Origin of the sequence: Roseomonas acroporae (assembly GCF_023223525.1) — a bacterium.
Lineage (GTDB): Bacteria > Pseudomonadota > Alphaproteobacteria > Acetobacterales > Acetobacteraceae > Roseomonas_E > Roseomonas_E acroporae.
In genome coordinates this window covers 1-55,903 of sequence record NZ_JALPRX010000015.1, presented here as the reverse complement: position 1 = coordinate 55,903, position 55,903 = coordinate 1, and the positions used below count along the sequence as shown (strand labels likewise).

The 55,903-nt window shown below is 73.2% G+C and carries 51 protein-coding genes and 1 pseudogene; 34 read left to right on the top strand and 18 right to left on the bottom strand.

Features of this window, described 5'->3' with window-relative positions; genetic code table 11:
- Positions 1-69: 69 nt before the first annotated feature.
- Entirely contained in the window at positions 70-765 is a 696-nt protein-coding gene (gene queC, locus M0638_RS04555; protein WP_248665777.1) for a 7-cyano-7-deazaguanine synthase QueC, read from the bottom strand.
- Between the two features lie 204 nt (positions 766-969).
- Between queC and M0638_RS04550 the strand changes: the two genes are divergently transcribed.
- Complete coding sequence (locus M0638_RS04550) at positions 970-1,932, top strand: Bug family tripartite tricarboxylate transporter substrate binding protein (protein WP_248665776.1); 963 nt, start codon at positions 970-972, stop codon at positions 1,930-1,932.
- 58 nt (positions 1,933-1,990) lie between these two features.
- Here M0638_RS04550 and M0638_RS04545 read toward each other — a convergent pair whose 3' ends face one another.
- Positions 1,991-2,758, bottom strand: a complete 768-nt coding sequence (locus M0638_RS04545; RefSeq protein WP_248665775.1) for a DUF1194 domain-containing protein — start codon at positions 2,756-2,758, stop codon at positions 1,991-1,993.
- Between the two features lie 119 nt (positions 2,759-2,877).
- On the opposite strand from M0638_RS04545, the gene M0638_RS04540 reads away from it, so the two are divergent.
- The 7 genes from M0638_RS04540 (at position 2,878) to phoB (ending at position 9,527) form a co-directional block, all read left to right on the top strand.
- Entirely contained in the window at positions 2,878-3,681 is an 804-nt protein-coding gene (locus tag M0638_RS04540) for an enoyl-CoA hydratase-related protein (RefSeq protein WP_248665774.1), read from the top strand.
- Positions 3,682-4,059: 378 nt separating this feature from the next.
- Positions 4,060-5,121, top strand: coding sequence for a phosphate ABC transporter substrate-binding protein PstS (gene pstS, locus M0638_RS04535; RefSeq protein WP_345892988.1), 1,062 nt, complete (start codon positions 4,060-4,062; stop codon positions 5,119-5,121).
- Between the two features lie 82 nt (positions 5,122-5,203).
- Positions 5,204-6,205 carry a phosphate ABC transporter permease subunit PstC gene (gene pstC, locus M0638_RS04530; protein WP_248665773.1) on the top strand — a complete coding sequence of 334 codons (1,002 nt, stop codon included), beginning with the start codon at positions 5,204-5,206 and terminating at the stop codon, positions 6,203-6,205.
- Positions 6,202-7,098: a phosphate ABC transporter permease PstA gene (gene pstA, locus M0638_RS04525; protein WP_248665772.1), complete on the top strand. Its 897-nt coding sequence runs from the start codon at positions 6,202-6,204 to the stop codon at positions 7,096-7,098. Before pstC ends, pstA begins: the two co-directional genes overlap by 4 nt.
- A gap of 20 nt (positions 7,099-7,118) precedes the next feature.
- Complete coding sequence (pstB, locus tag M0638_RS04520) at positions 7,119-7,991, top strand: phosphate ABC transporter ATP-binding protein PstB (RefSeq protein WP_248665771.1); 873 nt, start codon at positions 7,119-7,121, stop codon at positions 7,989-7,991.
- 16 nt (positions 7,992-8,007) lie between these two features.
- A complete protein-coding gene (gene phoU / locus M0638_RS04515) occupies positions 8,008-8,733 on the top strand; it encodes a phosphate signaling complex protein PhoU (RefSeq protein WP_248665770.1) in 726 nt (241 codons plus the stop codon).
- An 86-nt stretch (positions 8,734-8,819) separates the two neighbouring features.
- Positions 8,820-9,527 carry a phosphate regulon transcriptional regulator PhoB gene (phoB, locus tag M0638_RS04510; RefSeq protein ID WP_248665769.1) on the top strand — a complete coding sequence of 236 codons (708 nt, stop codon included), beginning with the start codon at positions 8,820-8,822 and terminating at the stop codon, positions 9,525-9,527.
- Here the strand turns inward: phoB and M0638_RS04505 are convergent.
- Entirely contained in the window at positions 9,500-10,096 is a 597-nt protein-coding gene (locus M0638_RS04505) for a nucleoside 2-deoxyribosyltransferase (RefSeq protein ID WP_248665768.1), read from the bottom strand. The two genes, phoB and M0638_RS04505, sit on opposite strands and share 28 nt — an antisense overlap.
- Before the next feature lie 487 nt (positions 10,097-10,583).
- Here M0638_RS04505 and M0638_RS04500 point away from each other — a divergent pair, with 487 nt between their 5' ends.
- The 8 genes and pseudogenes from M0638_RS04500 (at position 10,584) to M0638_RS04470 (ending at position 16,278) form a co-directional block, all read left to right on the top strand.
- Positions 10,584-11,732 carry an ABC transporter substrate-binding protein gene (locus M0638_RS04500; protein WP_248665767.1) on the top strand — a complete coding sequence of 383 codons (1,149 nt, stop codon included), beginning with the start codon at positions 10,584-10,586 and terminating at the stop codon, positions 11,730-11,732.
- A gap of 10 nt (positions 11,733-11,742) precedes the next feature.
- A complete protein-coding gene (locus M0638_RS04495; RefSeq protein ID WP_248665766.1) occupies positions 11,743-12,666 on the top strand; it encodes a branched-chain amino acid ABC transporter permease in 924 nt (307 codons plus the stop codon).
- The gene (locus M0638_RS04490; RefSeq protein WP_248665765.1) at positions 12,663-13,703 is read left to right on the top strand and encodes a branched-chain amino acid ABC transporter permease; all 1,041 of its coding nucleotides are present in this window, start codon (positions 12,663-12,665) and stop codon (positions 13,701-13,703) included. The genes M0638_RS04495 and M0638_RS04490 overlap by 4 nt, the downstream gene beginning before the upstream one ends.
- A gap of 41 nt (positions 13,704-13,744) precedes the next feature.
- Positions 13,745-14,218: pseudogene (locus M0638_RS29210) on the top strand (ATP-binding cassette domain-containing protein); the annotation flags it as partial.
- A 99-nt stretch (positions 14,219-14,317) separates the two neighbouring features.
- Positions 14,318-14,455 carry an ABC transporter ATP-binding protein C-terminal domain-containing protein gene (locus M0638_RS29205; protein ID WP_408902938.1) on the top strand — a complete coding sequence of 46 codons (138 nt, stop codon included), beginning with the start codon at positions 14,318-14,320 and terminating at the stop codon, positions 14,453-14,455.
- A complete protein-coding gene (locus tag M0638_RS04480) occupies positions 14,455-15,168 on the top strand; it encodes an ABC transporter ATP-binding protein (protein WP_248665763.1) in 714 nt (237 codons plus the stop codon). Before M0638_RS29205 ends, M0638_RS04480 begins: the two co-directional genes overlap by 1 nt.
- A gap of 82 nt (positions 15,169-15,250) precedes the next feature.
- Positions 15,251-15,775: a hypothetical protein gene (locus M0638_RS04475; RefSeq protein WP_248665762.1), complete on the top strand. Its 525-nt coding sequence runs from the start codon at positions 15,251-15,253 to the stop codon at positions 15,773-15,775.
- A 53-nt stretch (positions 15,776-15,828) separates the two neighbouring features.
- Positions 15,829-16,278, top strand: a complete 450-nt coding sequence (locus tag M0638_RS04470; protein WP_248665761.1) for a cupin domain-containing protein — start codon at positions 15,829-15,831, stop codon at positions 16,276-16,278.
- 67 nt (positions 16,279-16,345) lie between these two features.
- On the opposite strand, the gene M0638_RS04465 is transcribed toward M0638_RS04470, so the two are convergent.
- The 3 genes from M0638_RS04465 to M0638_RS04455 form a co-directional block, all read right to left on the bottom strand.
- Complete coding sequence (locus M0638_RS04465) at positions 16,346-17,119, bottom strand: enoyl-CoA hydratase (protein ID WP_248665760.1); 774 nt, start codon at positions 17,117-17,119, stop codon at positions 16,346-16,348.
- 28 nt (positions 17,120-17,147) lie between these two features.
- Positions 17,148-18,395: a flavin-dependent oxidoreductase gene (locus tag M0638_RS04460; RefSeq protein ID WP_248665759.1), complete on the bottom strand. Its 1,248-nt coding sequence runs from the start codon at positions 18,393-18,395 to the stop codon at positions 17,148-17,150.
- 178 nt (positions 18,396-18,573) lie between these two features.
- Positions 18,574-18,804 carry a hypothetical protein gene (locus tag M0638_RS04455; RefSeq protein ID WP_248665758.1) on the bottom strand — a complete coding sequence of 77 codons (231 nt, stop codon included), beginning with the start codon at positions 18,802-18,804 and terminating at the stop codon, positions 18,574-18,576.
- 475 nt (positions 18,805-19,279) lie between these two features.
- On the opposite strand from M0638_RS04455, the gene M0638_RS04450 reads away from it, so the two are divergent.
- From M0638_RS04450 to M0638_RS04435, 4 genes are all read left to right on the top strand, one after another.
- Positions 19,280-20,491 carry an NADP-dependent isocitrate dehydrogenase gene (locus tag M0638_RS04450; protein ID WP_248665757.1) on the top strand — a complete coding sequence of 404 codons (1,212 nt, stop codon included), beginning with the start codon at positions 19,280-19,282 and terminating at the stop codon, positions 20,489-20,491.
- Between the two features lie 67 nt (positions 20,492-20,558).
- The gene (locus M0638_RS04445) at positions 20,559-21,272 is read left to right on the top strand and encodes a DUF599 domain-containing protein (protein WP_248665756.1); all 714 of its coding nucleotides are present in this window, start codon (positions 20,559-20,561) and stop codon (positions 21,270-21,272) included.
- Between the two features lie 94 nt (positions 21,273-21,366).
- Entirely contained in the window at positions 21,367-21,936 is a 570-nt protein-coding gene (locus M0638_RS04440) for a DUF3060 domain-containing protein (protein WP_248665755.1), read from the top strand.
- A 121-nt stretch (positions 21,937-22,057) separates the two neighbouring features.
- A complete protein-coding gene (locus M0638_RS04435) occupies positions 22,058-23,146 on the top strand; it encodes an alpha/beta hydrolase family protein (RefSeq protein ID WP_248665754.1) in 1,089 nt (362 codons plus the stop codon).
- Positions 23,147-23,282: 136 nt separating this feature from the next.
- Here the strand turns inward: M0638_RS04435 and M0638_RS04430 are convergent, their stop codons facing one another.
- Positions 23,283-24,458, bottom strand: a complete 1,176-nt coding sequence (locus M0638_RS04430; RefSeq protein ID WP_248665753.1) for an iron-containing alcohol dehydrogenase — start codon at positions 24,456-24,458, stop codon at positions 23,283-23,285.
- Positions 24,459-24,793: 335 nt separating this feature from the next.
- On the opposite strand from M0638_RS04430, the gene M0638_RS04425 reads away from it, so the two are divergent.
- Complete coding sequence (locus tag M0638_RS04425; RefSeq protein ID WP_248665752.1) at positions 24,794-25,582, top strand: class II aldolase/adducin family protein; 789 nt, start codon at positions 24,794-24,796, stop codon at positions 25,580-25,582.
- A gap of 157 nt (positions 25,583-25,739) precedes the next feature.
- Here M0638_RS04425 and M0638_RS04420 read toward each other — a convergent pair whose 3' ends face one another.
- Positions 25,740-27,872, bottom strand: a complete 2,133-nt coding sequence (locus M0638_RS04420) for a molybdopterin-containing oxidoreductase family protein (RefSeq protein ID WP_248665751.1) — start codon at positions 27,870-27,872, stop codon at positions 25,740-25,742.
- Between the two features lie 183 nt (positions 27,873-28,055).
- Between M0638_RS04420 and M0638_RS04415 the strand changes: the two genes are divergently transcribed.
- The 7 genes from M0638_RS04415 (at position 28,056) to pheT (ending at position 34,503) form a co-directional block, all read left to right on the top strand.
- Positions 28,056-28,787 (top strand): SDR family oxidoreductase, encoded by a 732-nt coding sequence (locus M0638_RS04415; protein ID WP_248665750.1) that lies wholly within the window; start codon positions 28,056-28,058, stop codon positions 28,785-28,787.
- A 137-nt stretch (positions 28,788-28,924) separates the two neighbouring features.
- Positions 28,925-29,200: a type II toxin-antitoxin system Phd/YefM family antitoxin gene (locus M0638_RS04410; protein WP_248665749.1), complete on the top strand. Its 276-nt coding sequence runs from the start codon at positions 28,925-28,927 to the stop codon at positions 29,198-29,200.
- A complete protein-coding gene (locus M0638_RS04405; protein ID WP_248665748.1) occupies positions 29,197-29,613 on the top strand; it encodes a type II toxin-antitoxin system VapC family toxin in 417 nt (138 codons plus the stop codon). Before M0638_RS04410 ends, M0638_RS04405 begins: the two co-directional genes overlap by 4 nt.
- Before the next feature lie 398 nt (positions 29,614-30,011).
- Positions 30,012-30,218, top strand: a complete 207-nt coding sequence (rpmI, locus tag M0638_RS04400; protein WP_248665747.1) for a 50S ribosomal protein L35 — start codon at positions 30,012-30,014, stop codon at positions 30,216-30,218.
- A 14-nt stretch (positions 30,219-30,232) separates the two neighbouring features.
- Positions 30,233-30,616, top strand: coding sequence for a 50S ribosomal protein L20 (gene rplT, locus M0638_RS04395; RefSeq protein WP_248665746.1), 384 nt, complete (start codon positions 30,233-30,235; stop codon positions 30,614-30,616).
- 278 nt (positions 30,617-30,894) lie between these two features.
- Positions 30,895-31,992 carry a phenylalanine--tRNA ligase subunit alpha gene (gene pheS / locus M0638_RS04390; protein WP_248665745.1) on the top strand — a complete coding sequence of 366 codons (1,098 nt, stop codon included), beginning with the start codon at positions 30,895-30,897 and terminating at the stop codon, positions 31,990-31,992.
- A gap of 3 nt (positions 31,993-31,995) precedes the next feature.
- Positions 31,996-34,503: a phenylalanine--tRNA ligase subunit beta gene (gene pheT / locus M0638_RS04385; RefSeq protein ID WP_248665744.1), complete on the top strand. Its 2,508-nt coding sequence runs from the start codon at positions 31,996-31,998 to the stop codon at positions 34,501-34,503.
- A 145-nt stretch (positions 34,504-34,648) separates the two neighbouring features.
- Here pheT and M0638_RS04380 read toward each other — a convergent pair whose 3' ends face one another.
- Entirely contained in the window at positions 34,649-36,229 is a 1,581-nt protein-coding gene (locus M0638_RS04380; protein WP_248665743.1) for an ABC transporter substrate-binding protein, read from the bottom strand.
- Between the two features lie 83 nt (positions 36,230-36,312).
- The gene (locus M0638_RS04375; protein ID WP_248665742.1) at positions 36,313-37,911 is read right to left on the bottom strand and encodes an ABC transporter substrate-binding protein; all 1,599 of its coding nucleotides are present in this window, start codon (positions 37,909-37,911) and stop codon (positions 36,313-36,315) included.
- A gap of 313 nt (positions 37,912-38,224) precedes the next feature.
- Here M0638_RS04375 and M0638_RS04370 point away from each other — a divergent pair, with 313 nt between their 5' ends.
- Positions 38,225-39,832: an ABC transporter substrate-binding protein gene (locus M0638_RS04370; RefSeq protein ID WP_248665741.1), complete on the top strand. Its 1,608-nt coding sequence runs from the start codon at positions 38,225-38,227 to the stop codon at positions 39,830-39,832.
- 234 nt (positions 39,833-40,066) lie between these two features.
- Here the strand turns inward: M0638_RS04370 and M0638_RS04365 are convergent, their stop codons facing one another.
- Positions 40,067-42,406 carry a xanthine dehydrogenase family protein molybdopterin-binding subunit gene (locus M0638_RS04365; protein ID WP_248665740.1) on the bottom strand — a complete coding sequence of 780 codons (2,340 nt, stop codon included), beginning with the start codon at positions 42,404-42,406 and terminating at the stop codon, positions 40,067-40,069.
- A gap of 56 nt (positions 42,407-42,462) precedes the next feature.
- Positions 42,463-43,440, bottom strand: a complete 978-nt coding sequence (locus M0638_RS04360) for a Bug family tripartite tricarboxylate transporter substrate binding protein (protein ID WP_248665739.1) — start codon at positions 43,438-43,440, stop codon at positions 42,463-42,465.
- 453 nt (positions 43,441-43,893) lie between these two features.
- Here M0638_RS04360 and hemA point away from each other — a divergent pair, with 453 nt between their 5' ends.
- From hemA to M0638_RS04345, 3 genes are all read left to right on the top strand, one after another.
- Positions 43,894-45,114 carry a 5-aminolevulinate synthase gene (gene hemA, locus M0638_RS04355; protein ID WP_248665738.1) on the top strand — a complete coding sequence of 407 codons (1,221 nt, stop codon included), beginning with the start codon at positions 43,894-43,896 and terminating at the stop codon, positions 45,112-45,114.
- Positions 45,115-45,563: 449 nt separating this feature from the next.
- The gene (locus tag M0638_RS04350; protein ID WP_248665737.1) at positions 45,564-45,938 is read left to right on the top strand and encodes a DUF805 domain-containing protein; all 375 of its coding nucleotides are present in this window, start codon (positions 45,564-45,566) and stop codon (positions 45,936-45,938) included.
- Positions 45,939-46,187: 249 nt separating this feature from the next.
- A complete protein-coding gene (locus M0638_RS04345) occupies positions 46,188-47,306 on the top strand; it encodes a baeRF11 domain-containing protein (RefSeq protein ID WP_248665736.1) in 1,119 nt (372 codons plus the stop codon).
- 115 nt (positions 47,307-47,421) lie between these two features.
- Here the strand turns inward: M0638_RS04345 and M0638_RS04340 are convergent, their stop codons facing one another.
- The 5 genes from M0638_RS04340 to M0638_RS04320 form a co-directional block, all read right to left on the bottom strand.
- Positions 47,422-48,582 carry an acyl-CoA dehydrogenase family protein gene (locus M0638_RS04340; protein WP_248665735.1) on the bottom strand — a complete coding sequence of 387 codons (1,161 nt, stop codon included), beginning with the start codon at positions 48,580-48,582 and terminating at the stop codon, positions 47,422-47,424.
- A gap of 4 nt (positions 48,583-48,586) precedes the next feature.
- The gene (locus M0638_RS04335; protein ID WP_248665734.1) at positions 48,587-49,360 is read right to left on the bottom strand and encodes an enoyl-CoA hydratase/isomerase family protein; all 774 of its coding nucleotides are present in this window, start codon (positions 49,358-49,360) and stop codon (positions 48,587-48,589) included.
- A gap of 5 nt (positions 49,361-49,365) precedes the next feature.
- On the bottom strand, positions 49,366-50,457 hold the full coding sequence (locus tag M0638_RS04330; RefSeq protein ID WP_248665733.1) for an acyl-CoA dehydrogenase family protein: 1,092 nt from the start codon (positions 50,455-50,457) through the stop codon (positions 49,366-49,368).
- A gap of 267 nt (positions 50,458-50,724) precedes the next feature.
- A complete protein-coding gene (locus M0638_RS04325; RefSeq protein ID WP_248665732.1) occupies positions 50,725-51,384 on the bottom strand; it encodes a 3-oxoacid CoA-transferase subunit B in 660 nt (219 codons plus the stop codon).
- 28 nt (positions 51,385-51,412) lie between these two features.
- Positions 51,413-52,126 (bottom strand): 3-oxoacid CoA-transferase subunit A, encoded by a 714-nt coding sequence (locus M0638_RS04320; protein WP_248665731.1) that lies wholly within the window; start codon positions 52,124-52,126, stop codon positions 51,413-51,415.
- A gap of 225 nt (positions 52,127-52,351) precedes the next feature.
- Between M0638_RS04320 and M0638_RS04315 the strand changes: the two genes are divergently transcribed.
- Entirely contained in the window at positions 52,352-53,398 is a 1,047-nt protein-coding gene (locus M0638_RS04315) for a zinc-dependent alcohol dehydrogenase family protein (RefSeq protein ID WP_248665730.1), read from the top strand.
- Positions 53,395-54,381, top strand: a complete 987-nt coding sequence (locus tag M0638_RS04310) for an MBL fold metallo-hydrolase (protein WP_248665729.1) — start codon at positions 53,395-53,397, stop codon at positions 54,379-54,381. Before M0638_RS04315 ends, M0638_RS04310 begins: the two co-directional genes overlap by 4 nt.
- Before the next feature lie 150 nt (positions 54,382-54,531).
- On the opposite strand, the gene M0638_RS04305 is transcribed toward M0638_RS04310, so the two are convergent.
- A partial coding sequence (locus M0638_RS04305; RefSeq protein ID WP_248665728.1) for an acetate--CoA ligase family protein occupies positions 54,532-55,903 on the bottom strand: 1,372 nt, incomplete at its 5' end.

The following is a 55,903-nucleotide window of genomic DNA, read 5'->3' as shown; positions in this document are numbered from 1 at the left end:
GCCGGCGCGGCCCCGGGCGCGCCGGCATGGCGACACGGAGGATGTCCGGGGCGGCGCGCCGGCCGGGGATCACGCGGCGACGTAGCGTTCCCAGCCGCAGGCGCGCAGCTCGCAGGCCGGGCAATGGCCGCAGCCGCGCCCCCAGGGATGCGCCTGCGCCCGGTCGCCGAGGTAGCAGCTGTGGGTCCGGTCCCGCACCAGCGCCACCAGCGCCTGCCCGCCCAGCCGTTCCGCGAGTCGCCAGGTCTCCGCCTTGTCGCGCCACATCAGCGGCGTGTGCAGCACGAAGCGGCGCTCCATGCCGAGGTTGAGGGCGACCTGGAGCGCCTTGACCGTGTCGTCGCGGCAGTCCGGATAGCCGGAGTAGTCCGTCTCGCACATCCCGGCCACGATGTGGCGCAGGCCGCGCCGGTAGGCGAGCGCCGCGGCGAAGGTCAGGAAGATCAGGTTGCGGCCGGGGACGAAGGTGTTGGGCAGCCCGTCCGCGCCCATGGCGATCGCGGTGTCGCGGGTCAGCGCGGTCTCGGAGACGGCGCGCAGCGCGTCGAGCGACAGCATGTGGTCCTCGCCGAGCCGCGCCGCCCAGGCGGGAAAGGCGGCTTCCAGCCCGGCGCGGAAGCCGGCGCGGCATTCCAGCTCCACGCGGTGGCGCTGGCCGTAGTCGAAGCCCAGCGTCTCGACCCGCCCGAAGCGCTCCAGCGCCCAGGCGAGGCAGGTGGCGCTGTCCTGCCCGCCGGAAAACAGCACCAGGGCGTCCTCGGTCATGCGGATCTCCGGATCTCAGGGTGGGCCGTGGACGCTGCCACGAATTAGGCGAGCCGCACCGCCGCGCCAAGCCGGCCTCCGCCCGGCGGGGCCGGCGACGCGCCGGCGGCCGCCGGGCCGGGCGGAATTCCCCCCGTCCGGCCGCACTTGGCAGGGGGGCGGCGTTCCGCTACCGCATCGGCAACCGCACCGGAGTGCACGTCCATGCCAACGCTCACCCGCGCCGAGTTCCTGGCGCTGGCGCCGTTCGCGGCCCTCGGCCTCGCCGGCGCCAGCGCCCGTGCCGCCGACTACCCGACGCGGCCGGTCGAGCTGGTGGTGCCGGCCTCGGCCGGCGGCGGCACCGACATCCTGGCCCGTGCCTATGCCGACGCGGCCCGCACCCATTCGCCGCAGCCCTTCGTGGTGCTCAACCGGGGCGGCGCCTCGGGCGCGATCGGCATGCAGGAGGTGCTGAACGCCCGCCCCGACGGCTACAAGGTCAGCGTGGTGATCGCCGAGCTGGCCATCCTGCCGGCGCTGAACCAGATCCGATTCTCGGCCGACGATTTCCGCATGGTGGCGCGGCTCAACGCCGACCCCGCCGCGATCGTGGTCCGCACCGAGGCGCCCTGGAAGACGATCGAGGAATTCCTGGCCGACGCGAAGCGGCGGCCGGGCGAGATCAGCCTCGGCGATTCCGGCGTCGGCTCGATCTGGCACCTCTCCGGCGCGCTGATGGCGGAGAAGACCGGCACGCGCTTCCTGCACGTCCCCTACCCCGGCTCCTCGCCCGGGCTGCTGGCGCTGATCGGCGGGCATGTGGACGCGATGTGCACCAGCCCCGGCGAGGCCGCCGCGCACATCCAGGGCGGCAAGATGCGGCTGCTCGCCTCGATGGCCGAGGCGCGCGGCCCGGGCTACGAGGACGTGCCGACCCTGAAGGAGCGCGGCATCGACGTGGTGATCGGCACCTGGCGCGGCCTCGGCGTGCCGCGCGCCACCCCCTCGGCGGTGGTCGAGACGCTCGGCGCCATCACCCGCCAGGTGGTCGAGGAGCCCGGCTTCCGGGAGGCGCTGAGGCGCAGCAACCTCGGCTTCGCCTACGCCAACGGCGCCGACTTCGATGCCGCCATCACCCGCGACCGGACGCTGTTCCGGGAGCTGATCGGGCGGCTGAACCTCTGATATTGGGGCGCCCGCGAGCGGGCGCGCCGCCGGTGCGATGGCCGCCCGTGCCGGGACCTCACCCCGGCATGGCCGGGCCGCCCGCACCGGCGCCCGGCCGCGCGGCGATCTCGCGCACCAGCTTGGCCCGGATCGCCCGGGCGAAGTCGCGCCGGTCCGCGGCGACGAGCACGAAGGCGCCCGGGCCGCCGATCACCGCCTGCCTGTAGTGCGCGGCCAGGGCCTCGCCGCCGATCGCCAGCGCGTTGACCGTGATCCCCTCGGCCACCGCCGCGTCGCGCGCCTGGGCCGCCGGGCGCAGGCTGCGCAGGTCGGGCCCGTCGCCCGAGATGTCGATGATCCGCGCCGAAGCCGCGAAGGGCGCGGCGCGGATCGACGCCGCCGCGTGGTCGATGGCATCGCCGATGGCGTTGTAGGATTGCGGCGAGCGGGGCGCGGCGAGCAGCGCCGTGGCCAGCGCCCGGGCCTCCGCGGCGTCGCCCACCCGCCTCCAGCCCACCGCCGTGGCCGCGCCGCCGGGCGCGCCCCATTCGACCACCGAGACGGCGATGGCCCCGCTCGGCTCCCCGCCCGGCCGGCCGGCGATCGCGGCCAGCACGGCGGGATCGGTCAACGCCTCGGCGTAGCCCTGGCGCTGCAGGCGGAACTCGGCGTCGTCGATGCTGCCGCTCGCATCCATCGCCAGCACCAGCAGCAGGTCCACCGCGCCGCCCGGGGCGGCAGGACCGGCCAGCGTCCGGCCGGCGGCGAGGAGCGGGGCGCCGGCCACCACGGCGCGCCGCCCGATCCTGCCGCCCCGGGCGGCGCCCTCACGATCCGGCCGCATCGCCCATTCCGGCCATCGAGCCACCCCGCACCCGCCGTTGCCGCCGCCGCGTCGCCCGGAGACACTGCCCGCGCCAGCACGGCACGCGGCAGCACAGCACGAAGCCTGGGAGGCACGCCATGACGGATACCGAACCGCCGGTCCTGGTCGCGGTCGATGCACGCGGCATCGCCACGGTCACGCTGAACCGACCGGCCGTGGGCAACGCCTACAACGAGGAATTGCTGGACGCGCTGTACGAGGGCCTCGGCCGGCTGGAGGCGGAGGCGGCGGTGCGCGCCGTGGTCATCCGCGGCGCCGGGCGGCACTTCCAGGCCGGCGCCGACCTCAACTGGCTGGCGCGCGCCGCCGAATACCCGCCGGAGCGGGCCTACATCGCCTCCGTGGCGACCACCCGCACCATGGCGCGGCTGAACGAGTTCCCGAAACCGACCCTCGCCCTGGTGCACGGCGCCTGCTTCGGCGGCGGCTGCGGCGTGGTCTGCTGCGTGGACGTGGCGCTGGCCACGCCGGACGCGGTGTTCGGCCTGACCGAGGTGCGGGTCGGCGTCGCCCCCACCCCGATCTCCACCCACATGGTCCATGCCATGGGGCTGCGCCACACCCGCCGCTACGCGCTGACCGGCGAGCGCTTCGACGCCGGGGAGGCGCTGCGAATCGGCCTGGTGCACGAGGTGGTGCCGGCCGACCGGGCGGAGGCGCGCATCGCCGCCATCCTGGACGAGACGCTGCGCTCGGCGCCGGGCGCCATCGCCGTCACCAAGCATTCCTTCCTGGCGGCCAACGGCCTGCTCCTTGATGCCCGGCAGATGGCGCTGCTGGCGCACGAGAGCTGGATGCAGCGCGCCACGCCCGAGGGCCGCGAAGGGCTGGCCGCCTTCCGGGAGAAGCGGCCGCCCGGCTGGTACCGGCCGGCCGGGTGACGCCGCCGGCACGTCCCGCCGGCGGTCCGGCCCAGGCGGACGGCCCAGATGGACGGCCCAGACGGACGGCCCTGCGGACGGCCCCGGAGCCAACCCCGGCATCCCGTGGCCGGCGCGACAGCGCGGCGACGGCGCCCCCGCGCTTTCATCCGCGACGGGAAAGAGCGAGATTTTCCAGCCTGTTGGCGCGGTTCGGCAGGGATCCGACCCGGCCCGGCCGGCGCCGGCCGAAAGGGGCGCAGGGCTGCCCCGCGCGGCGCGGGGCCGTCATCGAAGCTTCACGGAACTGCAACACGACGGTCGCGCTGCGCACCTAGCTTCCGCGCCGCACGTCCCGCCGAACCCGGCGCGGGCGCCCGAACAGCTTGGAGAGACGCCGTGAACCGTCGCTCGTTCCTGATGGCCACCGGCCTCGTGACCTCGGGCCTGCTGGCCGCCGGCCGCAGCATCCCCGCCTTCGCCCAGAACGCCGCCGTCACCGGCGCCGGCGCCACCTTCCCGGCCCCGGTCTACGCCAAGTGGGGCGAGGCGGTGCAGCGCGCCATCGGCATCCAGCTCAACTACCAGGCGATCGGCTCCGGCGGCGGGCAGAACCAGATCCGCAACCGCACCGTGGATTTCGGCGCCTCCGACGCCCCGCTCGCGGCCGACAAGCTCGCCGAGGGCAAGCTGCTCCAGTTCCCGACGGTGATGGGCTCGGTCGTGGTGATCGTGAACGTGCCGGGCGTCGAGGACAACAAGCTGCGCCTGACCGGCGAGCTGCTGGCCGAGATCTACCAGGGCAAGATCACCAAGTGGAACGACCCGAAGCTGGTCGAGGCGAATGCCGGCCTCTCCCTGCCCAACATCGCGGTCGCCCCGGTCTACCGCGCCGACGGGTCGGGCACCTCCTTCGTGTTCACTTCCTACCTCTCGGCGGTCTCGCCGGAGTGGAAGGACAAGACCGGCGCCGCCACCTCGGTGCGCTGGCCGACCGGCACGGGCGCGCGCGGCAATGACGGCATCGCCGGCACGGTGCGCAACACGCGCGGCGCCATCGGCTATGTCGAGAACGCCTACGCCACCCAGAACCACCTGATCACCACGCAGCTTCGCAACAAGGCCGGCCGCTTCGTCGCCCCGACCATGGCGAGCTTCGAGGCCGCCGCCGCCAGCGCCGACTGGTCGGCGCCGAACTTCGCGGCCAGCCTGATCGACCTCGGCGGCAACGACACCTGGCCGATCGTCTCGCCGACCTTCATCCTGCTGCCGAAGGACCCGCAGGACGCGACGCGCTCGCTCAACGTGATGAAGCTGTTCGACTGGGCCTACACCCATGGCGGCAAGATCGCGCAGGAGCTGGAGTACATCCCCCTCCCCGCCCAGGTGCAGAACGCCGTCCGCGCCGTCTGGAAGGCCGAGGTGAAGGGCCCGAACGGCCAGCCGGTCTGGACGGCCTGAGCGAACGGCCCGAGCAACAGGATGGGGCGCGGGCAGCCGCGCCCCTCCCTCCCCGACATCCCGCAGCATCGGAACCCCCGACGTGCAGCAGGCTGCTCCAGCCACCATCGCCCCGGCCGCGGCACCGCCGCGCCAGGGAGGCTCCACCGGCGCCGCCGGCGATACCGTCTTCGAGCTGGCGTGCCGGCTCTCCGGCATCCTCGTCCTGATCCTGCTCGGCGCCATCATCGTCGGCCTGTTCATGGGCGGGCTGCCGGCCTTCCGGGCCTTCGGCGCGACCTTCCTCTGGTCCACCGAATGGGACCCGGTGAGCGAGGTGTTCGGCGCCGGCGTCTCGATCTACGGCACGCTGGTGACCTCGGTCCTGGCCCTGCTCATGGCCGTTCCGCTCGCCTTCGGCATCGCCTTCTTCCTGACCGAGCTGGCCCCCGATTGGCTGCGCGGGCCGGTGGGCACGGCGATCGAGCTGCTGGCGGCGGTGCCCTCCATCATCTACGGCATGTGGGGCTTCACGGTGATCGTGCCGCTGATGGCCACCACCATCCAGCCGCCGATCATCGACACGATCGGCGAGTGGCCGCTGATCGGCCCGCTCTTCTCCGGCGCGCCCTTCGGCACCGGCATCCTCACCGCCGCGATCATCCTCGCCATCATGGTGCTGCCCTTCATCGCCGCCACCATGCGCGACGTCTTCTCCACCGTGCCGCCCGTCTACAAGGAGAGCGCCTACGGCCTCGGCTGCACCACCTGGGAGGTGGTGCGCAACGTGGTGGTGCCCTACACGCGGGTCTCGGTGGTCGGCGGCATCATGCTCGGCCTCGGCCGGGCGCTCGGCGAGACCATGGCCGTCACCTTCGTGATCGGCAACGCCAACCGCATCAACACCTCGCTGTTCGGGCCGGGCAACACCATCGCCTCGCTGGTGGCGCTGGAATTCCCCGAGAGCCCGGCGGGCAGCCTCAAGCTCGCCTCGCTGCTGGCGCTGGGCTTCCTGCTCTTCGTCATCTCCTTCATCGTGCTCGCCATCTCCCGGCTGCTGCTGCGGCCGAAGGCGGCCGGCGCGAAGCGCGCGAGGAACGCATGAGCGCCTCCACCCTCCCCGTCCATTCGGGCGGGCGGCCCCTCAAGGACCTGAAGGTCGCGGCCGCTCTCGGCGCCCGGCGCAAGCGGTCCGACGGCATCGTGCGTGCCCTGTGCTTCGCCGCCACCGCGCTGGGCCTGATCTTCCTGGTCTCGATCCTGTTCACCCTGGCCTGGCGCGGCTTCGAGGCGATGAGCCTCTCGGTCTTCACCGAGGTGACCCGCCCGCCGGGCTCCGGCGGCGGCCTGCTCAACGCCATCATCGGCAGCCTGATCCAGACCGCGATCGGCACCGCCATCGGCACGCCGATCGGCATGCTGGTCGGCACCTACCTCGCCGAATACGATCGGGGCTCCGCCCTCGGCGGCGCGGTGCGCTTCGTCTCGGACGTGCTGCTCTCGGCGCCCTCGATCCTGATCGGTCTCTTCGTCTACCAGATCCTGGTGGTGCCCTTCGGCGGCTTCTCGGGCTGGGCGGGCTGCGTGGCGCTCGCGATCATCGTGATCCCGATTGTCGTGCGCACCACCGAGGACATGCTGCGGCTGATCCCGAACACGCTGCGCGAGGCGGTGATCGGCCTCGGCGCGCCAAAGTGGAAGATGATCACGCTGGTCTGCTGGCGGGCGGCCGCCTCCGGCATCCTGACCGGAATCCTGCTGGCGGTGGCGCGCATCGCGGGCGAGACGGCGCCGCTGCTCTTCACCTCGCTCGGCAACCTCAACTGGTCGCTGAGCCTCAACCAGCCCATGTCGAGCCTGCCGGTGACCATCTACAACTACGCGGGCTCGGCCTTCGCCGACTGGATCGCGCTCGCCTGGGCCGGGGCGCTGATCATCACCCTCGGCGTGCTCGGCCTGAACATCGGCGCCCGCAGCCTGCTGCGGTCTGGTAAGTGATCCGCGGGGAAGCAACGGACATGAGCGGCACCATGGCACATGAGCAGGCGGTCGGCCCGGCGGGTGGTATCCCGGGCGGCGTCCCGGGCGGGATTCCGGCCGGGGGCGGGCTCCAGGCCCGCTCCGGGGCCGCGCTGCGCGAGGCGCGCATCTCGGTGCGCAACCTCGACTTCTACTACGGCGACCACAAGGCGCTGAAGAGCATCAACCTCGACCTGCCGGACCGGCAGGTGACGGGGCTGATCGGCCCCTCCGGCTGCGGCAAGTCCACCCTGCTGCGCATCCTGAACCGGATGTACTCCCTCTACCCCGGCCAGCGCGCCGTCGGCGAGGTGATGCTGGAAGGCCGGAACATCCTCGACGACGGCATGGACCTGAACGCGCTGCGCGCCCGGGTCGGGATGGTGTTCCAGAAGCCCACCCCCTTCCCCATGACCATCCACGAGAACATCGCCTTCGGCATCCGGCTGCACGAGAAGCTCTCGCGCACCGACATGGAGCAGCGCATCGAGTGGGCCCTGTCCCGCGCCGCGCTCTGGGGCGAGGTGAAGGACCGGCTGCACACCTCCGCCCTCGGCCTCTCGGGCGGCCAGCAGCAGCGCCTGTGCATCGCCCGCACCATCGCGGTGCGCCCGGAGGTGATCCTGCTCGACGAGCCGACCTCGGCGCTCGACCCGATCAGCACGCTCAAGATCGAGCAGCTCATCGACGAGCTGAAGCAGGACTTCACCCTGGCCATCGTGACGCACAACATGCAGCAGGCGGCACGCTGCGCCGACCAGGTGGCGTTCTTCTACCTCGGCGAGCTGGTCGAGGTGGCGCCGGCCGCGCAGCTCTTCACCAAGCCGCAGAAGAAGCAGACCCAGGAATACATCACCGGCCGCTTCGGCTGAGGCGGGAGGACGTTTCATGCCCAACAGCGACCAGCCCGAGCACATCTCCTCCTCCTACGAGGGCGAGCTGCGCCGCCTGCGCGACATGATCGCCCGCATGGGCGGCCTCGCCGAGCGCCAGGTGGCCGAATCCACCGAGGCGCTGGTGCGCCACGACACCGACCTGGCCGGCGAGGTGATCCAGCGCGACGCCGCGATCGACGCGCTGGAGCGCGAGATCGAGGCCTACTGCATCCGGCTGCTGGCGCTGCGCGCGCCGGTGGCCGGCGACCTGCGCCTGATCGTCGCCGCGATGAAGGTGGCGCACGACCTGGAGCGGATCGGCGACTACGCCCGCAACGCCGCCAAGCGCACCCTGGTGGTGGCGCAGCAGCCGCAGGTGGGCAGCCTGAACGGCTTCCAGCGCATGGCGCGCCTCGTGCTGGAGAACCTCAAGAACGCCATCGACGCGCTGGTGGAGGACGACGCCGAGCGCGCCGAGGAGGTCTGGGGCGCCGACGAGCCGGTGGACGACATCTACAACGGCATCTTCCGCGAGATGCTGACCCACATGATGGAGGACCCGCGCAACATCACCGCGGCGACCCATCTGCTGTTCATCGCCAAGAACCTGGAGCGCATCGGCGACCATGCCACCAACATCGCCGAGACGGTCCATTTCGCGGTGAGCGGCGACACGCTGCCCGAGGACCGGCCGAAGTCCGACACCGCCTCCTACGCGGTGGTGCGGCCGCCGGGATGAGCCTCGGCGGGTGAGCCCGGGCGCGGGGTGCCTTCCGGCACCCCCGCGCCCTCCCGATCCGACCACAGCCCCCGAGGCAGGAAACCATGGCCGAGGCCGAGCGCCCCACCGTGCTGGTGGTGGAGGACGAGGCGCCGCTGCTGACGCTGCTGCGCTACAACCTGGAGAAGCAGGGCTTCCGCGTCGACGAGGCGACGGACGGCCAGGAGGCGCTGCTGCGCGTCGCCGAGGCGCCGCCCGACCTCGTCCTGCTGGACTGGATGCTGCCGGCGCTCTCGGGCATCGAGGTGTGCCGCCAGCTCCGCCGCCGGCGCGAGACGCGCAACCTGCCGATCATCATGGTCACCGCCCGCACCGAGGACGCCGACATGGTCCGCGCCCTCGACACCGGGGCGGACGACCACATCGGCAAGCCCTTCGCCATGGACACGCTGGTGGCCCGGATCCGCGCCCTGCTCCGGCGCAGCGGCGGCGCCACGGCCCCCAAGGGCGTGCTGAACTACGGCGACGTGTCGCTGGACCAGGACGCGCACCGCGTGACGCGCGGCGACCGCCCCGTGCATCTCGGCCCGACCGAGTACCGGCTGCTGGAATTCTTCCTCCAGCACCCGCGCCGCGTCTTCACCCGCGAGCAGGTGCTGGACGGGGTGTGGGGCCGCGACATCCATGTCGAGCCGCGCACCGTGGACGTGCACATCCGCCGGCTGCGCAAGGCGATGAACGCCGAGGGCGAGGCGGACCTGATCCGCACCGTCCGCTCCGCCGGCTACGCGCTGGACGCCGAGGCGAGCTGAGCCCGGCGCGGCGAGCGCGCCGCCGCCTCGACGCAGCGCTCGAAGGCGGCGAGGTCGCGCCACCGCGCCGGCGCCGGCACGGCCTGCAGCACCAGCAGGCCGCCGGAGGCGCGTATGCCGCCCTCCAGCATCAGGTTGTCGAAAAGCTGGAAGTCCTCGATCAGCATGCCCTCGGCGTCCTCGCAGCCGCCGCCGGGGCGCGGGCGCGGCGGCGTGCCGATCGCCTCGAGGGTGCGGTCGCGGAAGCACCGGTCCACGTTGGCGTAGCCGAAGACCGGCCGGCCGAGCCCGCGCATCAGCCCCATCTCGAACACCGTGCCGACATCGGCCGAGGGGCCGCGGAACGGGGTCAGGTTGGCCAGCAGCGCGTCGCAGCCGCGCAGGTGCGCCTCGCAGGCACGGTACAGGCCGAACCACTCGTCGCCGCCCGCCCCGGCGGGCTGGTCCGGCAGCGGATCGGTCGGGAACACGCCGACGCAGCCATGCGCCGCGCAGATGCGCTTCTTCGCCGCGCCGATGCTCTCCGCGTCGGGCAGGAACACCTCGGGGCCGGCCAGGTACAATCGCATGGCGCGATGATCGCCCGCGATCCGCGAGGAGACCACGTCAGGCTGCGCGAAAATCCCCGTCACGGCGTTGGCCACCCGTCTCGCCCGACAACCACGGGCCGTCCATGCCGATGGTGGCGGTTACCTCGGGTTGATTCGCGGCCCGCCCCGCCCAGGGCCGTCGGCGGCGGGCATCGAACGCGGCTCGGCCCGACCGTACCGGACCGCGGGGCGAGGACATCCGGTCCGGGAGTGCTCCAGGCCGCGCAGGCCGTTCCGATCGTCGCCCGCAACGGCGGCCATTGCGGCGGCGGTACCCTTGCACGACCATCCGCCACGCGGCGGCGGGTTATCCTCCCTTGTGGTGAAGGGCACGGGCCTGCCAAAGGGTAGGGCGTGGAACCGGGGATGGGGCGATGACGGGACTGGGGACGGGCCAGGGGGCGGACAAGGGACCGGCCAGCGGACTGGGCTGCGCAGGCGTGGGGTCCTGGGCGCGGGCGTCGGCATGGGCGCCGCCGCGGCGCTGCTGCCGGCGCGGCGCGCGCGGGCGCAGCAGGCGGGCATCAAGGTCGGCCTCGTCGCGATCCAGACCGGGCCGCAGGCGGCGCTCGGCACCCAGCTCCGCGACGGCTTCCTGCTCGGCCTGCGCCACCTCGACGGCAAGCTGGGCGGCCTGCCCGCCGAGACCGTGATGATCGACGACGAGCTGAAGCCCGACGTCGCCGTCACCAAGGTCCGTGCCGCGATCGAGCGCGACAAGGTGGACGTGGTGGCGGGGGTGATCTTCTCCAACATCCTGCAGGCGATCATGCGGCCGGTGACGGAGAGCCAGACCTTCCTGATCTCCACCAATGCCGGCCCCTCCACCTTCGCCGGCCGCGGCTGCAACCCGTTCTTCTTCACCACGAGCTACAACAACGACCAGGTCCATTCCGTGATGGGCCAGGCGGCGCAGGATGCCGGCTATCGCCGCGTCTTCGTCATGGTGCCGAACTACCAGGCCGGCCGCGACGCCGCCGCCGGCTTCCGCAGCCGCTTCAAGGGCGAGGTGGTGGACGAGGTCTACGTCCCCCTCACCCAGCTCGACTTCTCGGCCGAGCTGGCGAAATTCGCGGCGGCGAAGCCGGACGCGCTGTTCACCTTCATGCCGGGCGGGCTGGGCGTGAACCTGGTGCGCCAGTACCGGCAGGCGGGGCTGGCGAACATCCCGTTCCTCTCCACCTTCACGGTGGACGAATCGACCCTGCCGGCCCAGGGCGAGGCGGCGCTCGGCTTCTACACCGCTGCCCCCTGGGCGCCCAACATGGACAACCCGGCCAACACGCGCTTCGTGCGCGACTTCGAGGCGGCGTTCGGCTACGTCCCCGGCAGCTACGCGGCGCAGTCCTACGACGCGGCGATGCTGCTCGATTCGGCGGTGCGGCGGGTGGGCGGGAAGCTCTCCGACAAGGCGGCGCTGCGCGAGGCGCTGCGCAAGGCGGACTTCCACTCGGTGCGCGGCAATTTCCGCTTCGGCGTCAACCACTACCCGGTGCAGGACTTCTGGCTGTGCAAGGTGGCGAAGCGCCCGGACGGCAAATTCCAGACCGAGACGGTGCGCAAGGTGCTGGCGGACGACGTCGACCCCTACGCCGCCGAATGCCGCATGCGCTGAAGCCGCCGCGATGCCGATCGGGCTGCTGCTGGTCCAGGCGCTGAACGGGCTCCAGCTCGGCATCCTGCTGTTCCTGGTGGCGGCGGGGCTGACGCTGGTGTTCGGGGTGATGCACTTCATCAACCTCGCCCATGGCGTGCAGTACATGCTGGGCGCCTATCTCGGCGCCACCCTCGCCGCCTGGACGGGCAGCTTCTGGCTCGGGCTGGTCCTGGCCCTGCCGGCGGCGCTGCTCTGCGGCCTCGTGCTGGAGGTGGCGGTGTTCCGCCATCTCTACGGGCGCGACCATCTCTCGCAGGTGCTGGCGACCTTCGGCGTGATCCTGTTCCTCAACGAGGCGGTGCGCACCCTCTGGGGCAGCGCGCCGCTGCCCATGGCGATGCCGGAATCCCTCTCGGGCGGCATCCCGCTCATGCCCGGCCTGCTCTACCCGACCTACCGCCTCGCCATCATCGCCGCCGGCCTCGCCACGGCGCTGCTGCTCTGGTTCCTGGTGGAGCGCACGCGGCTCGGCATGCTGGTGCGCGCGGGGGCGAGCAACGCGCCGATGGTCTCGGCGCTCGGCGTGGACATCGGCCGCCTGTTCACCGCCGTGTTCGGCTTCGGCGCCATGCTGGCGGGCTTCGCCGGGGTGCTGGCGGGGCCGATCTTCTCGGTGGAGCCGGGGATGGGCGACAACCTGCTGATCCTCGCCTTCGTGGTGATCGTGATCGGCGGCATCGGCTCGATCCGCGGCGCCTTCCTGGCGGCGCTGCTGGTCGGGCTGCTCGACACGCTCGGGCGCTCGCTGCTGCCGGAGCTGATGCGGCTGTTCCTGGCCCCCTCCCCGGCGCGGCAGGCCGGGGCGGCGCTGGCCTCGATGCTGGTCTACGTGGTCATGGCGGCGATCCTGGCGCTGCGCCCGGCCGGGCTGTTCCCGGCACGCGGCGCGTGAGCGGCCCGTCCCTGCGGCAGGCCGCGCCGGCACCCGGGGCGCAGGCGGCGATGGCCGACGGCGCGGCGCCGACAGCGGCCGGCCCCGCCGCCCGCCTGAGCCGCGACGGCCTGCCGCTGCTGCTGTTCGCGCTGCTCGCCGCCGCGCCCTTCGCCGGCTTCGGCGACGGCGCCTCCCTCACCCTGATGGCCCGCGCCATGATCCTGGCCCTGGCCGCGACCGGGCTGTGGCTGCTGGTCGGCGGCGCCGGGCTGATCTCGCTCGGCCACGCGGCGACGCTCGGCTGCGGCGCCTACGCCGTCGCCATCCTGGACGCGCACGGCATCACCGAGGGCGCCATCGTGTTCCCCGTGGCGATCCTCGGCGCCGGGCTGTTCGCCTTCCTCACCGGGGCGGTGTCGCTGCGCACCTCGGGCGTCCACTTCATCATGATCACGCTGGCCTTCGGCCAGATGGCGTTCTTCACCGCCGCCTCCCTCGCCGCCTACGGGGGCGACGACGGCTACACGCTGTACGGCCGCACCGAGTTCCTGGGGGGCCGGCTGCTGGAGAGCCGTCTCGTCTTCCATTTCGTCTGCCTCGGCGCGCTGGCCCTCGTCTGGGCGCTGTGCCGGGCCGTGCTCGCCTCGCGCTTCGGCCGGGTGCTGCGGGCGACGCGCGAGAACCCGCTGCGGGTGCAGGCGGTGGGCTTCTCCCCCTACCCCTACCGGCTGGCCGCCTACACGCTGGCGGGCATGACCGGCGGGCTGGCCGGGGCGCTGCTCGCCAACGCCACGGAATTCGTCTCGCCCGCCATCCTCGCCTGGCAGCGCTCGGGCGACCTGCTCTTCGCGGTGATCCTGGGCGGGCTCGGCCGGCTGCACGGCGCCATGCTCGGCGCCTTCGCCTTCCTGCTGCTGGAGGAGACGCTGTCGCACGTCACCGCGCACTGGCGGCTGCTCTTCGGCCCGCTGCTGGTGCTGGCGGTGATCTTCCTGCCCGGCGGGCTTGTGGGCGGGCTGGTGGGCGGGCGCCGCAAGCCGGGCGGTCCGGCATGAGCGCGCCGCTGCTGGCGCTGCGCGACCTGCGCAAGCATTTCGGCGGCCTCGCCGTGACCGACGGCGTCAGCCTCGAGGTCCGCCCCGGCGAGATCCACGCCGTGATCGGCCCGAACGGCGCCGGCAAGACCACGCTGATCCACCAGATCAGCGGCACGCTGCGGCCGGATTCCGGGCAGGTGCGCTTCCTCGGCGAGGACGTCACCGCCCTGCCCTTCGCCCGCCGCGTGCGGCGCGGCCTCGCCCGCACCTTCCAGATCACCTCGATCCTGCCGGGCTTCTCCGCGCTGGAGAACGCGGCGCTGGCGGTGCAGGCGCGCAGCGGCTCCTCCTTCCGCTTCCTCCGCCCCGCCGCCGCCGAGGCGGGGCTGAACCGCGAGGCGCTGGCGGCGCTGGCGGCGGTCGGCCTCGCCCACCGCGCCGCCGTGCCGGCCGGCACGCTCTCGCATGGCGAGAAGCGGCAGCTGGAGCTTGCCATCGCCATCGCGACGCGGCCACGCCTGCTGCTGCTGGACGAGCCGCTCGCCGGCGCCGGCGCCGAGGAGACGGAGCGCCTGATCGGCATCCTCGGCCGGCTGCGCGCCGAGTACGGCATCCTGCTGGTGGAGCACGACATGCGCGCCGTCTTCGCCCTCGCCGACCGCATCTCCGTCCTCGCCCAGGGCCGGCTCGTCACCACCGGCACCACCGGCGAGATACGCGCCCACCCCGAGGTGCGCGCCGCCTATCTCGGCGAGGACGAGATGGCCTGATGCTGACGGTCGAATCCCTCGCCGCCGGCTATGGCGACAGCCAGGTGCTGTTCGACGTCTCGCTGCGGGTCGGCGCGGGCGAGGTGGTGACGCTGCTCGGCCGCAACGGCATGGGCAAGACCACCACGGTGCGCGCGATCATGGGGCTGCTGCCGGCGCGCGGCGGCGGCATCGCGCTCGACGGCGAGTCCGTCGCCGGCCTGCCGCCGCACCGCATCGCGCAGCGCGGCATCGGGCTGGTGCCGGAGGGGCGGCAGGTCTTCCCGACCCTGACCGTGGAGGAGAATCTGGTCGCGACGGCCGCGAACCGGGGCCCGAGGGACGCGACGGGCGCGCCGCGCTGGACCCTGGCGGCGGTCTGGCGCCTGTTCCCGCGCCTCCTGGAGCGCCGGGGCAATCCCGGCAGCCGCCTCTCCGGCGGCGAGCAGCAGATGCTGGCGATCGGCCGCGCCCTGATGACCAACCCGCGCCTGCTGATCCTCGACGAGGCCACCGAGGGCCTGGCCCCGGTGATCCGCGCCGAGATCTGGGCCGTGCTGGCCGCGCTCAAGGCCGAGGGGCAGGCGATCCTGCTGATCGACAAGAATCTCGGCGCCGTGCTGCGGCTGGGCGACCGGCACGTGGTGATCGAGAAGGGCCGCACGGTCTGGTCGGGCGGCAGCGCGGCGCTGGCGGCGGCGCCGGAAGTGCGCGACACCTATCTCCACGTCTGAAGCGGGCGGGAGGGCTGCCATGCGTCATCCGGCATCGCCGCGGCGCGGCGTGGGATTGGTGCCGCGGCGCGTTGCGGGGTTGATGCCGCGGCGCGGCGCGGGGCTGCTCCCGCGCTTCGGCGCGGCGCTCCTCGCCATGCTCCCGGCGCTGGCCATCGGCACCGCCGAGGCCGGTCAGGCCGGGCCGGGCGCGGGCGCGGGCGCGCCGGAGATCGTGCCCTTCGCCGTCGCGGTCACCCTCTCCCCGCGCGCCGCCGCGCGACTCGCCGCGCTGGGCGAGTCGATCACGGTGGCCGCCTACTATTCCGGCGAGCCGACCCGTGCCGCCCGCCGCCACGCCGACCGGATGGGCCAGATCAACCTCGGCGCCGAGCGCGCCGACCTCCCCGGCGCGGGCGGCACGGCGCGGCTGACCGGACGGAACATCAGGCTCGCCGAGATCGCCTGGGTGGAGAACCGCGCCGTGCAGGTGCTGGTGAACGTCTTCTCGGCCCGACGCCGGAATCCGGACAACCTGCTCGACTGCGGCATCCACGAGGGCGCGCTGGCGGAGGCCGCCGCGCGCTCGCCCATTCCCATCGCCTGCAGGCTCATCGGCGAGCGCTGAATCCCGCATCCCGCATCCCGCATCCCGCATCCCGCATCCCAAGGAGAGCATGCATGAGCATTCCCCCGATGACCGCCGGCGTCACCCCGGCCGGCGAAGGGCTGGAAGGCGTCGCCTGGAACATCCTCGGCCAGACCTACAGGCCGGTGGCGCTGACGGAATCGGCCTTCGCCTTCGACACGCTGTTCCCGCCCGGCACCTTCGTGCCGCCGCACATCCACCCGCTGCAGGACGAGTTCATCCGCGTCCTGGAAGGCAATTTCGAGCTGGTGCTGGACGGGCAGGCCGGCGCCGCCGGACCGGGCGACCTGATCCGGCTGCCGCGCGGCCAGTCGCACGGCATCTTCAACCGCTCGGCGGCGCCGGTGCGGGCGCTGTTCTGGGTGTCGCCCGCGCGCAGCCTGTACGAGCTGTTCGCGCGGCTGCACGACCTGACGGACCCGAACGAGGTGGTGCGGATCGCGGCGGAGCACGAGGTGACCTTCCTGCCGCCGCAGGGGTGAGCGCGCGGGGCCGGTCCGCGGCAGGCGGGGCGCCGCCTTCGCCCGCCGCCCCGGCCCCTCGGCCCGCTCAGCCTTTCTTCCGGGGCCGCTCCACGAAGGCGCGCAGCATGCGGCGCGGCTCGTCCGTGTCCCAGGCGGCGGCGAAGGCATCCACCCCGGCCGCGATCGCCTCGCCCAGCGGCAGGCCCTCCCAGCGGCGGATCAGCGCCTTCTGCCGGCGCACCGCCGCCGGCCCGGCCTCGTCGAGATGGTGCAGCCAGCCCGCCACGGCGCGGTCCAGCGCGGCCGCGCCCGGCACCACCTTCTCCACCAGCCCCCAGGCGAGCGCCTCCATCGCGTCGATCCGCTCGCCGAGCAGCAGCAGGCGGCGCGTGCGGCCCCAGCCGATCAGACCGGGCAGCAGCGCCGCCTCCACCACGGAAGGGATGCCCACCATCACCTCGGGCATGCCGAAGGTGGAGGCCTCGGTCGCCACCCGCACGTCGCAGGCGGCGGCCAGCTCCAGCCCGGCGCCGAAGCAGTAGCCGTCGACGGCCGCGATCACCGGCACCGGCAGCTCGCGCAGCACGGCGCAGCAGCGATGGACGCGGGTGATGAAGGCGCGCGCCGCCGCGCCGTCCGCCAGCGCCGCCATCTCGTTGATGTCGGCGCCGCCGATGAAGGCGCGGTCCCCCTCGCCGGTCACCACCACGGCGCGGAGCGAGTCGTCGGCGCGCAGGGATTCCGCGGCCTCGACGAATTCCGCCATCAGCGCCGCGTTCAGCGTGTTGAGCCTGCGCTCGTTGCGGATGGTGATCCAGGCGGCCGCGCCCTCGCGGCGCAGCCCGATGCTGCCGGTCATGTCGTTCCTCCCCTGCCAGCGCCCGCCGCTACCGCGACGCGACGGCGAATCCCGCGAGCTGCGCGTAGCCGCCGACGATGGCGCGCAGCTCCTCCCGCGTCGCCACCGCGTCGATCGAGGCGAACCCGTCCGGCGCGCGCGCCGCCGCGAAGTCGATCACCCGCTCCGGCCCGCCCGAGCGGTTGGAGCGCACGATCTCCGCCGTGCGCGGCAGCCGCTCCGCCTCGTAGGCCGACAGCGCCTCGGGCACCGGCAGCGCGGCCAGCCGCGCGGCCAGGTCGCGCGCGTCCAGCACCGCCTGCGAGGCGCCGTTGGAGCCGACCGGGTACATCGGGTGCGCCGCGTCGCCCAGCAGCGTCACGCGGCCCCGCGTCCACCAGGGCAGCGGGTCGCGGTCGCACATCGGGTACTCGGCGGGCTCCGGAGTCGCGCGCACCAGCGCCGCGACGTCGAGGAAGGGCAGCCGGAAGCCGTCGGCGAAGGGGAGGAAGTCCTCCGGGCGGCCCGGGCGGGACCAGTCCTCGCGGCGCGGCGGCGGCGCGGTGCCGTCGGCGATGCGGGCATAGATCACCCAGTTCAGCAGCCGGGTGCCCGACCTGCTCCCCGGGGCGATCGGGTAGAGCACCACCTTGGCCGTGCCGTCGCCGGCGATCACCATGGTGTCGCCGCCCTCGAATTCCGGCCAGTCCACGGCGCCGCGCCACATCTGGATGCCGTTCCAGCGTATGCCGCCATCCTCGGGGTGCAGCAGGGCGCGCAGCGTGGAGTGGATGCCGTCCGCCCCGACCAGGGCGGCGCCCCGCGCCTCCACCACGCCGCCGGCGGTGGCGAAGCGGGCGGTGACGCCGGCCGCGTCCTGCGCGAAGCCGGTCAGCCGGTGCGCGGTGCGCAGCGCGTCCCCGCCGAGCCGCTCCCGGACGGCATGCCACAGCACGCCGTGCAGCCGGCCGCGATGGATCGAGAATTGCGGCACCGGATGCCCGGCCCAGGTGCCGCGCGGCTCCGACCAGATGGTCTGGCCGAGATGGTTGGCGTAGCGCAGCGCGCGGGTGCGGATCGCCACCGCGTCCAGCGCCGGCAGCAGGCCGAGCGCCGCCAGCTCGCGGATCGCGTGCGGCAGGGTGTTGATGCCGACGCCGAGCTCGCGCACCTCGGCCGCCGCCTCGAACACCGTGCAGGGAATGCCGCGCTCGTGCAGCGACAGGGCCAGGACGAGGCCGCCGACGCCGCCGCCGGCGATCAGCACCGGCCCGTCCGGCGTCGTCGTCGGCGTCATCGGCGGATCGGTGCGCGCATGAAGGGACCCCCTGGCGGTGCGGCCGCAGGGTAGGTTCCCGCCACGCCGGTCGCAACGCCGGGGGCGACGCCGGCGGTCCGCGCGCCGCCCTTCGGCCTGGGAGAAGCGGCCCCGGCGCGGGCGGGTCGGCTGCCCGGGAAGCGCCGGGCGGCAGCCGCTACATCACCACCCCTTCGGTGCTGCCCGCCGCCGGCGGCGCGGAGGGCGCGTCGGGAGCGTGGTGCCGGTCGCGCCGCCGCAGCGTGCGGCGCAGGACGCAGGCGGCACCCAGCGCCGCCGCGCCACCGCCGGCCAGCGCCAGGCCGGCCGCCGCGCCGGCCATCAGCCCGGCGGCGAACACGCCCGTCGCCACGCCGCTGGCGCAACGCAGGCCGCATCGAAGCATCATGACGAACTCCTCCAGACGGTTGCGCGCGCCGAAGGCGGCACCCACCCGACCGGGGAGCCCTCCCGCGGCGGCGGACCCAGGTCCCGCTCCGCCGGGCAGGAGCATACCAGCGATCCGTCCGACAGGGCGTTCGGCATGGTCGGCTCGCCGCAGTGGCGGCATTCCACCGGGTCGCGCCGCCCCGGACCGTCCGCCTCGGGCGCGGTCCCCCCGGCAGCGCGCACGGGGGTTCCGGCGGCATGTTGGCGGGCAGGGATCATGGCGGAGCCTCCATCCGGCGCTTCCGCTCCTGACGCCCGGGCGGGCCGCCGGTTTCTCGCGCGCCCGACCGCGCCCGACCCCGCCGCCCATCGCCGCCAGCGGCCTTGCCCCACTCCCGACCCGGTGCGATGTTCCGCCCCTGTCCCGGCCGCCCGCCCCGCTGCCCGCGCCGGGCCGCGGGGCGGCCGCTACGCATCGCTGGATGAGGATCCGCATGGCCAAGATCAAGGTGAAGACCCCCGTCGTCGAGCTCGACGGCGACGAGATGACCCGCATCATCTGGGGGTTCATCAAGGACAAGCTGATCCTGCCCTACCTCGACGTGGACCTGAAGTACTACGACCTCGGCATCGAGTACCGCGACCAGACCGACGACCAGGTGACGGTGGACGCGGCCAACGCGATCAAGCAGTACGGCGTCGGCGTGAAGTGCGCCACCATCACCCCGGACGAGGCGCGGGTGAAGGAGTTCGGCCTGAAGAAGATGTGGCGCTCCCCGAACGGGACGATCCGCAACATCCTCGACGGCACCATCTTCCGCGAGCCGATCATCTGCCAGAACGTGCCGCGCCTGGTGCCGCACTGGTCGAAGCCGATCGTGGTCGGCCGCCACGCCTACGGCGACATCTACCGCGCCGTCGAGATGAAGGTGCCGGGGGCGGGCAAGGTCACCATGACCTACACGCCGGAGGGCGGCCAGCTGCAGGAGATCGGGGAGTTCCCGTTCAAGGGTCCGGGCGTCGCGATGATGCAGCACAACCTGTCCGCGTCGATCGAGGGCTTCGCCCGCGCCTCCTTCAATTACGGCCTGACGCGCGGCTACTCCGTGTACTTCAGCCACAAGAACACGATCCTGAAGGCCTATGACGGCACCTTCAAGGACATCTTCCAGAAGGTGTTCGAGGAGGAGTTCGCGGCGAAGTTCAAGGAGAAGGGCATCGTCTACGAGCAGCGCCTGATCGACGACATGGTGGCCTCCGCCCTGAAGTGGGAAGGCGGCTACGTCTGGGCCTGCAAGAACTACGACGGCGACGTGGAGTCCGATATCGTGGCGCAGGGCTTCGGCTCGCTCGGCCTGATGACCTCGGTGCTGCTCTCCCCGGACGGCAACACGGTGGAGTCGGAGGCGGCCCACGGCACCGTCACCCGCCACTACCGCGAGCACCAGAAGGGCCGCGAGACCTCGACCAACCCGATCGCCTCGATCTTCGCCTGGACCCGTGGCCTCGCCTATCGCGGCAAGTTCGACAACACGCCGGACGTCACGGCCTTCGCCGAGACGCTGGAGAAGGTCTGCGTCGAGACCGTCGAGAGCGGCTTCATGACCAAGGACCTCGCCATCCTGATCGGCAAGGACCAGGCCTGGCTCAACACCCAGGACTTCCTGGCCAAGATCGACAGCAACCTGCAGAAGGCGATGGCCTGAGCGGAAAGGCGGCGGGGGAGCCCTCCCCCGCCGCGCCCCGAACCTTCCGGCGGGAACGGGCCTCCGCTTGCTGCACCTGACCCTGCTCGACTGGATCGGCCTCGCGGTGTTCCTGGCCGGCTGGCTCGGCTATCCCACCGTGGTGGACCGGGCGCCGTCCTTCCGCGACCGCAGCGTGATCGCGGCCATGAACCGCCACCGCCGGCGCTGGATGGCCACCTCGCTGACGCGCGACAACCGCATCGTCGACGCCTCGCTGGTCGGCAACCTGATGTCGTCCACGAGCTTCCTCGCCAACACCTCGATCTTCATCCTGGGCGGCCTGCTGGCCATGCTGGGCAGCCCCGATCTCGGCCAGCGCATCCTGGGCAGCATGCCCATCGCCGAGGTGCCGGACGCGACGGCCTGGCAGGTGCGCATCGGCCTGCTGATCCTGATCTTCGTGAACGCCTTCTTCGAGCTGACCTGGGCGATGCGGCAGTTCAACTACGCCTCGATCCTGGTCGGCGCCTTCCCGCACCCGAAGCAGGCCGCCGCCGAGCCGGAACCGGCCCGGGCGCAGGCCGAGATGGCGGCCGCCGTCGCCAACCGCGCCGCGCGGCACTTCAATTCCGGCCTGCGCGCCTACTATTTCGGCCTCGCCGCCCTGCTCTGGATCTTCCACCCGGTGGCGCTGATCCTGGCGACGCTCTGGGTGGTCAACGAGCTGTACCGCCGCGAATTCCGCAGCGTGGTGCGCCAGGCGCTGAACGTGCCGATCGCCGAGGATTCGGAAACCTGAGACGTGGCGCGGCCGTTGCCACGGCGACGGCCGGCCTCCGCCGGCTGCCCCATCGGCCGGACCCGGGCCGAAGATGTCCAGGAGGAAAGCCGGCGTGAGAGGAATTGCCCTGGCGGCGCTGATGGCCGTGTCGCTGCCCATTCCCGCGCTCCACGCGCAGCCGCAGGCGGAGCCGCCGGAGGCGATCCGGATCGTCGGCGCCAATGCGCGCCGCGAGGTGAATTGCGAGGGCCGGGACGTGGACGTCGCCGGCACCAGCCATGTCGTCACGCTGCTCGGGGCGTGCGGCAGGGTCACGGTGCAGGGCAGCCGGCATCAGGTCCGGCTCGGCTCGGCCGCGAGTCTCGACGTGTATGGCGAGGGGCAGCAGGTCCAGGTGCAGGGGCAGTCGGGCAGCCTCGTCGTCGCCGGCGCCAACCACCGCGTCGCCACCGGTGTCGGCCCCGGTACCACCCCCGGCACCAGCTCCGGCAGCCCGGGCGGACCGGCCTCGGTCGAGGTGAGCGGCGCCGGCTCGGTCATCCACCTGCGCCTCTCCGGCCCGACGCGGATCGAGGTCGCGGGCGCCCGGCACCGCGTCTTCTGGACCGCTCCCGCCGGGGTGCCGGAACCCGAGGGCTCCAATTCGGGCATCGACAACACCGTCCGCCGCGGCGACGGGTAGCGCGCCACGGTCGGCCTCCCCGCCGGCCGGCTGCTTGTCCGCCACGGGCGCGCACGGCAGATGGTGCCGGGTCCGGCCGAACGGGCCGGACTCGGAAGCACGAATCCGGGGGAAACAGCCAATGCGCCAATGCCTGCGCGCCGCCCTGCTCGGCGGCGCCCTGCTCCTTGCCGGCCTGCCGGGCGGCACCCATGCCCAGGGCACCCCGTCGCCCGCCGGGCCATCCGCCGGGGCCCCCGCCGAGGCGCCGTTGCAGGTGCGCGAGATCGGCAGCCTGCATGTCGGCGGCCGCGTCGCCGAGCTGTCCGGCCTGCCCTCGCGAGAGATCGTCTACTCGCCCGGCGCGCCGCCCATCCGCCTCGACCCGAACGGCCAGTTCCAGGTCGAGCAGATGTACGCCCAGTACGTCCGCCTGCAGGACCCGCGCGCCCGCTACCCGCTGATCCTGGCGCATGGCGGCGGCCTGACCGGCGTCACCTACGAGACGACGCCGGACGGGCGGCCCGGCTGGCAGATGCTCTTCCTGCGCGCCGGCCACGACGTCTACGTCACCGACGCGGTGGAGCGCGGCCGCGCCGGCTGGGCCCGCTTCCCCGAGATCCTGCCGGGCGAGCCGGTGTTCCGCACCATGGGCGAGGGCTGGGGCCTGTTCCGCGTCGGCCCGGCCGATGGCTGGAACATCGAGCCCTCGCTGCGCCGCGCCTTCCCGGACACGCGCTTCCCGGCCGCCGCCTGGAACCGGTTCATGCGCCAGGGCGTGCCGCGCTGGACCACCACGGACCGCCAGGTGCAGGCCGGCTACGACGCGCTGGTGCAGCAGGTCTGCCCCTGCGTCATCCTGGTGCACAGCCAGGGCGGCAATTTCGGCTTCACGGCGGCGCTGAACGCGCCCGACAAGGTGCGCGCCGTGATCGCGGTGGAGCCCTCCGGCACCCCGCCCGCCGGCGCCGACGCGGCCAGGCTGCGCGGCATCCCGCATCTCGTGGTGTGGGGCGACCACATCGAGGGCAACCCGTTCTGGACCAACATCCGTGCCAACGTGGGCCGCTGGCAGGCCCGCATCCGCGAGGCCGGCGGCACCGCCGACACGCTGGACCTGCCGGCCCAGGGCATCCGCGGCAACAGCCACATGCTGATGATGGACGACAACAACGCCGAGATCGCGGCGCGCATCCAGGACTGGATGGCGCGGCAGGGCCTGATGCGCTGACGCGGCGCCGGCCCGCAGGAGCCCCGACTCCCGCGGGCCGATCCCGGCGGGCCGGCATCACGCGCCGGGCCGGGGCGCCTGCCGGCCGGCACGGGCGGCCTGCGGGGAAGCCGCCCTTCCCGGCGAGGCCGGCGGCTCAGCCCGCGTACACTTCCTCGTAGAGCTTCACGATCTCCGCCGCGTCCGGCACGCGCGGGTTGTTGGCCGGGCTGCCGGAGGCGAGCGCCTGCTCGGCCATGGTCGCCATCAGCCCCTGCCACTGCTGGCTCGGGATGCCGTACTCCTTCGGCGTCGGCACGGCGAGGTCGCGGTTCAGCGCCCGCAATTCACCGAGCAGCCGGTCGCCGGCGGCGCGGTCGGAATCGGCCGTCCCCGCGATGCCCATGGCGCGCGCCGCCTCGGCGTAGCGCGGCAGCGCCGACTCCAGCCCGAAGGCGGTGACGGCGGGCAGCAGCATGGCGTTGGAAAGCCCGTGCGGAACATGGAAATGCGCCCCGATCGGCCGGCTCATGCCGTGCACCAGCGCCACCGAGCTGTTGGAGAAGGCGAGCCCCGCCTGGGTCGCGCCCAGCATCATCGCCTCGCGCGCGGCGGCGTCGCGCGGCCGCGCGTACACGGTGCGCAGGTTGGGGGCGATCAGCGCCATGGCCGAGCGCGCCAGCATGTCGGAATGCGGGTTGGCGCGCTTCGAGACGAAGGCCTCCAGCGCGTGGGTCAGGCTGTCGATGCCGGTATCGGCGGTGGTGCGCGGCGGCACGCTGAAGGTCAGCTCGTAGTCCACCACCGCCGCGAGCGGCAGGGCGGCGAGGCCGGCGATCAGCATCTTCTCGTCGCGCGCCGTGTCGGTGATGACGGTGAAGCGCGTGGCCTCGGAGCCGGTGCCGGCGGTGGTGGGCACGCAGATCACCGGCAGGGCGGCATGGTCGGCGCTGGCCGGCACCTTGTAGCGGCTGATCGGGCCGCCGCCGCTGCCGTCGCGCCCGGCCAGGAGGGCGATGGCCTTGGCCGTGTCCATCGGGCTGCCGCCGCCGAAGCCGACCAGGCAGTCGTAGTCGCCGGCCCGCAGCGCGGCGACGCCGGCCTCGACCACCGTGTCGGTCGGGTCGGGCACCGTCTCGGAGAACACGCCCGGGCGCATCCCGGCCTCGCGCAGCGGGGCGAGGCAGCGCTCCACCGTGCCGGAGGAGACCATCCACGGGTCCGTCACCACCAGCGGCCGGCCCAGCCCGAACTGGCCGAGCAGCCGGCCGAGCTGCCCGAGCGAACCGCCGCCCACCAGCATCGCCCTGTGCGAGACGATCATCGCCACCATCCGCGTTCCCTTCCCCGCTGCGGCGCGCCTCGGCGCCCTTCCCGCCCCGGATTACGCCCCGCCCGCAGGCCCGTCCATCGGCCGTGCCGGCTTGCCGGCAGGCGGGGCTGGAAGCAGGGTGGCGCCGGCAGGCGCGGGCCGCCCGGGCCGATCCGCTCGCCGCGCAATTCGCCCCGCCGCACCGGCACGAACCCCCTGGCGCCACCGGCCCGTCGGCGCGAAGCTGCGGCGACCGAGCCCGTCCGGCATCCCCGGCCCCCGCGCGATGCGCCCGGGGCGACCATGCCGGAGCGAAACGGAACCGGCCGCCTCCCGGGAAAGAAACGGAGACCCCCATGCTCGACGCCGCCCAGCTCAACATCCCCTCGCTGCGCGACAAGGTCAGCCCCGAGGAATGGCAGGCGCGCGTGGACACCGCCGCCTGCTACCGGCTGATCGCGCATTACGGCATGGCCGACCAGGCGGCCAACCACATCTCCATGCGCGTCCCCGGCGAGCCGGACGCCTTCCTGATCAACGCCTACGGCATGTTCTACGAGGAGATCACCGCCTCCTCGCTCATCAAGATCGACCATGACGGCAACATCCTGCTGCGCCCGGAGACCGGCTACGACTACGGCGTGAACCGCGCCGGCTTCGTGATCCACAGCGCGATCCACCGCGCGCGGCCGGACGTGGACTGCATCATCCACACCCACACCTGGGCCGGGATGGCGGTCTCCTGCCTCGAATGCGGCCTGCTGCCGATGACGCAGACCGCGATGCGCTTCGCGAAGATCAGCTACCACGACTACCAGAGCGTCGCGATCGACCTCGCCGAGCAGGAAAGCCTCGTCGCCGATCTCGGCCCGCACAACAACGCCATGATCCTGCGCAACCACGGGCTGCTGACCACCGGCAGCACCATCCCCGAGGCGTTCAACGCGATGCACCGGCTGGAGCTGTCCTGCAAGACGCAGCTCGCCGCCATGGCCTGCAACAGCCCACTGGTGCCGGTCCCGCAGCAGATCATCGACAAGACCTACGACCTCTACCAGCCCGGCGTGCGCCGCCCCTACGGCGTGCTGGAATGGCCGGCGCTGCTGCGCATGCTCGACCGGCGCGACCCCAGCTACCGGGACTGAACGGCCCGATCCGATCGGCCCGATCCGATCGGTCCGAACTGGCCGGTCCGAACTGGCCGATCCGAACCGGGCCACCTGCGTCCGGCCGCGCCCGATGCGGCCGGGCCGCCCTCCGCCGCGCGGCAGCGGCGCGCTCCCGGCGTGACGCCTGCCGCGACTACTCCGCCGCCAGCGCCAGCGCGGCCTCGGCGGCACGCAGCCAGACCGCCGTGTCGTGGAACACGGCGCCGCCGGCCGGCAGGGCCGGGTCGTCGCTGGTCAGCGCGTTGATGCCGATGCCGCCCTCGAAATCCTCGTCCGGCCAGACGCTCTCGACGATCACCACGCCGGGCTGCAACCCGTCGAACAGCTTGGCGTGCACCGTCACCGTGCCGCGCGCATTGCCGAGCACCACCCGCCCGCCCTCGGCGACGCCGAGCCGCGCCGCATCGGCAGGATGCAGCATGGCGGTGGGCCTTCCCTCGCGCTTGCGGGCCGTGGGCGTCTCGGTGAAGCTGGTGTTGAGGAATTGCCGCGCCGGGGCCGTCACCAGCCGGAACGGGTGCGCGGCATCCGAGGAGTCGATGACCGGCATGTGGTCCGGCATGGTGGGCATGGCGGCGCCGTGCGGCCCGAGGGCGCGCCAGTCCGGCGAGAAGCGGAATTTCCCGTCCGGGAAGCCGAAGCCGTCCAGATGGTGGGCCTTGCGGAATTCGGGCTGCACGTCCACCCAGTGGCGTTCCACCACCTCCGCCGCCCCCGGCCAGCCGGAGGCGCGCAGCGTGGCGTCGGCGATCTCCATCGCGGTCATGCCGAAGCCCGGGTGCTCGGCGCCCAGCCGCTGCGCCAGGCCCAGGATGACGTCGTGGTTGGAGCGGCACTCGCCCGGCGGCTCGATCAGCTTCGGGCCGATCTGGATGTGGCTGTGCCCGCCGGCCTGATACAGGTCGTCGTGCTCCAGGAACATGGTGGCGGGCAGCAGGATGTCGGCCTGCCGCGCCGTCGCGGTCATGAACTGCTCGTGGACGCAGACGAACAGGTCCTCGCGCGCGAAGCCGCGCCGCACCTTGTTGGTGTCCGGCGCCACGGTGAGCGGGTTGACGTTCTGGATCAGCAGCGCGTGCACGCCGGGGCCGTCGCCGAGGTCGCGCCGGTCGCCGGTCAGCACGGCGCCGATGCGGCTCATGTCGAGGATGCGGGTGGCGGGGTCCACCACGTCCAGCCCCTCGATCAGCGTCTTGTCCCAGCGGTACATGCCGCGCCCGGACCAGAGCGCGCCGCCGCCCGCGTGCTTCCACGCCCCCGTCACCGCCGGCAGGCAGCTCACCGCGTGCATCGCGGCGGCGCCGTTGCGCATGCGGGTGAAGCCGTAGCCGATCCGCAGGAAGGAGCGCGCCGTGCCGTTGTAGAGCCGCGCGAATTCCTCGATCCGCGCGACGGGCAGGCCGGTGATCGCCGAGGCCCAGTCCGGGCCGCGCGTGGCGAGGTGCGCCTCCAGCCCGGCCGGGTCGTCGGTGTAGCGGGCCAGGTACTCGCGGTCGGCGAGGCCGTCGCGGAAGGCGCAGTGCATCACGGCGCAGGCGAGCGCCGCGTCGGTGCCGGGCAGCACGGGCAGGTGCAGGTCGGCCACGGCCGCGGTGCCGTTGCGGTAGGGATCGACCACCACGAGCTTCGCGCCGCGCTCCTTCCGGGCGCGGCTGATGTGGGTCATCACGTTGACCTGGGTCGCCACCGGGTTGCCGCCCCAGACCACGATCAGGTCGGCCTGCGCCATCTCGCGCGGGTCCGGGCCCAGCAGCACCCCGGCCCCGGCCTTCCAGCCGATCTCCGAGACCGAGGAGCAGATAGTCAGGCTCTGGCGCGAGTAGCGCATTGCATGGCGCAGCCGGTTGATGCCGTCGCGCTGCACGAGGCCCATCGTGCCGGCGAAGTAGTAGGGCCAGACCGCCTCGGTGCCGTGCCGCGCCGCCGCCTCGGTGAAGGCCTCGGCCACGCGGTCCAGCGCCTCGTCCCAGGAGATCGGCGCGAACTGGCCGGAGCCGCGCGGCCCGGTGCGGCGCATCGGCCGGGTCAGCCGGTCCGGGTGATGGACGCGCTCGGCGTAGCGCGAGACCTTCGCGCAGATCACCCCGGCCGTGTAGGTGTTGGCCGCCGCGCCGCGCACCGCGCCGATGCGGGCGCCGTCGATCACCTCCACCTCCAGCGCGCAGGTGGAGGGGCAGTCGTGCGGGCAGGCGGAGTGGCGCGTGGCGCGGTTGCCGGCCTTGGCGCCGGCCTGGGCACCGGCCTTCGCGGAAGCAGTCTGGCTCATCGTCGTGGGCATCCCTGACCGTCCGACGCTAGGGCAGAACGCCTTCCGGCGGAACCCGTTCGGGGCATGCAAGCGGCGTACCCGTCGGAGGGCGGCCCTGGTTCCGGCCCGCGCGCCGATGCGGGGATGCCGGCGCCGCGCCGTTCTGCCAGGATCGCGGCAAGGACAGCGGGGGAACGAGACATGGCCAGGACGATCCTGATCACCGGCGGCAGCCGCGGCATCGGCCGCGCCACCGCGATCCTGGCCGGGCAGCGCGGCTGGTCGGTGGGGGTGAACTATCTCGGCAACCGCGAGGCGGCCGAGAGCACGGTGCGCGCGGTGGAGGCGGCCGGCGGCCAAGCGGTGGCGCTGCCCGGCGACGTAGCCTCGGAGGCCGAGGTGCTGGCGATGTTCGACGGCGCCGAGCGCGCGCTCGGCAAGCTCGACGGCGTGGTGGCGAATGCCGGGGTGGTGGCCCCCGCCTCGACCGTGGCCGACATGACCCTGGAGCGGATGCGCCGGGTGTTCGACATCAACGTGCTCGGCGCCTTCCTGACGGCGCGGGAGGCGGCGCGGCGGCTCGGGCGCGGCGGGTCGCTGGTGCTGGTCTCCTCGATGGCGGCCAAGCTCGGCTCGCCCAACGAGTACGTGGACTACGCGGCCAGCAAGGCGGCGGTGGACACGCTGACCATCGGGCTGTGCAAGGAGCTGGGCCCGGCCGGGGTGCGGGTGAACGCGGTCCGCCCCGGGCTGATCGAGACCGAGATCCATGCGAGCGGCGGCCAGCCGGGACGGGCGGCGCGGCTGGGCGGCGGCGCGCCGCTGGGCCGGGCCGGGGAGGCGTCGGAGGTGGCGGAGGCGATCGTGTGGCTGCTGAGCGATGCGGCGTCCTACACGACGGGGGCGTTGCTGGACGTGTCGGGGGGACGGTAGCGAGACGCTGCATCGGTAACGTCGGCCCACGGCGGCATGCACTGGCGGCGAGGGCTATCCGCGCCCGTGCGCCCTCGGTTGCCTCCGGCAGCGAGTTTGCGTACACATATTGTGTTCACATCGAGCGAGACTGTGCCGTGTCCGAACCGGACCAGCGTGGAAAGGCACCACCGCGCCGGCTCGGCGTGCGCGAATTCCGCGAAAACATGGCCGAATTCCTGCGGCAGGCGCGGCAAGGCAGCTCCTTCCTCATCACCTCGCATGACGAGGTGCTGGCCGAGCTCCACCCGCCCTCGACACCGGTTCGGCCCCGTCGTCGGCCCGGGGCGCTGCGCGGCCGGATCCGCCTGGCGCCCGACTTCGATGCCCTGCCGCCGGACGTGCTCGCGGCGATGGAGGACGAGGCGGGGTGAAGCTCCTCCTCGACACGCATGCCCTGCTGTGGTGGCTGAGCGATGACGGGCGGCTCGGGAGCCGGGCGCGGGAACTGATCGCGGACCCCGGCAATGACGTGCTGGTCAGCGTGGTCTCGCTCTGGGAGATCGTCGTGAAGCACCGCATCGGGAAGCTGGAGGCCGATATCGGCGAGATCGTGACGGCGGTCGGGCGGGAGGGCTTCACCTGGCTGGGCATCGAGGCCGCGCACCTCGCGGCGTTCGCCGGCCTGCCGCTGTATCCGGACCATCGCGATCCGTTCGACCACCTGCTCATCGCGCAGGCCATGATCGAGGGCGCCGGCTTCGTCTCCGAGGACCGCGACGCGCCCCGCTACAAGGTGAAGCTCGTCACCTGTTCGGATGCACCGTCGCGTCCCCCGCCGGGCTGACACCGCCGCCAGGACGTCCGCCTCTCTTTTCAAAAAGGGGTTTCCAAAGGGGCTTCGCCCTTTGGCGGGGATGCAAGGGGCAGAGCCCCTTGCCGGGGTCCGGGGCAGCGCCCCGATGCCCCCGCGCCAGCCGCCCCCGCCCCCCCGGGCCCCCCCCCCCCCCCCCCCCCCCCCCCCCCCCCCCCCCCCCCCCCCCCCCCCCCCCCCCCCCCCCCCCCCCCCCCCCCCCATGCCCCCGCGCCAGCCGCCACCGCCCCCCTTGCCACCCCCCTCCCCCGCCGCTATACCCCCGCCCCTTCCCCGCGCGCCGAGGCTCACTGACGGGCATGCCCGGCCGCGGACTCGCGTCCCCATCGCATGGTGCGGTGGCGGAGCGACCCGACCCACAGGAGGTCCAAATGCCCAAGATGAAGACCAAGTCGAGCGCCAAGAAGCGCTTCAAGATCACCGCCACCGGCAAGGTGATGGCCGGCCCGGGCAAGAAGCGGCACAACCTGTCCGCCCGCCCGCAGAAGGCCAAGCGCCAGAACCGCGGCTCCCAGGTGCTGCGCCACCAGGACGGGCTGACCGTCATGCAGTGGCTGCCCTACGGGCTCGAGCGCTGAAGGAGGCCTGACCCATGGCACACGTCAAGCGCGGCGTCACCAAGCACGCCCGTCACAAGAAGATCCTCAAGCTCGCCAAGGGCTATGTCGGCCGGTCCTCGACCGCCTACCGGCCCGCGCTGGAGCGGGTCGAGAAGGCGTTGCAGTACGCCTACCGCGACCGGCGCAACAAGAAGCGCGAGTTTCGCGGCCTCTGGATCCAGCGCATCAACGCGGCGGTGCGCGAGCACGGGCTGACCTACAGCCAGTTCATGGCCGGCGTGAAGGCGGCGGGCATCGAGCTGGACCGCAAGGTGCTCTCGGCCATCGCCTTCGACGACCCGACCTCCTTCGCCGCGCTGGTGGAGAAGGCGAAGGCGGCGCGCCCCGCCGCTCCCGCCCCCGCGCCGGCGGCCTGAACCTCCTCTCCCCGTCACGGAGAGCCTTGCGAGAGGGCCGCACCCGGCGACGGGGCGGCCCTTTCTGCTTCGGCGGCGGCGTGCTAGCGCGCCCCGCGACGGGCGCGTTCCCGGCGGACGGGCTCCGCCGGCCTCGCGCCGACCCTTTGTTGCCGGCGCGCAGGCGCCGATCTCTTGATGCCGGCGCGCAGGCGCCGACCCTTTGTTGCCGGAGCGACGCCACGCCGCCGGGCCCAGCCGCCCGACCGGCGATCCGCTCCAACGCGGGACGAGCAGTGATGAGCGAAGCGACCGAGGCGGCCGAGCTGGCCGCGCTGCGGCAGGAGACCGAGGCGGCGCTGGCGGCGGCGGCCGATCTGCGCGCCTGGGACGCGGTGCGCGTCGGCACGCTGGGCAAGAGCGGCCGGGTGACGGCGCTGCTCAAGGGCCTGGGCGCCGTGCCGGCCGAGGCGCGCAAGGCGCGCGGCGCCGCGCTGAACCGGCTCAAGACCGAGCTGGAGACCGCCATCGAGGCGCGCCGCGTGGCGCTGGAGTCGGCGGCGCTGGAGGCGCGGCTCGCCGCCGAGCGCCTCGACGTCTCGCTGCCGCCCCGCCCCAACGCCCCCGGCACGGCGGCCGACGGCGCCATCCACCCGATCAGCCGCACCGTCGAGGAGCTGACCGCGATCTTCGGCGCCATGGGCTTCGCCGTGGCCGAGGGGCCGGACATCGAGGGCGACTGGTACAATTTCGGCGCCCTCAACATCCCCGAGCACCACCCGGCCCGCCAGGACCACGACACCTTCTACCTGCCGGCTGGCCCCGACGGGCGCCGCCCCGTGCTGCGCACCCACACCAGCCCGGTGCAGATCCGCACCATGCTGAGCCAGGAGCCGCCGATCCGCGTCATCGTCCCCGGCCGCACCTGGCGCGCCGACCACGACGCGACGCACTCGCCGATGTTCCACCAGGTCGAGGGGCTGGTGATCGACCGCGACATCACGCTCGGCCACCTCAAGGGCTGCCTGATCGACTTCCTGCGCGCCTTCTTCGCCATCGCCGACCTGCCGGTGCGCTTCCGCGCCTCCTACTTCCCCTTCACCGAGCCCTCCATGGAGGTCGATATCGGCTGGGACCGGAAGTCGGGCGAGCTGGGCAAGGGCAGCGACTGGCTGGAGATCCTGGGCAGCGGCATGGTCCACCCGCGCGTGCTGGCCAATTGCGGCATCGACCCGCGCGTCTGGCAGGGCTTCGCCTTCGGCATGGGCATCGAGCGCATCACCATGCTCAAGCACGGCATGGCCGACCTGCGCCCCTTCTACGAAAGCGACGTGCGCTGGCTGCGCCACTACGGCACCGGCCCGCTCGCCCCCGCCTCGCTGGCCGAGGGATTCTGAGCCATGAAGTTCACCCTGAGCTGGCTGCGCGAGCACCTCGACACGGATGCGACGCTGGAGGCCATCACCACGACGCTCTCCGCCATCGGCCTGGAGGTCGAGGGCGTCGAGGATCGCGGCCGGGCGCTCGCCCCGTTCCGAATCGCCGCCGTGGTGGAGGCCGAGCCGCACCCGAACGCGGACCGCCTCCGCGCGCTGAAGGTCGATGCCGGCAACGGCACGCTGCTCTCCGTGGTCTGCGGCGCGCCCAATGCCCGCGCCGGCATGAAGGGCGTGCTGGGCCTGCCCGGCACCTACGTCCCCGGCTCCGACATCACGCTGAAGGTCGGCGAGATACGCGGCGTGAAGAGCGAGGGCATGATGTGCTCCGCGCGCGAGCTGGGGCTCGGCGAGGACCATGCCGGCATCATCGAGCTGCCCGAGGACGCGCCGGTCGGCGCCGGCTACGCCGAATGGGCCGGGCTGGACGACCCGGTGATCGAGATCTCGGTCACGCCCAACCGCGGCGACGCGCTTTCCGTGCGCGGCGTGGCGCGCGACCTCGCGGCGGCCGGGCTCGGCACGCTGCGGCCGGAGGGACGCTACCTGCGCCCCGGCACCGTTCCCGCCGGCGGCCCCTCGGCGCTGCGCTGGGCGATCGACGACCCGCGCGCCTGCGCCTGGGTGCTCGGCCGCACCATCAGCGGCCTGCGCAACGGGCCGAGCCCGCAATGGCTGCGCGACCGGCTCACCGCGATCGGCCTGCGCCCGATCAACGCGCTGGTGGACGTGACCAACTTCTTCACCGTCGATCTCGGCCGGCCGCTGCACGTCTTCGATGCGCGCAAGGTGAAGGGCGGCACCCTCACCATCCGCCTGGGCCGCGAGGGCGAGACGCTGCTGGCGCTCAACGGCAAGGAATACACGGCGAGCCCGGAGGACTCCGTGATCGCGGACGCCTCGGGCGTCGTCTCCTTCTCCGGCATCATGGGCGGCGAGACGACGGGCTGCGACGCGGACACCACCGAGGTGTTCATCGAGTGCGCCCTGTTCGACCCCGTGCGCATCGCCCTTTCCGGCCGCCGCCACCAGCTCTCCTCCGACGCCCGCCAGCGCTTCGAGCGCGGCATCGACCCGGCGCTGCAACCCGCCGCCCTCGAAGCCGCGACGCGCATGGTGCTGGAATTGTGCGGCGGCGAGGCGAGCGAGGTCGTCTCGGCCGGCGCCGAGCCGGCCTGGCAGCGCGAGGCGACGCTGCGCTTCGAGCGCCTCGCCGGCCTCGGCGGCGCCGAGGTGCCGGAATACGAGGCGACCGCCATCCTCGGCAGCCTCGGCTTCACCGAGACGGCGCGCGGCGAGGGCAGCGTCACCTACGCCGTGCCCTCCTGGCGCAACGACATCGCGCAAGGGAACGTGGCGCCCGAGGCGCAGCCGGGCGGCCTTGCCCAGTCGCCCGAGCTGCCGCCCGAGCGCGCCGCCGCCGCCGCCGAGGGCTGCCGCGCCGTCGAGGCGGAGTGCGACCTCGTGGAGGAGGTGCTGCGCATCCGCGGCCTCGACCGCGTGCCGCCGGTGAGCCTGCCCGTGGCCTCGCCCGTGCCGCCCGCCTCGCTCACCGCGAAGCAGGCCCGCGCCGCCCTGGCCCGCCGCGTGCTGACGGCGCGCGGCATGCTGGACTGCGTGAGCTACGGCTTCGTCGAGGCCCGCGTCGCGGCGCTGTTCGGCGACACCCCGCCGGCGCTGCGCGTCGAGAACCCGATCGCCGCCGATCTCGACCAGATGCGCCCGACGCCGCTGGCCAGCCTCGCCCTCGCCGCCGCGCGCAACGCGGCGCGGGGCTTCCCGGACCTCGCCCTGGCCGAGCTCGGCGGCGGCTACCGCGACCCGAGCCCGACCGGTCAGCTCGCCATCGCCGCCGGGCTGCGCACCGGCCACACGCCGCGCCACTGGGCCGAGCCTTCCCGCGCCCTCGACGCGATGGACGCCAAGGGCGACGCGCTGGCGGTGCTCCAGGCGCTGGGCGTGCCGATGGCGGCGCTGACCGTCACCACCGACGCGCCGGGCCACTACCATCCTGGCCGCTCCGGCGTGCTGCGCCAGGGGCCGAAGACCGTGCTGGCCCGCTTCGGCGAGCTGCACCCCTCCGTCCTCGCCGCCCTGGACCTGCCCGGTCCCGCGGTCGGCTTCGAGGTGTTCCTCGATGCCGTGCCGGAGCCGAAGCGGCGCAAGCGCGGCGCCGCCGATCTGCCGGCCTTCCAGCCGGTGCGGCGCGACCTCGCCTTCCTGGTCGATGCCGGCGTGCCGGCCGAGAAGCTGCTGCGCGCGGCCAGCGGCGCCGAGCGCAACCTGCTCGCCGGCGTCTCGCTGTTCGACCGCTACGCGGGCGACAAGCTGCCGGAGGGCAAGGTCTCGCTGGCGCTGGAAATCACCCTGCAGCCGCGCGAGCGCAGCCTGACCGATGCCGAGATCGAGGCGGCCATCGGCAAGGTCGTGGCCGCCGTGACCAAGGCGACCGGCGCCACGCTGCGCGGCTGAATTACCGATCGCTTCGTGCGCTGACGCTGCCGGGGCGCTGCCCCGGACCCCGCGAAGGGGCGAAGCCCCCTTCGAGACCCCCGTTTCATGAGGGGGGCGAGGTGATCCCGCCGCCGGTGCCACCGGCGGCGGGCAACCCCTGGCCTCACCCCCGCCGCAGGTTCCAGAAGATCGCGAAGCCCTTCACCCGGTCGCGCAGATCCTTGCGCAGCGCCGTGCTGGAGAGGTAGGCGCCGACCGGGATGTAGGCCACCTCCTCGATGGCGGTGCGCTGGATGTCCTCGGCGATGCGCTTCTGCGCCGGCAGGTCCGGCGCCTCGAACCAGGCGTTGCGCAGCTCCTCCAGCCGGGGAATGTTCGGCCAGCCGAACCAGGCGTTGGCGCCGTTGCCGCGGATGCCGGAATGGCCCACCGGGTCGATGAAGTCGAACGAGGAGAAGCTGGTCAGCAGCATCGACCAGCCGTTCTTCTCCACCGGCTCGCGGCTGGCGCGGCGCTGGATCACCGTGCCCCAGTCCGACAGGGCGAGATCCATGTTGAAGCCCATGCGCCGGAACAGGTCCGCCGCCACCTGGGTCATGGCGGAGGGCGCGAGGATGTCGGTCGGGCCGATCAGCCGCATCGGCTGGTTCGTGTAGCCGGCCTCGCGCAGCAGCGCCTTGGCGCGGTCCAGGCTGCGCGGCCCGAGCAGCGGCTCCAGCCCCGCCTGGTTCGCCAGCGGCGTGCCGGGCGTGAACACGCCGCAGCGCGCATCGTACTGGCTCGGATCCGGCCCGACGATGGCGCTCATGAAGTCCGCCTGGTCGATCGCCGGCAGCAGCGCCTGCCGCACCCGCTTGTCGTCGAAGGGCGGGTGCAGGTGGTTCAGCCGCAGCATGCCGCAGAGCGGCAGCGTGTCGATCGGCTCCACCGAGAGGGTGCGGCTGCGCTTCAGCAGCTCCTGCAATTCCGGCGCCGGCTGCTCGAACCAGTCGATCTCGCCCGATTGCAGCGCGGCGGCCGAGGTGGCGCCGTCGGTGATGATCTTCCACTCGACGCGGTCGAAGAAGACCTGCTTCGGCCCGGCGGTCAGCCCGCTCGCCGCGACGGGGGTCGGGCTGTAGGTCGGGTTGCGCTCGTAGACGATCAGGCTGCCGGAGTTGAACTCGTCCGCCTTGAAGCGGAACGGGCCGGAGCCGACGGTCTCGCGGATCTGCTGGAACGGGTCGGTGTTGGCGATGCGCTCGGGCATGATGAAGGGCACCGGACCCGCCGGCCAGCCCAGCGCCTGGATCAGCAGCGGGAAGCGCCGCTTCAGCCGGAAGCGCAACCGGCGGTCGTCCACCGCCACCAGCTCGTCCACCGAGGGCTCCAGCTTCTGGCCCATCGGGCTGCGCTTCATCCAGCGCTTCAGGCTGGCCACCGCGTCGGCGGCGCGCACCGTCTCGCCGTCGTGGAACCTGAGGCCGGAGCGCAGGGTGATGGTGCAGACCCGGTCCCCGTCCTCGAAGACGTGCCCCTCGGCCATCTGCGGCTTCGGCTCCAGCGCCGCATCCGTGCCGTAGAGCGTGTCGTAGATCATGTACCCGTGGTTGCGGGTGATGTTGGCCGTGGTCCAGATCGGGTCGAGGCTGCCGAGATTGGCCTGCGGCACGAATTTCACCACCCGGCTCGCGGCCGGCTGGGCGATCGAGAAGCGCGGCAGCGCGGCGGCGGCCGCGCCGGCGAGGACGGTGCGTCTCAGCATGCGGAGGAACTCCCGGGACGCGGCAGCAGAGCAAGGCACCGCCGTGGTTGCAAGCGCGCCGCGCCGGGCCGAGGGGGCCGCTCTCAGCCCCGGCGGATGTTCCAGAACAGGAAGGCGCCCCGCGACAGCCCGGTCAGGCCGCGCCGATAGGCGGTCTGGTAGAAGTACTGGCCGGTCGGCAGGAAGACCGCCTGCTTCAGCGCCTCCGCCTGGATCGCGGCGGCGAGGGCGGGCTGCTCGGCCTCCGGCGCCTCCAGCCAGCGGTCGCGCAGCGCCTCCAGCCCGGGCAGGTCCGGCCAGCCGAAATAGGCGCGCTCGCCATTGGCGCGCAGCACCTGCGTCACCGCCGGGTTGACCATGTCGAGCCCGGCCCAGGTGGTGTGGAACATGCTCCAGCCGCCCTGCTCCGGCGGCGCCTTGCTGGCGCGCCGCTGCACCACGGAGCCCCAGTCCGTCACCACGTACTCGACGTTCATGCCGAGCCGCCGGAGCAGGTCGTTGCCCACCTCGCCCAGCGCCGCCAGCGCGCTCTGGTCGCTGGCCGCCAGCAGCACCACCTTCTCGCCCCTGTAGCCCGCCTCGCGCAGCGCCCGTCGCGAGGCCTCGATGTCGCGCGGCGCGGTCAGGATCTCCATCCCGGCGTCGTTCGCCATCGGCGAGCCTGGGGTGAAGACGCCCACCCTGTCGCGCCAGCGCCCCGGCTCGGTGCCGGCGACGGCGGTCATGAAGTCCGCCTGCGACACGGCGCCGAGCACGGCACGCCGCACCGCCGCCTTGTCGAAGGGCGGATGCAGCGTGTTGAAGATCCCCGTGCCCATCACGCCGAGGGTGATGATGTTCTCCAGCACCACCTGCCGGTTGCGCGCGAGCACCGGCAGCAGGTCGTTGGGCGGGTTCTCCCACCAGTCCACCTCGCCGTTCTGGATCGCGGCGGCGGCGGTGCCGGGGTCGGGGATGACGTTCCACTCCACCCGGTCGAAATGCACGAGCTTGGGGCCGGCGGCCCAGTCCGGCGTGCCGTCCGGGCGCGGCACGTAGTCCGGGTTGCGCGCATAGGCGACGCGGGCGCCCGCCACCCGCTCGTTCGCCAGCCATCGGAACGGGCCGGAGCCGACCACCTCGGTCACCGGCCGGAAGGCGTCGGTCTCGGCGAGCCGCGCCGGCATGATGCAGCAGGCGGGCGGGCCGAGCTTGGCCAGCGCCTGCAGCAGCGGCCCGAAGGGACGCTTGAGGCGGATGGTGAATTCCCGGTCCCCCGTCGCCGCCATCTCGTCGAGCCGCGCCAGCAGCGCCTGGCCGAGCGGGTCGCGCTGCGCCCAGCGCTTCACGGAGGCGACGCAGTCTCGCGCCAGCACCTTCTCGCCGTCGTGGAATTTCAGCCCCTCGCGCAGCCTGATCGTGACGCGCTTGCCGTCATCCTCGACCGTGTGGCCCTCGGCCATCTGCGGCTGCGGGCGGAGCTGGCCATCGAGCCCGTAGAGCTGGTCGTACACCATCAGCGCATGGGTGCGGGTGATGTAGGCGGTGGTCATGACGGGATCGAGGATCGTCACGTCCGCCTGCGGCACGTAGCGCAGCACGCGCGCGGCGGCAGGCTGGGCGATGGCGACCCTTGGGGCGAAGCGCGGCAGCGCGGCGGCGCCGGCACCGAGGATCAGGCTGCGTCGCGGAACGGTCGGCATTCGGTTCCTCCGGCGGGAAGCGGGGAATGGATGACGACCGGCTCCGGACGCCGTGGCACGGGCCGGCCTTCACCGCGGGCATGGCGCGTCGCGACCCGGGAGCGGATGACGGGCGGCCGCCATGGCGGGGCACCGCGGTCGATGCGGGCCCGCGGCGCCGCAGCAAAGCAGGGGATGCGGCGGGCGCGCAAGCCGCCGCGCCCCTTGCCGCGGATCCCGTCCTGCCGATCGCCACCATACGGTGCTTGCCGGCCCTCCGGCCGGCTGCCACCTTGCCGCCCGCAACGGACCAGGTTGCCGGAGGGGGTATTCGATGCAGAGACGCGACTTCCTGAAGTCGGCGGCGGGCGGGATCGGGCTTTCGGGTCTGGCGGGCAGCCTGGCGCGCCCGGCCCTGGCCCAGGCGCCGGGCAGCCGCGTCCTGAAGTTCATCCCGCAGAGCGACCTGACCGTGATGGACCCGGTGGTCACCACGGCCTACGTGACGCGGCACCACGCGCTGATGATCTGGGACCAGCTCTACGGCGTGGACGCGGACTTCAAGCCGCAGCCGCAGATGGCCGAGGGCCACACGGTCGAGGATGACGGCAAGCGCGTCACGATCAGGCTGCGCGAGGGGCTGAAATTCCACGACGGCCACCCGGTGCGCGCGCGCGACGCCGTGGCCTCGATCAAGCGCTGGGCGCAGCGCGACGCGATGGGCCAGGCGCTGATGGCGGCGACCGACGAGCTCTCGGCGCCGGACGACCGCAGCATCCTGTTCCGCCTGAAGAAGCCCTTCCCGATGCTGTTCTACGCATTGGGCAAGCCCGGCACGCCGATCCTGGTGGTGATGCCCGAGCGCCTCGCGCAGGGCGACCCGTCGCGGCAGGTGACGGAGATGATCGGCTCCGGCCCGTTCAAGTGGGTGGCGGGCGAGCGCGTGCCCGGCTCGCGACTCGTCTACGAGCGCAACGCCGACTACGTGCCGCGCGCCGACGGCCCGGTGGCCTGGACCAGCGGCCCGAAGAAGGTGAATTTCGACCGCGTCGAGTGGCAGGTCATCCCAGACCAGGCCACCGCCGCCGCCGCCTTGCAGAACGGCGAGGTGGACTGGTGGGAGCAGCCGACCAACGACTTCGCCCCGACCCTGCAGCGCAACCGCAACCTCGTCTTCGAGGTGTCGGACCCGACCGGCTTCCTCTCGCTCGCCCGCTTCAACCACCTGCACCCGCCCTTCGACAAGCCGGCGGTGCGCCGCGCCCTGCTCGGCGCGCTGGTGCAGGCGGACTACATGACGGCGGTGATGGGCGACGACCGCTCGCAGTGGCGCGACAAGGTAGGCTACTTCCCGCCCGAGACGCCGATGGCGAGCGATGCCGGGCTGGACGCGCTGACCTCGCCGCGCGACATCGAGAAGGTCAAGCGCGACCTCACCGCCGCCGGCTACAAGGGCGAGAAGATCGTGATGCTGGGCTCGACCGACCAGCCCGCGCTGTACCAGCTCGCCCAGGTCGGCGCCGACTACTTCAAGCGCGCCGGCATGAACGTGGATTTCGTCACCACGGACTGGGGCAGCGTGGTGCAGCGGCGCGCCAACAAGGCCTCGCCCGAGCAGGGCGGCTGGTCGGTGTTCTTCACCAACTTCACCGGGCTCGACTTCCTCAACCCCGGCACGCATCTCGGCCTGCGCGGCAACGGGCAGAACGCCTGGTTCGGCTGGCCCACCATGCCGCGCATCGAGGAACTGCGGGGCCAGTGGCTCGACGCCACGGCGGAGGCGGACCAGAAGAAGATCGCCGCCGAGATCCAGGCGCAGGCCTTCCAGGAGGTGCCGTACCTGCCGCTCGGGCAGTACTTCCAGAGCTGGTCCTACAAGCGGAACCTGACGCGCGTGCTGAAGGGCATGCCGATGTTCTGGAACGCGCAGCGGGCGAGCTGACGGGGGCTCGCGCGCCCGTTCAAAGGAGGGCTCCGCCCTCCTTTGGTATCCTCCCGCCAAAGGGCGAAGCCCCTTTGGAAACCCCGTTTGTTTCCGGGCCCGGCGGTTGCAACGCCCAGGGCCCGAACGAACAGAGGTCCAGGAGGGCCTCGCCCTCCTGGCGGATGGGTTCCAGGGAAGGCAGCGCCTTCCCTGGCCGGAGGGGTCCGGGGAGGGCGGAGCCCTCCCCGCCCGTCACCCCCCGTGCATGGCCCGCCACACCTTCTCGGCCGTCACCGGCATGTCGAGATGCGCCACGCCGTGGTCGCGCAGCGCATCCGCCACCGCGCTGACGATGGCCGGCGGCGCGCCGCACGCGCCCCCCTCGCCCGCGCCCTTCACGCCGAGGTCGTTGGACGGGCACGGCACGACGTGGAAGCCGAGTTCGAGTTCCGGCACGTCGGCCGCGCGCGGCATGCAGTAGTCCTGGAAGGTGGCGGTGAGGAACTGGCCGCTCTCCGTGTCGTAGCGCGCATGCTCCAGCAGCGCCTGGCCGATGCCGCTGACGATGCCGCCATGCGACTGGCCGTGCACCAGCATCGGGTTGATCACCACGCCGACATCGTCCACGGCGCTGTAGCGCACCAGCGCGACCTGTCCCGTCTCCGGGTCGATCTCGACCTCGGCGACGTGGCAGCCGTTGGGGAAGTTGCACTCCGTGTCGCGCTTGTAGAGAAGCTGCTCGTCGAGACCCGGCGACTCGCCCGCGGGCAGGCGGGCCGGATCGGCGGCGGCGCGCGCCACCTCGGCCCAGCCGAGCGAGAGATCGGTGCCGGCGACGCGGAAGCGGCCGGCCTCGAACTCGACGTCCGCCGCGTCGGCCTCCAGCAGGTGCGCCGCGATGCGCCGCGCCTTGTCGATCACCAGCGCCGCGGTGCGGCTGATGGCGACGCCGCCCATCTGCGAGGAGCGCGAGCCGCCGGTGCCGTTGCCCTGCTCCACCACGTCGGAATCGCCCTGCACCAGCCGGATCCGCTCGAAGGGGATGCCGAGCCGATCGTGGATGATCTGCGCGAAGGCCGTCTCGTGCCCCTGCCCGTGCGAGAAGGTGCCGACGGTGACGGCGACGCCGCCATCCGGCGCCACCCGGATGCGCGACCACTCGGTGGGCTGCCCGCCCGAGGCCTCGATGAAGTAGCCGAGGCCGATGCCGCGCAGCTTCCCCTGCCGCGACGCTTCCTCGCGCCGCGCCGGGAAGCCGGCCCAGTCGGCCAGCGCCAGGGCGCGGTCCTGCGTCTCGGCGAACAGGCCGGAATCGATCACGTTGTTGACCGCGTTGCGGTAGGGGATGCGCGCCGGCGCGATGTAGTTGCGCCGCCGGATCTCGTCGCGCCCGAGGCCGAGCCGCGCCGCGCCGAGGTCGAGCAGGCGCTCGATCACGTAGGCCGTCTCGGGCCGCCCGGCGCCGCGATAGGCGTCGGTGGGCGAGGTGTTGGTGAAGACGCAGCGCACGCGCACGTTCACCGCCTGGATGTCGTACACCGTGCCGATGATGCGCCCGCCCGCGACGGTCGGCACGCGCGGCCCGAAGTCGCAGAGATAGGCGCCCATGGCGGCGACGGTGCGCACCCGCATGGCCAGCGCGCGGCCCTCCGCGTCGAAGGCCATGTCGGCGTGGGTCACGTGGTCGCGCCCGTGCGGATCGCACAGGAAGGTCTCGGTGCGGTCGGCGCGCCACTTCACCGGCCGGCCGAGCCGCTTCGCCGCCCAGAGCACCAGCGCGCTCTCCGCGAACAGCTTGCCGCGCAGCCCGAAGCCGCCGCCGACATCGGGCGAGATCACCCGCAGCCGCTCGTTCGGCACCTTCAGCACGTATTTCGCGAGGCCGTCGCGCACGCGCAGCACGCCCTGGGTCGGCGAGTGCAGCACGTAGCGCGCCGACTCCGCGTCCCACTCGCCGATCGCGACCCGCGGCTCCATCGGGTTGCCGACGAGGCGGTTGTTGACGAGCGAAACGGAGACCGTGTGCGTCGCGTCGCGGAAGGCGGCCTCGGTCTCCTCGAACCTCCCGCTGTCCCAGTGGACGCAGAGGTTGCTGCCGCGCTCCGGCCAGATCACCGGCGAATCCGGCTCGGCCGCCGCGGCCGTGTCGGTGACGGCGGGCAGCTCCTCGTACTCGACCGCGATCAGCTCCGCCGCCTCGACCGCCTGGGCGCGCGTCTCGGCCACCACCAGCGCCACGTGGTCGCCGACGAAGCGCACGCGCTCGCCCTGCAGGATCGGGCGCGGCGGGCACCAGACCGGGCCGTCGATCCCGGGCACCTCCACCAGCACCGGCAGGTAGCCGAGTCCGTCCGCCTCGACCTCGGCCGCGGTCAGCACCGCGAGCACGCCCGGCGCCGCGCGCGCCGCCGACGCGTCGAGCGAGACGATGCGCGCATGGGCGTGCGGCGAGCGCAGGATGGCGGCGTGCGCCTGGCCGGGCCGGTCGATGTCGTCGGTGTAGGTGCCGCGGCCGGTCAGCAGCCGCACATCCTCCTTGCGGCGCACCGGCTGGCCGATGCCGAATTTCTCGACCACGCCCGATCCGTCCATGCCCGTCGATCCTCGTGCCCGTCCCTATTCGCGGCCGTCCCTATTCGCGCCAGGCTCTATTCACGCCAGGGATGCTGGTGCCACAGCGCCGTGTAGTGGTCGCGCAGCGCCACCAGCTCGCGGCGGAATTCCTCCGGCCCCAGGAAGCGCATCGGCAGCAATTGCTGGGCCACGACGCGCTGGAAGTCCGGATCGTCCAGCGACTGCCGTGCCGCCGCCGCCAGCCGCTCCAGCACCGGGGCCGGCGTGCCGGCCGGCGCGGCGAGGCCGCGCATCGAGCCCTCCACCACGTCGAAGCCCTGCTCGCGGAAGGTCGGCACGTCCGGCGCCTCCTGCCAGCGCCGCTCGCCCATCTGCCCGAGGGCGCGCACCAGCCCCTGGCGCGCGTCGAAGGTCCCCTCGCCCATGTTCATCGAGCCGATCGTGATCTGCCGGCCGACCAGGGCGTTGCGCACCTGCGAGGAGCCGGCGAAGGGCACGTGGGTCAGCTCGATCCCGGCCTGACGCTGCAGGGCCAGCGAGGCGAGGTGGTCGTCCGAGCCGACGCCCGTCGTGCCGTAGGTGAGCGCGCCCGGCTGCGCCTTGGCCGCCGCGACGAGGTCGGCGAGCGTCCGGTACGGGCTGTCCGGCACCACGAAGAAGCCGCCCGGATCGTCCACCAGGTTGGCGATGGGGGCGAAGTCGGCCAGCGCGAAGCGGGCCTGCCGCTCCAGCGGCACGGTGACGACCGCGGGCGTGTTGATGAAGCCGATCGTGTAGCCGTCCGGCCGCGCCCGGGCCAGCTCGGCGAAGCCGATCTCGGCGCCGGCGCCGGGGCGGTTCAGCACCACGATGGACTGGCCGAGCCGCTTCTCCATCGCCCGCGCGACGGCGCGCCCGACGATGTCGGTGCCGCCGCCGGCGGCGTAGGCGATGATCATGGTGATCGGCCGGTCCGGCCAGTCGGCCCGTGCCCGGCGCAGCGCGGGCAGCGAGAGGCCGAGGGCCACGCTGCCGAGCATGGCCGCGCGCCTCGTCGGTTGCGAATTCGGCATCGGACGGCTTTCTCCCGGCCGTGGCGTGGGGCCGCCACTTGTGCCGCGATGCGAGCATGCCGGGAGCGGCGCGGCAAGCCTGCTCGCCGCGCGGGCGGACCTGCCCCGCCGCCGGCCCTCGGGCATGGACATCCGGCACGGCCGGTCCTGCCCCCGTGCCGCCGGTCGCCGCGTCCGCCCGCCCCCCCCCCCCGGGCGGGTGGCGGCCGGCCCCCGCCGCCCCTCCCACCGTTTCCTGTCTCCCGGTTTCCTGTCCCCCGGTTTCCTGCCCCCTGGTTTCCTGCCCCCCGGTTTCCTGCCATGTCGCCTTGGGTGCTGGCCGTGCGGCCGCCCTGGCTGTATGTGACGGACTTGCCTCGGGCCCTCTCGCGGGGCCCGCAACGGGATGCGGCGCAACCCAGCCTTGCACCGGCGCAGCTCGTCTGCCGCCGGCGACGGACCAGATCGACGGCCATGAACACACGCGACGCCTTCCGGCAGCACTGCCGGGCCACGCTGGACGGGATGCGTCAGGAAGGCCGCTACCGCGAATTCGTGGCGCTGGAGAAGCTCGCCGGCCAGTTCCCGCTCTACCGCCACCACACCCCGGAAGGCATCCGGACCGTCACGGTCTGGTCCAGCAACGACTATCTCGGCATGGGCCAGCACCCGGCCGTGCTGGCGGCAGCCGAGGCGGCGGTGCGCACCCACGGCGCCGGCGCCGGCGGCACGCGCAACATCTCGGGCACCTCGCACCTGCACGTGGCGCTGGAGGCGGAGCTGGCGGCGCTGCACCACAAGGAGGCGGCGCTGCTGTTCACCTCGGGCTTCGTCTCCAACCAGGCGACCCTGCCCGCGGTGCTGAACGCCCTGCCCGGCTTCACCGTGTTCTCCGACGCCAAGAACCACGCCAGCATGATCCACGGCATGCGCCACAGCGGCGTGCGCCGGCACATCTTCCGCCACAACGACCTCGCCCATCTCGAGGCGCTGCTCGCCGCCGCCGACCCGGCGACGCCGAAGCTCGTCGCCTTCGAGAGCGTCTATTCCATGGACGGCGACATCGCCCCGATCGGCGCGATCTGCGACCTCGCGGAACGGTACGGCGCCATGACCTACCTCGACGAGGTGCACGCGGTCGGCCTCTACGGCGCGGAAGGCGGCGGCATCGCCCAGCGCGAGGGGCTGGAGGACCGCATCGACATCGTCGAGGGCACGCTGGCCAAGGGCTTCGGCGTGGTCGGCGGCTACGTCGCGGGCGATGCCGAGATCGTCGACTTCGTCCGCTCGGTCGCCGGCGGGCTGATCTTCACCACCTCGCTGCCGCCCGCCGTCACCGCCGCCGCCCTGGCCAGCGTGCGGACGGTGCGGACCGACGGGAGCCGCCGCGAGCAGCTCGCCGAGCGCGCCGCCGCGCTGAAGGCGGCGCTGGACCGCGCCGGCCTGCCGCGCATGCCCTCGACCAGCCACATCGTCCCGGTCTGGGTGGGCGAGGCGTCGCTCTGCCGCGACGTGGCCCGGCGGCTGCTCGCCGAGCACGCCATCTACGCGACGCCGATCAACTACCCGACCGTGGCGCGCGGCGAGGAGCGGCTGCGCCTCTGCGCCACCCCGCTCCACACCGATGCGATGATCGCCGAGCTGGTGACGGCGCTGCGGGCGGTGCTGCCGGGAACGGCCCGGGCCGCCGCCTGACGGCCGGGACAGGGCCGCCGGCGCCTGCTAGAGCATTTCCAGGCTGAGCGCACGCGCTCAGCGGCTCGGGAAATGCGCCAAATCAAAAGGCTGGAGCCGTTCCGGCCTGATACAGTCAGGGCTGGAACGGCTCCAGAGCGGATCGCCGGAGGGGGGCTATGCCCGGAGGCGTGAATCCGCTCGGAAAACAATGGGATGGGGCGGCACGCGGTCCCGACTGGTCTGCGTTCCGCTCCAGAGCGGATCGCCGGCGGGCGGACACGCCCGACGGCGTGAATCCGCGCCGAGAACAACGAGCCACGGCGAACCGCAGCCCCGACCGGACTGCGGTTCGCCGTAGGCGCGGGCACGGGGAGCGCCTGCCCGGCCGTGCCGGCGCCGTGGCGCCCTCCGCCGTCTCCTGACGGCGCGGGCGGCGAACCGAGGGACAGGGACGACAGGAATCCGGTATGCGCGACTGGCTGGACTTCCAGGGGCGGATCGGTCGCCGCACCTTCTGGCTCGCCTACGTGCTGCCGATCTTCGGAGCCGAGATACTGGCGAGCCTCGTCGATATCGGCCTCGGCCTGTACACGATGGCACCCTTCACCATCCTGGTCTCGCTGCTGAGCATCTGGCCCGGCCTCGCCGCCCAGGTGAAGCGCTGGCATGACCACGACCGCAGCGGCTGGTGGGTGCTGATCCAGCTCGTGCCGCTGGTCGGCCCGATCTACGCCCTCGTCATGATCGGCTTCCTGCGCGGCACGCCGGGGCCGAACCGCTTCGGCCCCGATCCGCTCGGCGACGCTGCGGCCATGCCGGCGACCCCACCCATGCGGGCCTGAACCCCGCGCCGAGCCGGCCTGCCGCCCCTGGCCACTCCTGGCCGCGGCGCCGGGACGCCGGACAGCCGCCATCGGGGCCACCCGTCGCCGGCACGGCCCGATCACGGCCGCTTCCCGGGCATGGCAAGTTGTTCTCACAGAGGCTACATCGACGCCTCGCGAAGCCTTGGCTCGGACCGGACCGCCGTCGCGCCGTGACGCTTCCGGCACGCCCCCGGCCCAGCCACGGGCCCAATCGGAGATGCCACCTTGCTGCACATCGACCTGCCGACCCGCGCCGAGATCGAGGCGCTTGCCGCCTATCGCGGCAGCCCGGCGGTATCCATCTACCTCAGCACGACGCCGCTGACCCAGGACGCCCAGGCGGATCGCATCGGGCTCAAGAACCTGCTCAGGACCGCCCTTGCCGAGATGGCGGACGCCGATGCCGACAAGCGGAGCATCGAGCCGATCCGCGAGAGCATCGAGGCGCTCGTCGAGGACGACGATTTCTGGGTGGAGCAGGCCAACAGCCTCGCCATCTTCGCGACGCCGAAGAGCCTGCGCACCTTCCGCCTGGGCAACAAGCTCGGCAACGCGGTCGAGGTCTCGGACCGTTTCCACATCAAGCCGCTGCTCCGCGCGATCACCTTCCCGCACAACGCCTACGTGCTGGCGATCAGCATGGGCGCCGTGCGGCTGGTCGAGGTCTCGGCCGACCTGCCGCCGCACGAGGTCAAGGTGCCCGGCCTGGTGCGCGGCGCCGCCGACGCGGCCGGCCGTCGCAGCCACCTGGAGCGCAAGGGCGACATGGAGAGTGGCGAGAGCACCAGCGAGAGCGCGCTGCTCACCCGCTATGCCCGTGCCGTCGACCAGGCGCTGCGCCCGGTGCTGGCCGGGCACGGCCGGCCGCTGATCGTCGCGGCGGCGGAGCCGATGGCCACGATCTTCCACGGCGTGTGCAGCTACCCCCATCTCGCCGAGGCGACGATCCCGGGCACGGCCGACCGCACGCCCGACCACGAGCTGGCGGCCGCGGCACGCGGCATCCTCGATCAGGTCTATGCCGCCGAGATCAAGGCGCTGGGCGAGACCTACGCCGCCCGCGCGGCACAGGACCGCGCCACCTGCGACCTCGGCCGCGCCGCGCGCGCCGCGACCTTCGGCGCCGTGGAGACGCTGATCGTGGACATGGACGCCGAGCTGCCGGGCCGGGTCGACGAGAACGGCGCCGTCACCCTCGATGCCAAGGCCGACGGCGTGAACTACAGCGTCACCGACGAGATCGCCCGGCGAGCCCTGCTCTCCGGCGCGCGGGTGATCGCGGCGCGGCGCGGCGACGTGCCGGGCGGCGGCGAGCTGGCGGCGGTGCTGCGCTACCCGGTCTGATCGCCGGATGCCGACCGGCCCGCGCAACGCCGGGCCGGTCGGCGATCCCGCCGCGATCGCGCGCCGCCGGGCATTCCCGCCCGGCGGCAACACGCACGCGGTCAGCCCGGCAGCGTCAGCCCGGCAGCTCCAGCACGTTCTTGGCCAGGATGTTGCGCTGGATCTCGCTCGACCCGCCATAGATCGTGCAGGGCCGGGCATTGATGAACAGGCCCGAGGGATGCAGGTCGCGGTTGCCGCCCATCGGCTCCAGCAGCCCGGCATTCTCGCCCGCGATGTCCATCATCGCCTCGGTGATGCGCTGGAACAGCTCGGACTGGATCACCTTCAGCATCGAGACGTCCGGCCCCAGCCGCTCGCCGCGACGCAGCTGCGCGACGAAGGTCTCGTACAGCGCCTTCAGGTCCTCCAGGTCGAGCCGCAGCCTCGCGTAGCGGTCGGCGAAGTCCGGCTCCTCCCACACGCCCATACGCTCGGCCAGCAGCCGCAGCCGCACCAGCGCGTAGGCGGATTGCCGCGGCGAGCCGAGATAGATGCGCTCGAAGCCCAGCAGCGCCTTGGCCATGGTCCAGCCCTTGTTGGGCTCGCCGACCAGGTTGTCCTTCGGCACGCGGACATTGTCGAAGAAGACCTCGCAGAACTCGTCGTGCATGTCGAGGTTGACGATGGGCCGCACGGTGATGCCCGGGCTGTCCATCGGCACGAGGAGGAAGGAGATGCCCTCCTGCTTCTTCGCCGCCTTGTCGGTGCGGACGAGGAGGAAGATCCAGTTGGCGTCGTTGGCGAGGGTGGTCCAGGTCTTCTGCCCGTTCACCACGTACTCGTCGCCGTCCAGCACCGCCTCGGTGCGCAGGGAGGCGAGGTCGGAGCCGGAATTCGGCTCGGAATAGCCCTGGCACCAGATGTGCTCGCCGCGCAGGATCGGCGGCAGGAAGCGCTCCTGCTGCGCCTTCGTCCCGTACTGGATCAGCAGCGGCCCGACCATGACGATGCCGTGGTCGTTGGTGCGCGCCACGCCGTGGCGCTCGTACTCCTCGATCAGGATGATCTGCTTGGCGGGGCTGAGCCCCATGCCGCCGAACTCCTTCGGCCAGCCCGGCGCCAGCCATCCCTTCTCGGCCAGCCTGAAGTACCAGGGGCTGTTCTCCGCCCAGTGCAGGCGCTTCGGGGGGTTGCGCAGCTCGGGCGGGTAGTTGGCCTCGACCCAGGCCCGCACCGTCCGGCGGAAGGCCTCGTCGTCGAGCGCGTTCAGATCCTCTTGCGTGTTCCCGCTCATGGCGTCAGCCCCCCGTGAAATGCGGCGCGCGCTTGCCGAGGAAGGCGGCCTTGCCCTCGGCATGGTCGGCGGTGAGGAAGAGCGAGGTCTGGTACTGCCGCTCCTGCTCCAGCGCCGCGTCGAGCCCGTTCGCCAGGAGCTGCTTGGTCAGCGCGATGGCGGCGGGCGGCTGCGCCGCCAGCAGCTCGGCCCGCTCGATGGCGATGGCGAGCGCCTGGCCGGGCAGCACCACCTTGTCCACCAGGCCGACGCGCTCGGCCTCGGCCGCGCCCATGCTCTCGCCGTAGAGCAGCACCTGCCGCGCCCGGCCCTGGCCGATGCGCAGCGGCAGGGTGTGCGGCAGGCCGAGATCGGCCATCAGCCCCACCTTGCCGAAGCCGGCCATGAAGCGCGCCTCCTCGGAGGCGACGATGGTGTCGCAGGCGCAGGCCATGGAGAGGCCGGCGCCGACGCACCAGCCCTCCACCGCCGCCACGAAGGGCTTCGCGCCCGCCACCATCAGCCGGATGATCTGGTGCGCCATGCGCAGCCGCTCGCGGCCGCCCAGCACGTCCTGCACGTCCATGCCGGAGATGTCGCCGCCCGAGCAGAAGGTGCCGCCCGCGCCGGTCAGCACCAGCGCCCGCACCGAGCGGTCGCCCTCGACCCGCTCCAGGATGTCGAGCAGCGCGCGGCGCAGTGGGATGGCCAGCGCGTTGCGCCGCGCCGGGTAGTCCATGGTCAGGACGAGGACGGCGCCCTGCCGCTCCTCGATGATGCGCGGGGTCTCGCCGGACATGGGCGTCACTCCTCCACCGCCTCGGGGGAAAGCGCCATGAAGCGCTTCCGGTGCAGCCTGGCCGAGCCGAACTGGTTGGCCAGCACCATGGCCTTCCGCAGATACAGGCCGACATCGTACTCGTCGGTGTAGCCGATGCCGCCATGCAGCTGCACCGCCTGCCGCGTGACGAGCATCGAGGCCTCGGCGGCGCGCGCCTTGGCGCGCGAGACCACGGCCCGCCGCGCCGCCCCCGTCAGCCCGGCATCGAGCTGCGCCGCCGCGCCCTCGACGCTGGCCCGCGTCAGCGAGAGCTGCACCTTGAGGTCGGCGGCGCGGTGCTGCAGCGCCTGGAAGCTGCCGATCGGCCTGCCGAATTGCTGCCGCGTCTTCAGGTAGGCGAGCGTCATCGCGAAGGCCGCCTCCATCGCGCCGAGCAGGTAGGCCGAGGTCGCCAGCGCCGCCTCGTCCAGCGCGGCGTCCAGCGCGCCGCCGAGGTCCGCCGCCACCAGCTTCCCGCCGGTGAAGTCGGGCGCCGCGCGCAGCGTGCCGTAATTGCCGCCATCCTGGGTCTGGTCGATGGCGAGGTCGGCCGCCTCGCGCGGCAGCAGGCGCAGGGTGAGCCGCCCGCCCTCGCGCACCGGCACCAGGAAGCCCTCGGCGCCGGCTGCCATCGGGACAAACAGGCGCGGCGCGTCCAGGCTGCCGGGCGCCTCCAGCGTGTCGGCCCGCTCCTGCCAGCCAGCGAGCAGCAGCCGGCCGCCCAGCACCTGGCCGAGCGCCGCCTCCCCCGCCGGATCGGCGGCCAGCAGCGCGGCGGCAAGCGCCGCCGGGATCAGCGGCTCCGGCACCAGCGCGGCGCCCAGCTCCTCGGCGAGCGCGCAGAAGGCGCCCATGCCGAGGCCGGCGCCGCCCTTCTCCTCCGGCACGCGCAGCCCGACCCAGCCGAGATCGGCCATCTCCCGCCACACGGCGGGGTCGAAGCCGGGTTCCTCGAAGCGCAGCGCGCGGATGCGCCGCAGGTCGCCGCCGCGCGGCGCCACGGCGGCGGCGCTCTCGCGGATCAGGCGGATGGAGTCGGCGCGTTCCGACTCGTCCATTGCCAGGGCCTGGCTCATCGGCCGCTCCTTCCCCGTTGTTCGTTCAGTCGTGGCCGCGCGGCTTCGGTCGCGTGGCGCTGGTCGGCTTCCGGCAGGCCCCACCGGGCGTGCCGGCCGCTCGCGGCGGAAGCCGCATGCCGACCCAGGGCCGGCGGAAATCACGCAGCAGGCCCCAGGGTCGGCGGAAGCCGGCAACCGGCCCCGGGCCGACGGGAACCGCGTATCGGCCCGGACCGGCGGACGGACGGCCGGCGCACAGGGCGCCAGCGGACGGGGGCCCGGCGGTCAGCCGGCGGCGTGCAGCGTCGCGCCGGTACGCGCCTGGAGCGCCTCCAGCGTCAGGCCCGGCGCCATGTCGCGCACCACGAAGCCCTTCCCCGGCACCACGTCGAGCACGGCGAGGTTGGTGTAGACCCGCGTCACCACCCCGGCCGCGGTCAGCGGGTAGGCGCAGCGCTCCACGATCTTCGGCCGCCCGTCCTTCGTGGTGTGCTCCATGATGACCCAGAGCCGCTTGGCGCCCGCCGCGAGGTCCATGGCGCCGCCCACGGCCGGGGCGCTGTCGTTCTCGCTGGTCGCCCAGTTGGCGATGTCGCCGTTCTCGGCCACCTCGAAGGCGCCGAGCACGCAGAGGTCGATATGGCCGCCGCGGATCATCGAGAAGCTGTCGGCGTGGTGGAAGTAGCTGCCGCCGGGCCGCAGCGTCACGGGCTGCTTGCCGGCGTTGATGAGCCAGAAATCCTCGTGCCCCTTCTCGGGCGCCGGGCCCATGCCGAGGATGCCGTTCTCGCTCTGGAACAGCACCTCGCGGCTCTCGGGCACGTGGTCGGCCACCAGCGTCGGGATGCCGATGCCGAGATTCACGCACCAGCCTTCGGGGATGTCGTCGGCCAGCCGCTTGGCCATCTGGTTGCGGCTGAGCACGGCCACCGCTTGATCGGGCATCGTTCCGTCTCCTTCCGTGCGGGCCGGCTCAGGCCGCGGCCCCGGCGGCCGCGCCGGCCGGCGCCGCGCTGCCGTAGGGCGAGGGTACCCGCACCACGCGGTGAACATACACCGCCGGGGTCATGACATTCTCCGGCGGAATGCCACCCAGCTCGACGATCCGGTCCACCTGCGCCACCGTCATCGCGGCGGCCATGGCCATCACCGGGTTGAAGTTCCGCCCGGAGCGCCGGTAGGTCAGGTTACCCCAGCGATCGGCCTCCCAGCCCTCCACCAGCGCCACGTCGCCGTGCAGCGCCTCCTCCAGCACGCAGAGCTTGCCGCCGATCTCGCGCTCCTCCTTGCCGCGCGCCAGCAGGGTGCCGGCGCCGGTCGGGGTGAAGAAGGCCGGGATGCCGGCGCCGGCGGCGCGCATGCGCTCGGCCAGCGTGCCCTGCGGCACGATCTCCAGCTCGATCTTCCCCGCCTTGTACAGCTCCTCGAACACCACCGAGCCGGCCGAGCGCGGGAAGGAGCAGATGATCTTGCGCACCCGCCCCAGCTCCATCAGCCGCGCCAGCCCGACATGGCCGGTGCCGGCGTTGTTGGCGACAGCGACCAGCTCCTTCGCCCCCTGCTCGATCAGCCCCTCGATCAGCGCGTCCGGCTGGCCGACCGCGCCGAAGCCGCCGATCAGCACCGTCGAGCCGTCCCGGATGCCCTCGAGGGCCTCGGCGATGGACTGGACGACCTTGTCGATCATGGGGCGGCTCCCGCTGCGGTTCGCTGCGTCGAACTAACCCCGGGCGGCGCCGAGGTCCAGAGCAGCGTAGCGAATTCCCGCGCGGAATGACGGCGCAGCGGAAGCCGCCGTCGGGCATGGACGACGCCGCCCGCCTGCGGCACCCTTTCCCGACGCGACCCACAGAAGGCGCGGCGTGCCCCCGGCCCCGGCCGGATCGGCGCGGGAGACGGAGAGGAGCTGTCCATGAAGGGCGTCGTGTTCCTGGGCGACCGCGAGGTCGCGCTGATGGACTTCCCCGACCCGACGCCGGGGCCGGGCGAGGTGGTGCTGGAGATGAAGGCCTCCGGCATGTGCGGCAGCGACCTCAAGCAGTACCGCCGCGCCAAGGGCGCCGCCTCGGTGCCCGGCCTGCCGCCGCCGACCGAGCCGGTGATCGGCGGGCACGAGCCCTGCGGCGTGGTGGTCGCGGTCGGCCCCGGCGTGTTCGCGGCCGAGGCGGTCGAGGGCAACCGCGTCATGTGCCACCACTACCATGGCTGCGACAATTGCGGCCATTGCCGCACCGGCTGGGCGCAGCTCTGCCAAACCACGCCGATCAAGGTGTACGGCAACAACGCCCATGGCGGGCATGCGCGCTACCTGAAGGTTCCCGCCCACACGCTGGTCGAGCTGCCCGAGGCGATGAGCTTCGCCGCCGGCGCCGCCGTCTCCTGCGGCACCGGCACGGCCTACGGCGCGCTGCGCCGACTGGACCTCTCGGGGCGCGACACCATCGCGATCTTCGGCCAGGGCCCGGTCGGGCTCTCCGCCACCCAGCTCGCCAAGGCGATGGGCGCGCGCGTCATCGCGCTCGACGTCAGCCCCGAGCGGCTGGAGCGCGCGCGGGCCTTCGGCGCCGACTGGGTGGTGAACCCGGCGCAGGACGACGCGGCCGCCGCGATCCGCGAGCTGACCGGCGGCGGCGCCGACTGCACCCTCGACACCTCCTCCTCCCCCGCCGCGCGGGTCGCGGCGCTACGCGCGCTCAAGGTCTGGGGCCGGGCCTGCTACGTGGGCGAGGGCAACAACGTCGAGATCGATGTCAGCGCCGACATGCTGCGCCGGCAGGTGACGCTCATCGGCTCCTGGACCTTCTCCACCCATATCCAGGCCGAGTGCGCGCGCTTCTGCCTGGAGCGCGGCATCGCCGTGGACGAGCTGTTCACCGACTACTGGACGCTCGACCAGGCGGACGAGGCCTACCGGCTGTTCGACCAGCAGAACACCGGCAAGGGCGTGTTCCTGCTGTGAGCCGCCCCCGCGCGGCCACGCGGCGCGGCCTGCTGCTCGGCGCCGCCGCCCTGGCGGCGCCACGCCTCGCCAGCGCGCAACAGGCCAGTGCGCAACAGGCCACGCCGGCCGCCCGCCCGCCCGCCGCGCGCACCCGCCTCGTGCTGCTCGGCACCAAGGGCGGGCCGCGCGTCGGCATCGAGCAGGCCAACCCGGCCAACCTGCTGCTGGTGGGCGACACGCCCTACGTGATCGATTGCGGCTACGGCGTCTCGCGCCAGCTCGTGCGCGCCGGCGTGGCGCTGCCCTCGCTGCGCCACGTCTTCATCACGCACCACCATTCCGACCACAACCTCGAATACGGCAATCTCGTCTACAACGCCTGGGCCGGCGGGCTGCGCACGCCGGTCGATGCCTACGGCCCGCGCGGCATCGAGCAAATGACGCGCGACTTCTGGTCGATGAACCGCTTCGACGTCGAGACGCGCATGGCCGACGAGGGCCGGCCGGACCCGCGCAACCTGCTCACCGCGCACGACATCGAGGGCCCCGGCCCGGTGATGCGCGACGAGCGGGTCCGCGTCACCGCCTTCCGCACGCCGCACCCGCCGATCGTCGACAATTACGCCTACAAATTCGAGACGCCGGACGGCGTGGTCGTCTTCTCCGGCGACACCGCCTACAATCCCGCCCTGGCCGAATTCGCGAAGGGCGCCGACGTGCTGGTGCACGAGGCGATGCTGCTCTCGGGCGTGGACGACCTCGCCCGGCGCAACCCCAACGCCGCCACCATGCGCCAGCACCTGCTCGACAGCCACACCACCACCGAGGATGTCGGCCGCGTCGCCGCCCGGGCCGGCGTGAAGCTTCTCGTACTCAGCCACTTCGTGCCGGGCGACATGCCAGGCGTCACCGACGCGATGTGGGAGGAAGGCGTGCGCCGCCACTATGCCGGCCGGCTGATCGTCGGCCACGACCTGCAGGAGATCGCGCTGCCGGTGTGACGGTCCCGCGCCTGCACGATCGGGGGTTCCAAGGGGGCTTCGCCCCTTGGCGGGAGGATCCAAGGAGGGCAGAGCCCTCCTTGGTGGGGCCCGGGGCGAAGCCCCGACCGCGTCAGCCGCCGATGCTGTCGGCACGACGCCCCGGACGGATCAGCCCCCGGCCACCTCCACCACAGCGTCGGCGGCGTAGCACCCCTGCCCTTCCGGCAGCACCAGCATCGGGTTCACCTCGGCCGAGAGCAGCCGCGGCCCCGCCGCCGCCGCGAAGGCCGAGAGCCGCGACAGCGCCTCGGCCAGCGCCTGCACGTCGGCCGGCGGTCGGCCGCGCACGCCGAGCAGCAGCGGCGCGCCCTTCAGCGAGCGGATCATCCGCTCCGCCTCCGCCGGGTCGAACGGGCAGCGGCGGAAGGCGACGTCGCGCAGCACCTCCACGAAGATGCCGCCCAGCCCCACCATCGCCACCGGCCCGAACACCGGATCGCGATGGATGCCGAGGATGCACTCCACCGCGCCCCTGATCTGCTTCGCCACCAGCACGCCCTCGATGCGGGCCTCGGGCGCGTGCCGCTTCGCCCGCTCCAGCAGCGTGGCGAAGCCGTCGCGCACCGCGGCCGCGTCGGCCACGTCCAGCAGCACGCCGCCGATCTCCGACTTGTGCAGGATGTCGGGCGAGAGGATCTTCAGCACCACCGGGTAGCCGAAGGCCTCGGCCGCCGCGACCGCCGCGCCCGGATCGGCGCAGGCGCGCTCCGGCACCGCCGGCACGCCGGCCGCGGCGAGCAGCGCCTTGGCATCGGCCTCGCTCGGCGTGGTCGCCGGCAGCGTCACCTGCGGCAGCGCCACCTCGGCCGTCGGCTGCTCCGCCGCCGCGAAGGCCTCGCCGAAGCGGCCCATGGCATGCAGCGCCACCACCGCCCGGCTCGGATCCTCGTAGCAGAGGAAGCCGTCCGACTGGTATTCGCGCACCATGTCCGGCGAGGCCAGCACCGAGAGCGCCCAGAGCCGGTCCGGGTGCCGGCGCATCACGTCGACGAGCTGCGCCCGCAGCTTCGGCCCCACCGTGCGGCTGCCGCCGGTCTGGGTGAAGAAGTTGAGGATGCTGCTGTAGCCGCCTTCCGCCGCCGTCGCCTCGGCGAACTGCCCGACCAGCTCGATGTTGTTCAGCGCCTGCGCCGTCACGTCCACCGGGTTGCGCGGCGCGCTGAAGCTCAGCAGCCCGCGCAGACGCGCCTGCGCCGGCTCCGGCATGGGCGGCATGGGCAGGCCGAGCTGTTCCGCCGCGTCCGAGATCAGCACCCCCGCCCCGCCCGAGACGGTGATGACGCCGAGCGTGTTGCGCGCCGGGTAGATGCGCTTCGTCGCGGCATAGGCGATGTCGAGCGCCTCCTCGGTGGTGCGGGCCCGCACCACGCCGAATTCGCGCAGCACCGCATCCGTCACCGCGTCGTCGCCGGCGATCGAGGCGGTGTGCGACTTCGCCGCCTCCCCGCCCACGGCCGACTGCCCGACCTTCATCATCACG

What these genes read in the sequence shown, in the direction of transcription:
- queC (WP_248665777.1), bottom strand. Translation starts at nt 765, where the DNA reads ATGACCGAGGACGCCCTGGTGCTGTTTTCCGGCGGGCAGGACAGCGCC.
- M0638_RS04550 (WP_248665776.1), top strand. Translation starts at nt 970, where the DNA reads ATGCCAACGCTCACCCGCGCCGAGTTCCTGGCGCTGGCGCCGTTCGCG.
- M0638_RS04545 (WP_248665775.1), bottom strand. Translation starts at nt 2,758, where the DNA reads ATGCGGCCGGATCGTGAGGGCGCCGCCCGGGGCGGCAGGATCGGGCGG.
- M0638_RS04540 (WP_248665774.1), top strand. Translation starts at nt 2,878, where the DNA reads ATGACGGATACCGAACCGCCGGTCCTGGTCGCGGTCGATGCACGCGGC.
- pstA (WP_248665772.1), top strand. Translation starts at nt 6,202, where the DNA reads ATGAGCGCCTCCACCCTCCCCGTCCATTCGGGCGGGCGGCCCCTCAAG.
- pstB (WP_248665771.1), top strand. Translation starts at nt 7,119, where the DNA reads ATGAGCGGCACCATGGCACATGAGCAGGCGGTCGGCCCGGCGGGTGGT.
- phoU (WP_248665770.1), top strand. Translation starts at nt 8,008, where the DNA reads ATGCCCAACAGCGACCAGCCCGAGCACATCTCCTCCTCCTACGAGGGC.
- phoB (WP_248665769.1), top strand. Translation starts at nt 8,820, where the DNA reads ATGGCCGAGGCCGAGCGCCCCACCGTGCTGGTGGTGGAGGACGAGGCG.
- M0638_RS04505 (WP_248665768.1), bottom strand. Translation starts at nt 10,096, where the DNA reads ATGCGATTGTACCTGGCCGGCCCCGAGGTGTTCCTGCCCGACGCGGAG.
- M0638_RS04500 (WP_248665767.1), top strand. Translation starts at nt 10,584, where the DNA reads ATGGGCGCCGCCGCGGCGCTGCTGCCGGCGCGGCGCGCGCGGGCGCAG.
- M0638_RS04495 (WP_248665766.1), top strand. Translation starts at nt 11,743, where the DNA reads ATGCCGATCGGGCTGCTGCTGGTCCAGGCGCTGAACGGGCTCCAGCTC.
- M0638_RS29205 (WP_408902938.1), top strand. Translation starts at nt 14,318, where the DNA reads ATGCGCGCCGTCTTCGCCCTCGCCGACCGCATCTCCGTCCTCGCCCAG.
- M0638_RS04480 (WP_248665763.1), top strand. Translation starts at nt 14,455, where the DNA reads ATGCTGACGGTCGAATCCCTCGCCGCCGGCTATGGCGACAGCCAGGTG.
- M0638_RS04475 (WP_248665762.1), top strand. Translation starts at nt 15,251, where the DNA reads ATGCCGCGGCGCGGCGCGGGGCTGCTCCCGCGCTTCGGCGCGGCGCTC.
- M0638_RS04470 (WP_248665761.1), top strand. Translation starts at nt 15,829, where the DNA reads ATGAGCATTCCCCCGATGACCGCCGGCGTCACCCCGGCCGGCGAAGGG.
- M0638_RS04465 (WP_248665760.1), bottom strand. Translation starts at nt 17,119, where the DNA reads ATGACCGGCAGCATCGGGCTGCGCCGCGAGGGCGCGGCCGCCTGGATC.
- M0638_RS04460 (WP_248665759.1), bottom strand. Translation starts at nt 18,395, where the DNA reads ATGACGCCGACGACGACGCCGGACGGGCCGGTGCTGATCGCCGGCGGC.
- M0638_RS04455 (WP_248665758.1), bottom strand. Translation starts at nt 18,804, where the DNA reads ATGATGCTTCGATGCGGCCTGCGTTGCGCCAGCGGCGTGGCGACGGGC.
- M0638_RS04450 (WP_248665757.1), top strand. Translation starts at nt 19,280, where the DNA reads ATGGCCAAGATCAAGGTGAAGACCCCCGTCGTCGAGCTCGACGGCGAC.
- M0638_RS04435 (WP_248665754.1), top strand. Translation starts at nt 22,058, where the DNA reads ATGCGCCAATGCCTGCGCGCCGCCCTGCTCGGCGGCGCCCTGCTCCTT.
- M0638_RS04430 (WP_248665753.1), bottom strand. Translation starts at nt 24,458, where the DNA reads ATGGTGGCGATGATCGTCTCGCACAGGGCGATGCTGGTGGGCGGCGGT.
- M0638_RS04425 (WP_248665752.1), top strand. Translation starts at nt 24,794, where the DNA reads ATGCTCGACGCCGCCCAGCTCAACATCCCCTCGCTGCGCGACAAGGTC.
- M0638_RS04420 (WP_248665751.1), bottom strand. Translation starts at nt 27,872, where the DNA reads ATGAGCCAGACTGCTTCCGCGAAGGCCGGTGCCCAGGCCGGCGCCAAG.
- M0638_RS04415 (WP_248665750.1), top strand. Translation starts at nt 28,056, where the DNA reads ATGGCCAGGACGATCCTGATCACCGGCGGCAGCCGCGGCATCGGCCGC.
- rpmI (WP_248665747.1), top strand. Translation starts at nt 30,012, where the DNA reads ATGCCCAAGATGAAGACCAAGTCGAGCGCCAAGAAGCGCTTCAAGATC.
- rplT (WP_248665746.1), top strand. Translation starts at nt 30,233, where the DNA reads ATGGCACACGTCAAGCGCGGCGTCACCAAGCACGCCCGTCACAAGAAG.
- pheS (WP_248665745.1), top strand. Translation starts at nt 30,895, where the DNA reads ATGAGCGAAGCGACCGAGGCGGCCGAGCTGGCCGCGCTGCGGCAGGAG.
- pheT (WP_248665744.1), top strand. Translation starts at nt 31,996, where the DNA reads ATGAAGTTCACCCTGAGCTGGCTGCGCGAGCACCTCGACACGGATGCG.
- M0638_RS04380 (WP_248665743.1), bottom strand. Translation starts at nt 36,229, where the DNA reads ATGCTGAGACGCACCGTCCTCGCCGGCGCGGCCGCCGCCGCGCTGCCG.
- M0638_RS04375 (WP_248665742.1), bottom strand. Translation starts at nt 37,911, where the DNA reads ATGCCGACCGTTCCGCGACGCAGCCTGATCCTCGGTGCCGGCGCCGCC.
- M0638_RS04370 (WP_248665741.1), top strand. Translation starts at nt 38,225, where the DNA reads ATGCAGAGACGCGACTTCCTGAAGTCGGCGGCGGGCGGGATCGGGCTT.
- M0638_RS04365 (WP_248665740.1), bottom strand. Translation starts at nt 42,406, where the DNA reads ATGGACGGATCGGGCGTGGTCGAGAAATTCGGCATCGGCCAGCCGGTG.
- M0638_RS04360 (WP_248665739.1), bottom strand. Translation starts at nt 43,440, where the DNA reads ATGCCGAATTCGCAACCGACGAGGCGCGCGGCCATGCTCGGCAGCGTG.
- hemA (WP_248665738.1), top strand. Translation starts at nt 43,894, where the DNA reads ATGAACACACGCGACGCCTTCCGGCAGCACTGCCGGGCCACGCTGGAC.
- M0638_RS04350 (WP_248665737.1), top strand. Translation starts at nt 45,564, where the DNA reads ATGCGCGACTGGCTGGACTTCCAGGGGCGGATCGGTCGCCGCACCTTC.
- M0638_RS04340 (WP_248665735.1), bottom strand. Translation starts at nt 48,582, where the DNA reads ATGAGCGGGAACACGCAAGAGGATCTGAACGCGCTCGACGACGAGGCC.
- M0638_RS04335 (WP_248665734.1), bottom strand. Translation starts at nt 49,360, where the DNA reads ATGTCCGGCGAGACCCCGCGCATCATCGAGGAGCGGCAGGGCGCCGTC.
- M0638_RS04330 (WP_248665733.1), bottom strand. Translation starts at nt 50,457, where the DNA reads ATGAGCCAGGCCCTGGCAATGGACGAGTCGGAACGCGCCGACTCCATC.
- M0638_RS04325 (WP_248665732.1), bottom strand. Translation starts at nt 51,384, where the DNA reads ATGCCCGATCAAGCGGTGGCCGTGCTCAGCCGCAACCAGATGGCCAAG.
- M0638_RS04320 (WP_248665731.1), bottom strand. Translation starts at nt 52,126, where the DNA reads ATGATCGACAAGGTCGTCCAGTCCATCGCCGAGGCCCTCGAGGGCATC.
- M0638_RS04315 (WP_248665730.1), top strand. Translation starts at nt 52,352, where the DNA reads ATGAAGGGCGTCGTGTTCCTGGGCGACCGCGAGGTCGCGCTGATGGAC.